The following is a 57,671-nucleotide window of genomic DNA, read 5'->3' as shown; positions in this document are numbered from 1 at the left end:
GTGGGCATCAAAATCGTGGTCGGCAACCACGCTACCGTTGATTTGACCCAGGAAAAACTATTCGGAGCGTTGGTACAGTACCCTGCTACCAACGGGCAGGTGTACGACTATACCGACTTCATCGCCTCGGCCCACGAACTGGATCTTACCGTAGCCGTAGCGGCCGATCTGCTGGCGCTGACGCTACTCAAATCTCCCGGTGAAATGGGAGCCGACGTAGTGGTTGGTTCGGCGCAGCGCTTCGGGGTACCCATGGGCTACGGCGGACCGCACGCGGCGTTTTTTGCCACGAAAGATGCCTACAAGCGTCAGCTTCCCGGCCGAATTATCGGCGTGTCGGTGGACGCCGAAGGCAATCGCGCCCTGCGCATGGCGTTGCAAACCCGCGAGCAGCACATCCGCCGCGAAAAAGCCACCTCCAACATCTGCACCGCCCAGGTACTGCTGGCCGTAATGGCCGCCGCCTACGCGGTGTACCACGGTCCCGAAGGACTGAAAACCATTGCCGCCCGGACGCACGGCCTGACGAAGCTTTTTGCCGAAACGGTGAAGAAATTCAACTTCCACGTCACAACCGATGAGTACTTCGACACCGTGACGATTAAGACGCCACTGGCGCGGAAATTAAAGGAGGAGTCGGTCAAGATGGGCATCAACCTACGTCACTATCCGCATCCCGATAGTCGCGTGAGCGTGTCGTTTGACGAGGGCAAGACTTTCGACGATGTTATCAAACTACTCAATCTCTTCGCTGAGGTATCGGGCTTTCTGGGTGAAATGGTGATCGAAGAGGAAATGGAAATCACGTTTCCTGACAACCTCAGCCGCAAAACTGCCTACCTCACGCATCCGGTGTTCAACACCCACCGCACCGAGCACGAAATGCTGCGGTACCTGAAGACGTTGGAAAACAAGGATTTGTCGCTGGTACATTCCATGATCTCGCTGGGTAGCTGCACCATGAAGCTCAACGCCACGGCGGAAATGATTCCCGTCACCTGGCCGGAGTTTGGGGCGATTCACCCCTTTGCGCCCGTCGAGCAGACGCGTGGCTACCAGATCATGTTCCAGGAACTGAATGCCTGGCTGTGCGAGATCACGGGCTTCGCGGCCATGTCGCTGCAACCCAACTCGGGCGCGCAGGGCGAGTACGCCGGTCTGATGGTGATTCGCGCCTACCACGAAAGCCGGGGCGAAAGCCACCGCAATGTGGCCCTGATTCCGTCGTCGGCCCATGGTACCAATCCGGCTTCGGCGGTGATGGCAGGCATGAAAGTCGTGGTGACCAAGTGCGACGAGCGCGGTAATATCGACGTCGCCGACCTGCGGGCCAAAGCCGAGCAGTATAGCGACCAACTCGCCTGTCTGATGGTCACCTACCCTTCTACCCACGGCGTTTTTGAAGAAAGCATCAAGGAAATATGCGCCCTGATCCATGAGCACGGCGGACAGGTGTACATGGACGGCGCCAACATGAATGCACAGGTAGGTCTGACGAGTCCGGGGATGATTGGCGCGGATGTGTGCCACCTCAACCTGCACAAGACCTTCTGTATTCCGCACGGCGGCGGCGGTCCCGGCATGGGTCCCATCGGCGTGGCCGAGCAACTGGTACCTTTCCTGCCCCAACACGTGAGTCAGGGTACCCATGTGGGTAAGGCCGGGGCGGTGTCGGCGGCACCTTACGGCAGCGCGAGCATCCTCACGATTTCCTACGCCTACATCGCCATGATGGGCGGCGAAGGACTGACCAACGCCACCAAAATGGCGATTCTGAACGCCAACTACATCAAGGAGCGTCTGCGCGACGAATTTAAGGTACTGTACACGGGTACCAATGGCCGCTGTGCCCACGAAATGATTCTGGACTGTCGTCCGTTCAAGGCGGCGGGCGTCGAGGCCGAGGATATCGCCAAGCGCCTGATGGACTATGGCTACCATGCCCCTACTCTGTCGTTTCCGGTGGCAGGTACCCTCATGATCGAACCCACCGAATCGGAATCCAAGGCCGAGCTTGACCGCTTCTGCGACACGATGCTGGCCATCCGTCAGGAAATCCGCGAAGTGGAAGAAGGTACCGCCGACCGTGCCGAGAACGTCCTGAAACACGCCCCGCACACTTCCCGCGTAGTACTGGCCGAAGACTGGGCCCGTCCCTATTCCCGCGAAAAAGCCGCCTTCCCGCTGCCCGCCCTGCGCTTCAACAAATTCTGGCCTAGCGTCAGCCGCGTGGATAGCGCCTACGGCGACCGGAATTTGATCTGTGCGTGTATTCCGGTGGAGGAGTATGCGGAGGTGGAAGGGTAGGTTCTGCAAGTCGCAGACTTGAATTATGCTTAGCCGCCAGTTACAAACTGGCGGTAGCATGAGAAGCAGCCTGGGGAGGATTCGCCGGGCTGCTCTTTTGTGCTTTACGGCTTTGTCGGTATATTTCTCCCACGATTCACTTTCTCCTGTCATATATTCAATAAGCCCATGAAAACGCTGACTGTAAACGACAAGGATTACGCCAAAGCCAAAAAGCTTTTGGTAGAAAACGGTATTGAAACGGAAGTAGAACCTGGTAACGCCATCCCATTGCTGCATAAGAGCAATGCCAAGCCCGGCGAAACTCCGGCGGCTTTTGGGGATATTTGGGCAAATGACAAACGTACTATGGAATTGATAAGGGCGAAAGCATGGCCAAAGTAATCATCTGCGACTCTCATGTATTGTTCGACTATTTCACGGAGGTGGTGTAGTGAGCAACGGGTTTTTACTTATGGTATATGAAGGTAGATAGTATTTTCCAAAAAATTATTAAAACAGAGTACCGTACCATCGCATAAATCTATATGAAAAACCGTACTGACAAGAATAAAATATTTAAACGTCAAAGTTATAATTTTCTAATTCCTAGTGTAAAATATTTTAAAAATAGAACTACAAAATGGGGGTTTTGTGATGAAAATAAGAATGTAATTATAGAGCATATTTATGATGCAGTATCGGTATTTTATGATGGATTATCAAAGGTCTATAAAGATCATAAAATTGGATTTGTAGATTTATTTGGTAATGAAGTGATACCATGCAAATATAATTATATTGAAGATTTTAAAGATAACATCACGAGTGCCAAATCAGGTAGAGATCAAATTACTATAGAAAAAACTGATAATGAAATACTTTTTTATCATTTAAATGGGGCATTAGACAAAACGAGCACTAAATTAAAATCAAACTTGAATTCTAGTATTGGAAATACTATCGCATTAGAATTTGATGAATTTCGAGAATTTTCGGATAATTTAGCGGCAGTAAAGAATGGAGAAAGATGGGGTTTTATTAATAGGGAAGGTAAAATAGAAATACCCTTTATATATGATAAAGTTTCTAATTTTAGTGAATCACTATGTAGTGTCATGAAGAAAATTAATGATAATTTAATATTTGAAAATACTGGGTACCCTAATGATTCAGAATCGATAAATAGCGATCATCTTGATGGCTACTTTGCATTTTTAGAGGAAAAAGATTTAAGGAGAAATTATTGGAGAGATGAAATGAATAGAAAACATACAGAAAAATGGGGAGTAATCGATAAAGACAATAATATTGTTATTCCATTTGAATTTGAAGAGATACGTGATTTTATAAATGAGAAAGCTATTGTTTCTAGCGGAGGTAGCTTTGGTGTAATCAATAAGTTGGGAGAACTTGTCATACCTTGCCATTATTCATACATCAACATTTGTAAGGAAAATGACTATTACTTTGTTGCTCGCGGAACAGTGGATACAGAAAAAAATAATTGGGGGTATATTGACAATACCGGAGTCGAAATACTTTCTTGTGACTATAATTATGAAATTTGCATATTTCATGAGCATTTAGCAAGAATATATATAGATGGTAAAGGATGGGGATTTATTAATAAGCATGGAGAAGTGATTATTGATTGTAGATACGATGACGCACAATCTTTTTCTCAGGGCTTAGCCGCTGTAAGTATTAAAGGCAAATGGGGCTTTATCAATCAATTAGATCAACCGATTATACCATTTATTTATGATAGAGCATTTTGGTTTACAAATGGAACATCGGTTGTGGAACGAAATAAAAAAATGGGAGCAATCAATCTAGATGGAGAAATTGTCATACCATTAGAATATGATGATGTTGGGAATTTTAGTGAAGGCCTTTGTTCAATTGCTAAAGATGGAAAAATGGGATTTCTAAATGAGAAAGGCGATATACAAATACCCATAAAATACGATCACAAATTTTCTCAAAAATTTGAAAATAACCTTCTTGAGGTTGAATGTGGGAATCGAAAGTTCTACATTGATAGAAGTGGGACTGAATATCTGTTTGAGGAATAATCTCGTTCTCAGTAGACTTTCGCCGCCGCGAGCGTCGTTATGCGTAGTCTGCAAGACTGCGTACCAAAGATAAATGGCCGTTTGTAATGACCGTCGAAGCCCAAGCGCCACAATCCAGTACCTTTGCTTGCGAAACTTCCAACCCGCAAGCCCATGTCCTTCGCCCGCTGCATCCATAATCCCAAAGGCCTATATTACGTGACATTCATCAACGTTTAATAAATGGGTACCTTTCCTGCTTTATAGTCTTGTAACCCGGATCGTGGTGCATACCGCAAAACAAAACTTCGTACATTTGGAAAACGACCTTACGTTATGACGACTTACATCAGCGACCGTATTGCCATCAATCCCGACATCTGCAACGGGCGGCCCATCGTCCGGGGCATGAGAATCACCGTACAAACCGTACTTGAATTCCTATACGCCGGATCATCGCGAGAAGAGGTACTCTACCAGTACCCGATGCTCGAACCCGAAGACCTTGATGCCTGCCAACGCTTTGCGATCGAGCTAATGGAGCGGCAATATGTAATTCAGGAATTTAGGAAGGTTGCCTGATGGCTAAGTGCTTGATTGATATTAATCTCCCCTACTATTCGCTCTAGAATATCTTAACAGATAGATAACCCACAGAGCCCCATCAGTTCAACAGACGAACAACCAAAATATCTTCATCGAGTTCGGGCCAATGAATACCCTCGCCGTTTCCGATAAACCGCCAGTTGTTCAATTGTTCGACCGTGGCATCCCTTAAAGCAGGAAACCATTCCAGGGGAACTGCCAATTCTCTGCCATCCTCCAAAAACACATTCATTTTGTCGGGTGTAAAGGACAGATCTGTAGCATTCGATGATTTACTTATTGTCAAAATGCTCATTCCATTTGGTTTTAAAAAGTTCGGAATTGCGCTCTATTATTGTCCTGATTGTTCGCAACTCTTTGGAGTTAAATCTACTGGATTTTATTGGCAGAATTGGTTCCAGGATAAATTTTGCCGTTTTGTCTCCCTTTTCGACGTGTATATGCTCAGGGAGATGGTCGTTGCTATAAAAGAAAAACCGATACCCATCCTTGATCAGAATTGTTGGCATGAAGAGAGTGGATTCATGATGTATGATTTAAAAGGGCTTATTAGGCCCTTTAATATCCATAATAGATTTGTTCTCAGTAGTGTTAACAAATATACCAAAAACCCTGCGAGGAATAACTCCATTCATGTAAGACTTCCAAAGGTACCTACCGCCGCAATACTTTCAAAGCCAGCTCCCCCGCGGGTATGTCAATAGGAATCGTCAGTACTCCCTCCACCGACTTCGCATCCCCCAAATCGGTATATTTTCCCGAAACCGTATCGAGCGTTTTTACGGAATAGGTACCCTTGTCCACGGCGATTTTCAACGTCGATTTCCGGGTACCTGTCGCTCTCAGAAACACGGCAAACGCCTGACTTTTGTCCGATAAAGTATAAGTGATCAGGCCCGGCGCGGCGAGGATACCGGCATAGTTGGGCCGCAGCTTTTCCAGGTCGTAGCTATGCAGAAAATCCGCGAGTATTTTCAGTTGTGCCCGCAGGGCCGTGCTGCCGCCGCCCGGTGCTTTGTAGGTACCCCTACCGTCTTCGTGACCCACGGAAAAGGAATAGTCGAGGCTATTGAACAGCCCGCCCCCGCTGAGCATGAACTGCCACGCTTGGCGGCGGTACACGGCATCGTCGGACCCCGCGAAGCCCGACTCGTCGAAGCCGATTACCTTCGGATAGTGATAATTCCATTGTACCGCCTCGGGCCAGGCGTAGTGGAAATTGATGATGGAAATAGTAGGGGCTACCTCGGGGATGGAGGCGCGGAAATTGGTGTAGTTCTGAGCGATGAGGTGCTTTTTGGCTAGCTTTTGCTCGGTTTGGGTGATTGTGTTGGCCACGGCAGCCTGCCATTGCAGAGAGGCTTCGTCGGCGAAATCGGCCTTGTTGGTCCAGTCATTTTTCAACAGTTCTTCTTTATTGACAATGTTATACACCGCTACGGTCCGGTCGGACCAGGGTTCGTTCTGCACTTCGAAAAAGAGGTTGTCGAAGCCGTTCAGTTCGGTCACGATCTTTTTCACAAAGGCTTGCTGATAGGGCCAAAGCCCCTTGTTGTCCAGCGTTTGGGCCTTCTGGCGCGGGATGCTGTCGGTAAGATTGACGTTGTTGACTGGGTTTTGCGGTGAAATGCCCCAGGTTTTATCCTGATAAATGGAAGAAAACAAAGTAATCTCGACGATGATACCGTGCTTGCGCGCTTCGTCCAGAAAGTCTTTAAGCCGGGTAAAGTAGGCTTCGTTCCACTTCGACAAATCGAACTTCATTTTGTCGCCACCTACCTTCTGCCACGGACCGAGGTACCGGTCGGGCTTGGGGGCGAGGGTATTATTTTCAATATTAAAATCTCCCTGGATTTCGTAGTAGGTACCCGTGAAAATCCGGGTGTAGTTCATGCCTTCGTCGGCCAAGGTTTTCAGATATTTTTTATAGTCAAAATCAAGATTCAATACGGCCCCGTAATGCTCGGCCGAAGTGATCAGGGCGGTCGTTTTACCCTTATAGATAAAATAATGCGGATTTTGGGGATGAAGCGCAATCGGGCTGCTTTGGCCACACACCCGACCTATAGCAAGCGATAGGCCACACATCAGCCACAGGAGTACTTGTTTTCTCATAGCGATTGATTATTTTTCTCTTCGGATTCCTGACATAAGGGCCTTATGATTTTCTTATACTGATCTGGTTTCGGTACTTACTGCCGGGGCCTGCACGTGTCCGCCCGAAATAGGTTTTATCCAGGTCAACGGAAATAAAAGATTTCTAGAAGGCCCTATTACCTGAATAATAGGCATAGGCCAGCGGTAGAAACAGGTACCCTGTCCGTTTTGTATTCAGATTTTAGACAAGCGATCAGACTTAATCCGTTCGATAAGGTTATGAAAACAATTGCCGCTTACATTTTGCTACTGGCCTCCCTCCCTCTTTTGTCCTGCTCTAAACCGACTTCCCCAGGCGAGACAGAACCAGCGACTGGGGTAGCCCTCCGGCGGGAGGTGAGCCAATACGGTATTACCTGGACTTTTGATAAACCCGCCCGCACGGGCCAGTTCATCACGGGCGATTGGTGGGTGGTGGGGCCGGTGCGAATCGTAAAAATCACGCCGGAGCCGGGTCCGGTACAGTCCGACAATTCAGTAATTAACCTCAACCGCTGGAACGATACCAGCCTGAAACCAGACAACAGCCTGCGCAATGGCTCCATGATTGTGCTGAAAGCGGGCTATACCCAGGGCTTTGATTCGCGCAGCAACACATTTCTTAAAAAGGATGCCATTTCTTTACCCTTGGATTTTGTCCCAAATCGATCGTTGGTTTCCTCCATCAGCAACACATCACTTCCCGTCGACCACTTCTGTAAGGAACTGATGTGGGACGGGGAAAGGAAATGTCAGGTGGTCATGAAAGCCGCCGCCGTGCTGACCTGCCTCACGTCCGAGCCCCCCACGGACGCGTTCCGGCCGCCTTATGCGGGTACGGAAAAGCCAATTTTTCGGGCCCAGGACATTCGCTGGGAGGTGCTGCCCGCTCTCACACCCGCCGGGCAGGTACCTTCCTGGGAGGACTTTGAAAGGTACTTTCAGCGTCCCTGGATCGACCACATCCTCAGCTGGTCGCAGCAGGAACTGGTTCCCAACGAAAACCAGCCCAACTACGGCCGTGAATACGCCAGGCTGGTATCGATGGCCAGCCTGATGGTAATGTTGGATGTACCCCGGCAGTGGAAAGAAAAACTCACGCTTGAGCTCATTCAGCGCGGCATCGACCTGTCTGGATTAGCGAAGGTAGGTGGGTACTGGAACGAAGGCGGGGGGCATTCCAGCGGCCGCAAGTGGCCTATTTTGTTTGCGAGTATTTTACTAAATGACCCTACCCTGGCGCAGTTGCCCGAAACTGCCGTTTTCCACGAGGATACGCAGACCTACTACGGAAAAGGCTGGTTTGGCCAGGACGCGCTGTGGCAGATGATCATTCATCACGGCAACCGGGACACCTACGAGGAAAAAACGCCGGATCAGTGGCAAGACTGGGACAAAACCTCCGAAGGCTACCGTACCTGCTGCAATGCCCAGGCCTGGGTAGGTACCGCCCTGGCCGCCCGCTATCTGAAAGCTGTCCAACTCTGGAACCACGACGCCCACTTTGATTACATCGAGCGCTGGATGCGGGAAGATGATCCCTACGCGGCAGCGCGGGGTACCTACCCTCGCCCAAAGGCCGAGACTACGACCTACGACCCTTTCGTGACGACCATGTGGCGCGCCTACCGCCCGCAGGCCCCCGCGCAGGAAATGGCCGGGAACAATCGCAAGTGGGTTTTACAGGGTAAAAAATGGGGGTGGGTAAGCAATCCAAAGCCATAAACGCCGGTTGCCACGCGACCGATAGCCTTCATTCGCTTGCTCCTCTTTTACGGCAGAATTGTACCTACTCTACTCCCGTTTCCAGTCCGATGGTAGCAGGTTCGCGAAGCGGTCGTTGCCCAGATCGCCCGCTATTTCAAAACCCATGGGCATTACCACCCAGCCTGCGGGCGAAATCACGATGTAGCCCTGCGGCATGGTGATCAGCGTATACGCGTATCCCATATCCGTGTAGGGTGAGCGACCGTGCTTGTTGATATTGAATACTTCCAGTTTGGTACGAGACACCACCAGCCGCTCGGTTTCCAGTTCACCGGGTCTGACCAGTTGCGCGCCCCTGATTTCTTCGATCCGGTTGTGCAAATGGTTTTTGAGGGGATTCAATCCATTCACCGACCGGACGGTATTGAACCGCCGGAGCGAATCGGGTATTTCCTGAAACACGCGGAATCCGTTCTCCCGCAGGCTATCCGTCACCATGCTGGTCAGGAGCTGCTTGAGCGAGCCCTGGTAGGCTTTTTGCTGGTTGGCGCGCCACAGGTTTTTTTCGGCTTCGTTTTTCGGCTCCAGCAATTCAAACCGCGTATTGCCGCCATAAAATACTTTGCCTTCGTAGAAATCGAAATCGTACAGATCCTGGTAAATCATGTAGCCCAGGGCGCGGTTTTCAATTTTGAGCGGGCTGGTCGATTGCGCCATCAAATGCCCGTCATCTTCCATAGAAATCCGTAGCACATCGGGATTCAGGATTTTACAGAGTTTGCCAAACGGCCCGGCTCCCAGCAGTTCGCGGGTGATGATCTTGAGGCGCTGCTCCCGCTTTTTGCTCTTTTTGGAATAAATGACCACTCCTTCCAGTTCCATTCCGGCCCTCATCTTGAACAGCACCGTTTTCCGGCCCGGCTGCTCGAAACGCAGCGTCTGTTTGATCGGCGTATAGCCCAGGTAGGATACGGCCACGTCCAGGCTACCGATGGGTAGGTTGGTTAGTACGTAGGCTCCCTTTTCGTTGGTGGTGGTGCCGATGGACGAATTGTTGATGTACACATTGGCAAAGGGGAGCGGTTCGCCCGTTTTTTCGTCGGTCACGGTACCCGTCAGGGTCACTGTTCCGGTTTGGGCCCAACTAGTCAGATGCAACAGGTATAAAATGGCGAGGAAGCCAAGTTGCTTTGTGCGATTATGAAGGGAGCAGGGGTACCTCAATGGCGTAAGGTTGGTTGTATTAATTTTTCCCCAAAGATAGGGTACCGGGATGGAATTTGCGTTTTAGCCTGGGCCTACCTTATACACCTATTCTGTCCAGCCGCTCGATCAGTAAACTCTGATAGGTCCCCTGTAATTCAGGAGGCAAAAAGCTTTGCTGGATGAGCCGCTCCCAAATGATCTTTTTTTTTCCAAACCGATCATATATCCGCTCCACTGATTTTGGTGATATTCCCAGATGACGCGCCAATGCATCGAAGTCGGTACGGCTTAGCCTGTTTTTTTTGCCATTGATGGTTAGGGCCGACTCCTCCTTATCTTCCGGTAAAGCCAGTTTGGTCGAGAGAAGATCATAAGCCGGGGATAAAGCTATATCACCGTTTTGCGGGCGGACGAGCGTAAAATTTTTCAGGTGCATGTCGGCGTTGCCCGTAATGAAGCAGAAAACGGTAAGCTCGAAAAGCTTTAAAGCTTCTAGTCCCTTGTTCGTGGTGAAAGCCCGTACCGCACGGCCTATTTTTTCCAGGGAACCGCGGTATTTATGCTCGGTAAGCGTTTCGGTAAGCTGGCACAAATCTTCCATATGAATTTTTTGTCCCTCCCGTCGGTCAAACCGCCTGGTCAGATAGGCTAGTTCTCCCGAATTCAGCCGAATCAGGGTATGTTCGGCCGTGGCAATACCGCCCTCGGCCGCCATTTTCATCGTTAAGTCTTCGTTTTCAGGGAGGAAAGCGAACTGCTCAGTGGGTGGTTTTAGGATAAAATTCCCCCATAGGCCAACCACCGTAAATCGGCTCGATTGAGTGCCGGTTTTCTCAATATCTAAGGACAGCTTGGGTTGTACGCCCGTTACCGCAATACTCCGGATGACAAGCTCTCGGGCCTTTTTTTGTAGTTCGGCCTTTTCTAGTGGCAAAATCGGCGGATTAGTGCTCCCAAAGAATTTCTGGCTGCACGGAAAATGATAATCCAACTCCGGGGCAGTCAGTGGTTCATAACAATAAAGGCATTTATTCATCATAGCTTGGGAACTTCAATTCTTCTGACGCTTACCGCTCCCAAACAATCCTGACATACTGTGAGGAGCAACCCCATGCGGTCTCTGGGATTGAGTTTCCAGCTTTGTACAGCGATATCCAATAGCCAACCTTCGGGGATCAAGCCATCAAAAAACGGAAACATCACGCGACTCTGGTAAGGTTCGTTACGAAGCGGCAACGTCAGACTCACCGGAGGATGTTGAGCGTCCATATATTCTTCGTTGTATATAAACGTAAAACCTTCTTCATCTTCACTGATCACACCAGCTGGCATATTTCCGTAGTATACTGTTCCTGCCCTATCCATAATAATTTTCCTCTTTTCGGATGGGGCCAGCCTCGCAGCCGAACATATCCAGTACCTGATTTACCTTGTCGAGCCGGAGGGTGGCTTTTCCTTGCTCCAGATCCCGGATAAAGCGCAGACCTACGCCTGATTTCTCCGCCAAATCGATCTGCGTCAACTTTAACGATTTCCGCTTATTCTTCACAAAATATGCAATTGGATTTTCCATTCTATACCCGACCGGGTCTAATATATTAACAATTCATATATATATACCTTATCGGGTACAAATATACAGAATAATATTTTTATCGTCCCGATCAGGTATAAATTTTGGTTATCTCTTGGCAATAAGGTACCCCTGCAAAATCATCCAAGTAAACTTTTCGTTATAATAACCCGCATTCAATAAGCCACTTAGCCGGATTCAAACCATGGTTCGGGTTTTAATCAATGAAAAAATAAAAGTAAATTGCACTCTTTTAAGAGAATGTAGGATATGAATATACGGAAACTCACGCTGTACCTTTCCCTGATCGCCCTGCTGGCAATGCTCATCGGCCCGGCTTCGGGGCAGCCTGCTCCTACCCTGTTCAAGTTATTGCCCGCCGCCCAAACCGGCATTGCCTTCGCCAACCAGCTCACCGAAAGCGACACGCTCAATATTCTCAATCAGGCCAACATCTACAACGGCGGCGGCGTGGGCATCGGCGATTTCAACCGCGACGGGCTGATGGACGTGTATTTTGCGGGCAACATGGTATCCAACAAGCTGTACCTCAACCAGGGAAAACTGAAATTTACGGACATTACCGACCAGGCCCGAGTAGGTGGACAAGGCCACTGGTGCACGGGCGTATCGGTGGTGGACATCAACGGGGACGGATGGCCGGATATCTACCTGTCGGCCTCCTTTCGCAGCGATCCCAAACTACGCACCAACCTGTTGTACATCAATAAAGGTTTGAATAAAGCGGGCGTACCGGAATTTGAGGAGCAAGCCGCGGCGTACGGACTGGCCGACGACGGATTCAGCACGCAGGCCTACTTTTTCGACTACGACAAAGACGGCGACCTCGACATGTATCAGGTTACCAACGAAATATACGACCCTCGGACGCCCATTCATTTCCGGGCCAAACTCACCGACGGCAGCGCCAAAAACACCGACCGCCTCTACCGCAACAACGGCAACGGGACTTTCAGTGACGTATCCAAAGCGGCGGGCATCACCATCGAAGGCTGGGGCCACGCCGCGGCCATCACGGACCTCAACCAGGATGGCTGGCCGGATATCTACGTAGCCAACGATTTCGTATCCAATGACCTGTGTTTCATCAATAACGGCGATGGTACCTTTACCAACCAACTGGACGCCTACTTCAAACATACCGGCTGGAACGCCATGGGTACCGATGCCGTGGACATCAATAACGATGGCTACGTGGACGTGATTTCGCTGGAAATGCTGCCCGAAAACAACCTGCGGAAGAAGCGGATGCTGAGCGGCAATGAGTACTACAACTACCTCAACAGTGCGCAGTACGGCTACAACCATCAGTACGTGCGCAATGTGCTGCAAATCAACAGCGGACCTACCCCACTGGGGCATCCGGTTTTCAACGATGCGGCCTTTATGGCGGGCGTCTATCAGACCGACTGGAGCTGGTGCCCGCTGGTGGCCGATTTCGACAACGACGGCTACCGTGATCTGATCATCACCAATGGCCTGCCCCGCGACGTGACCGACCTCGACTACATCGAATACAACAACGGCCAAAGTGGCGCGGGTAAGGGCTTCACCCTAGCCATGACCGACTCGCTGCCGGTGGTTAAGCTGGCCAACTACGCCTACCGCAATACCAACGGCCTGGTGTTCGAGAACACCACCCAAGCCTGGGGCATGGATCAGCTGTCGTTTGGCAACGGCGCCGCCTACGCCGACCTCGATAACGACGGCGACCTCGACGTAGTCGTCAACAATATCAACGACCTAGCTTTTGTGTATGAGAACACCCTGAACCCCGCGGCGCATCACCTGACCGTCAGTTTTGCGGGCGCGAAGGGCAATGAAGCCAGTCTCGGGGCCAATGTTCGGATATACTATGCGGGCAATCGTCAGCAATTCTACGAGCATCAGCCCGCGCGGGGGTACCTTTCCACCGACGACAGCCGCGCACATTTTGGTTTGGGCGAGTTAGCCCGGCTGGATTCGCTGGTGGTCACCTGGCCGGATGGCAAACAACAACTCCTGAAAAACGTCAGCGTGGATAAGCCACTTACCCTTTCGTATAAAGATGCCAACGCTCGCCGTAACAAGCCCGCTGCTTTCCCGGTCTCGACGCTTTTTACGGACGTTGGGAAGAAATATGGCCTGCAGTACAAATCCCAGGAAAAGGATTTTCCCGATTTCGACGTGCAACCTACCCTACCCCACAAGCTGAGTCAGTCCGGTCCGCCGATTGCGGTGGGCGATATCGACAACAATGGTTTCGATGATTTTTACGTCGGGGGTACCTCGGGGGTACCCGGTGTGTTTTTCATGCAGGATGCTCAGGGAAAATTTACGCAGGACGCCACGCGGTTTTTGGAAAAAGAGGACCGCTTCTACGAAGACATGGGCACCTTACTGTTCGATGCCGACAATGACGGCGATCTCGACCTGTACCTGGTGAGCGGCAGCTATGAGATTCCGCCCGGCAATGCGTTCAGCAACGACCAATTGTTTTTGAACAATGGAAAAGGCAAATTCACTAAATCCCCTGACGCCCTACCCGCCGGACTCACGAACGGCTCCTGCGTGAAAGCGGCGGATTTTGACGGCGACGGTGACCTCGACCTGTTCGTGGGGGGACGGGTCGTTTCGGGGGCGTATCCCGTACCGCCCCGGAGCTTTCTGCTACGCAACGACGGCGGAAAATTTGTGGACGTGACGGACGAGTTTTTCCCACCCCTCAAACACATCGGCCTGGTGACCGATGCCCTGTGGAGCGACTACGACAACGACGGCAAGCCCGACCTCATCCTGACCGGCGAATGGCTGCCCGTTATTTTTCTTAAAAACATAGGTACCTCGTTTGTAGCGTTCAAAACGGGTACCGAGCCGTACACGGGCTGGTGGAACAGCCTGGTGGCGGGCGATTTTGACAACGACGGCGATATGGACTACGTAGCCGGCAACCTGGGCCTCAACACCAACTACACGGCTACGCCGCAGGAGCCCATGATCTTGCTGGCCAAGGATATCGACAGCAATGGCTCCATCGATCCGATGGTGTTCTGCTACATGAAAGCCGACGACGGCAGCCGCCAACCGTTTCCCATTGCCTCACGCGACGACCTGGTGGCGCAGGTCATCACGATGCGTAAGAAATTCCCGACTTTCAAATCGTACGGGCTAGCTACCCTCACGGATGTGTGGAGCGAGAGCGACCGCGAGAATGCCCTCATCATGCAGGCCACCGAAATGCGCAGCAGCTACCTCGAAAATAAAGGCGACGGGTACTTTGAAATGAAACCCCTCCCGCTGGCCGCGCAGGCCGCTCCTATTTTCGGCATGAAAGCCGAGGATGTGGATGGCAATGGTACCCTCGATCTGGTGCTGGTGGGCAACGACTACGGCATGGACCCCAACAGCGGCCGCCACGATGCCTTCAACGGCTTAGTGCTGCAAGGCGACGGAAAGGGAAATTTCAGTCCGATGCCGGTAGCGAAAAGTGGCTTTTTCGTGCCGGGCGACGCCAAGTCCCTGGCCACGCTGCATACCGCCAAAAATGAGGACATTCTGCTGGCTACCCAGAATCAGGATAGTCTGGTGGTGTTTGGGAGAGGAAATGTCTACCAGAAAAATATCGGCCAATGGATTAAGCTGAAAGCGGATGATTTTTCGGCGGAGATTGAGTACAAAGACGGCAGCAAGCGGCGGGTAGAATTCTCTTACGGCGACACTTACCTATCGCAATCTTCCCGCCAATGGCCCGTTGGTAAAAATGTCCGGAAGATCGCCATAACGAACTTTCAGGGCAAAAAAAGAGTGGTAGATTAATTGAATGGAAAGTTGAAAATGCTGTGATGAAAAAAATGAGGACAATTTTTCTTTCCATTGTATTGGTCTGGGTATTCGCGCCTATTTTTGCGCAAGACTGGAAAACCCAAACCGAACAGGCGGACTACATCCACCGGGCCATCAAGCAGGTCACGGATGTGATGGTGTACGATATTTATTCGCCGCCCGTCACCAGCCGTACCTACGCCTACGTATCGGTGGCCGCTTACGAAACCCTGATTCAGGATCAGGGTACCTACCTTAGCCTGGCCGGTCAGCTCCACGGCCTGAAACCCATTCCGGCCCCTGACCAAACCCGCCCCTACAGCCCTACCCTCGCGGCGGTCCACGCCATCCTGACCACCGGGAAAACCTTCGTAATTTCCGAGGAAAAGATCGAGGCATTCGAAAAGAACATCTTGGCCGAAATTAAGGCGAAAGGTACCCCCACCGACGTTTTCGACCATTCCATCGCCTACGGAAAGCAGGTAGCCGACCACATCATTGCCTGGGCCAGGGAGGATCAGTACAAGCAGACCCGCTCGCTGCCCCTGTACCGGGTCCGCAACGATGCCGCCTCGTGGAAACCCACCCCACCCGCCTACATCAAGGCCATCGAACCCAACTGGAACAAGCTGCGGACGTTCGTAATGGATTCCGCCGCGCAGTTCAAGCCGGTACCCCCACCCGCCTTTTCGACGGACACCAACAGCGTTTTTTACAAAGACGCCTACACCGTGTACCGGCAGGTCAGGAACAACTCGCCGGAACAACTGGCCATCGCCCGGTTCTGGGACTGTAACCCGTTTACGATGAACGTGCGGGGGCACGTGATGTACGCCACCAAGAAAATATCGCCCAACGGCCACTGGATGAACATCACCCGCCTGGCCTGCAAACAAGCCAACGCCGATGCCGTGCAAGCGGCGGAAGCTTACGCCTGCCTGGCCGTCACACTGGCCGACTGCTTCATCAGTTGTTGGGACGAAAAGTACCGCAGTTCGGTCATCAGGCCCGAAACCTATATCAATCAGCACATCGACCCTTCCTGGCTGCCAGTGCTCCAAACCCCGCCCTTCCCCGAATACACGAGCGGGCATAGCGTGGTGTCGTCCGGGGCGGCCGTGATGCTCACCAAACTCTTCGGCGACAATTTCGCCTTTGCCGACTCCTCCGAGGTGGAGTTTGGCCTGCCCGTCCGGCATTTTGCCTCCTTCCGGGTCGCCGCCAATGAAGCCGCCATCAGCCGTTTATACGGCGGCATTCACTACATGCCTGCCATTACCAACGGACAGAAAGAAGGCTTTACCATCGGGGAGTTTTTTGTGGGAAAGCTGCAGACGCGGAAGGAGTGAGTGGTTCATAGCAGAAAGGCTTTGTACTACATCCTGGCCTACGAAAAGTAGGACGGTAGCCCTGTCTGACTTTTGCCTTAAAAAATCCTATCACGCTATGTCTTTCTCTTCGAATCGCCGCCAGTTCATCAAGCAGGGCAGCGCCGCCGCTCTTGGCCTCACGCTGTTGCCGGGCTTTACCCGCCGGGTAGCCCCCAGCGACCGCCTGCGCGTGGCGCATATCGGCATCAATGGTATGGGTACCAACCATTTGAAATGGTTCGCCGCCCTGCCCGAGGTAGAAACCGTGGCCCTCTGCGACCTGGACGAAACGCACTTGGCCAAGGCCAAAGGTACCCTGCTCGAATTGAAGCCCAATGCCAAGGTCGATACCTACGGCGATTTTCGTAAGATTCTGGAACGCAAAGACATCGACGCCATCACCTGCGCTACCCCTGACCACTGGCACGCGCAGGTAGCAATCCTGGCGTTTGAGGCGGGCAAGGATGTGTACGGTGAGAAACCGCTGTCGTATAGCGTGCGAGAGGGTCAGCAGATGCTCAAATCCCAGCAGAAGCACGACCGGATTTTTCAGCTGGGTACCCAGATTCACGCGGGCGACAACTACCACCGCGTGGTGGAGCTAATCCGCGCGGGTACCCTGGGCAAGGTACATACCGTGCGGCTCTGGAAGTCGGGCGCGCCGCCGATTATGGGGGCACCGCAGTACCAGGAACCGCCCGCCACCCTCAACTGGGATTATTGGCTGGGCCCCGCGCCGTATTCGCCCTACTCGCCCGAGCGTTGTCATTTTACCTACCGCTATTTTCTGGATTATTCCGGCGGGGTGTTTCAGGATTTCTGGTGCCATATTGCCGACGTGGTATGGTGGTCACTCAACCCGCAGAACCTGACAAGCATCAGCGCGCGCGGTGAGAAATCGGAAGGCGCGGGCAACACGCCCAAATGGATCGACGTAGACTACCAGTTTGACGGCCTGAAAATCCATTGGACTACCGATCCACCCAAGGTACCCGGCGCCGAAAAGCGGGGCATCGGCGCCTACTTCGAAGGCGACAAGGGTACCCTCCTCTGCGACTACGGCAGCCGCGAAATCACGATCAACGGCGTGGTGATGCCGGATATCGACACGGTACCCATTACGCTCACGCGCTCGCCGGGCCATCAGCAGAACTTCGTGGATGCCGTCAAGAACCGCACCCAGCCCGAATCCAACCTGGAATACGCCCGCCTGATGACGATGCCCATGCACCTGGGGCTGATCTCGTGGCGGCTGGGTCGTCCGCTCCGCTGGAACGCCCGGCGTGAGAAATTCCGGGGCGACGCCGAAGCCAACGATCTGCTGTCGCGGAAGTACCGCAAGGGCTGGGACTGGATTTAGAATAGGTTCCTGTATTTCCGGCAGTGTTGCTTGTATCAAAGGGGTACCCTGGCATTAGTTTGCTTTACCCGCTAATCCGGAGATGCGGCGTGATGTAGTTTTTTCCTTTTCAAAAGGGTGTTTTTCTGGGATAATAATGGGTATTTTTCCCCTAACCGGGACTATTCTATCATCGTAGTTTTATAGCGAAAAATGAACCCTCATCCCAAACCCGCTACCCTCATGTCCTTACAAAACACTTATCTTGAAAATGAAGGAAAAAATTTCTCCGCCGAAAAAAGAAGAGCAAGCTGGAACACGGAAGAAATCATCAAAGATCCGCCCGTGAACGATCACCCCCAAACGCTGGCCAGGCAATTGACCGAGCTGATGACTACCTTTATTCGGCCAGAATGTATTGAAAGCAACGGTGAACCCAAAAAAGAACTGGGGCTGATGTTCACGGTGCACAAGAAAGTCCTGCTTAAACTACTTGAGCAAAAGGATTGCGAGGGCCTTCGCATCTATTTCGCTTCCAAAACAATAGATGACAAGGTTCGGACCAATCTGGTGCTAAAACCCGTAGATGCCAGCCTGTATGAACTGGATGCCGTAAAGTCCGAAGAAGTGGTGATGTTTTGCGAAAGTCCCACCGAATGCCCGCCCGAAACCCGTTGCCCCAGTGAAAGTTTTGACAACGTACCTAACACCTAAACCACTCCCCTTCTTCTGTTGAATCTCTTAAAAGACATGCAGTTCTATGAATGGCTGATCGTGAGCAGCATGGCACCGGGGGCAGTGATCGGAATCGCTCGATTTCGGTCGCTGCCCCTCTTTATGAAGTACGTTGCGCTATTTTTTGTTTGCTCCCTTGGTATGGAATTGGCCGCCGATTACCGGATGATCGTGTTACGGCAGAACAATCTGATTTTCTACCACCTTATGACTTTGTTACAATACACCTTTTTAGCCTTTTCCTTCCGCGAAGTCATTTTTTTTCCCTGGGGCAAAAAACTCATCCTCCTGTCCGTACTTGTGGTTTTTGCGGTCGAAATCGTATTCGTTTCAACGGGTATTCAGGTATTCACCCAATCGCCCTCCTGGCTGCGGCTGATGTGTCGCACGCTCCTGCTGTGCTGGATTCTCCTCTACCTCAAAACCCTGCTGCAAAGCGATAAACCGCAACCCCTGCTTTCGATCCCAAGCTTCTGGGTATGTTTAGGCATTCTGGTGCATTTTGCCAGTTTTCTGCAGGTAGGAATCATGCGCTATCTCATTGAAACCGATCGTCCCCTCGCGCTTTTCTGGTACCATATCAGCATTTGGTTTGATGTGATATTCTATATAATTTGCGCATACGCACTATATTTAGCGGCTTCTCGCGCTCCGACCGACGATCATGTCCAATGGGATTCCTTTTGATGTCACAATCTTGCTCGTATTCGGTACGGTATCCTTTATTGTTATCATTGTTTTTCTGGTTTCGTTTGTCGGACTCTACCAAAAGAAGCAATTCCAGTACCAGGCCGAAAAAATAGCGCTCAAAAACAGCTACGAACGGGAGATTCTGGAATCACAGCTAGCCGTGCAAAACAGTACCCTGCAACACGTCAGTCAGGATCTACACGACAATGTCGGTCAACTGCTCATGGTGGCGGGGCTCAACCTGCGTACCCTGAAGGAAAAAGCCCAAAAGACGGATCTACTGGGTCAGATTCAACAAACCGACGAGATCGTCCGGCAGGCAATTGCAGAGATCCGGGCGCTCACCAAAAGTCTGGATGGCGAATTTGTCAATCGATTTGGCCTTTTGGAAAGCCTGAACTACGAGATGGAACGGCTTACCAAAACCCAGCAAATCAAGGCGGACCTGACGGTAGAAGGCGAATCCTACGCACTGAGCCACGAACACGAAATCGTCCTGTTTCGCATGGTGCAGGAATCGCTGAGCAACACGATGAAATACGCCGAAGCCCGGCACATTCGGGTTCAGCTGGCCTACCAACCCAATCGATTGATACTGGAAGTCGAGGACGACGGAAAGGGGTTCGACCTGGCAGAAGTCCTGAGTCGGGAACTTGCGGACTCGGGGGCCGGTCTGAAAAACATGCAACGACGGGCCAGGTTGATCGGGGGTACCTGCGATTTTCATCCCACCGTGGGGCAGGGTACTAAAATTACGATCACCGTTCCCCGAACGACCGGTACCCTCTGAATGTTCGACACGGGAAGTGCTGGGGCCATAATGTAGTCAGCCGGATAAGGCAGGGGAGCTGGATTCTAGGGATGTGAATTTGTTTAGTTATATTTGACTGAGCTTCTTGAACCTAGGTTTGCAATAAGAAAATTTGAACCATGATAGCGACAAAATATGGCGTACAAAGTACAAAACCCCGTACGAAGGTACCCGATTATTTGATTTACGAAATCATGGACGGGCAACCGATCCACTACAAAGGGTATCGGGACGTAATGTTGGGTAGTAAAAAGTTTTCTGAAATTATGGGATCAAGTGCCTTGCAATCGCTGATCGTTACTTATCTGGTTGTCCTGCTCGGTAATCTGTTGAAAGGGTCGAAGTACAGGATGCTAACCAGCGAAGTTGGTATTCACCTCGACAAGCGGAACAATTTAGCGGGCGACGTGCTCATTTTTGACAAAGAACGTATGCCTATTGAAAGTATCGGTGAACATTTTGCCAACGTACCACCCAAAATAGCCATTGAAGTGGATATACTGGCTGATCCCAGCGATATAGATCCTACGACCTACGTTTTCAACAAGACTCAAAAACTGCTTGACTTTGGCGTGGAAAAAGTGATCTGGATTACAACCAAAGCTAAAAAAGTGACCGTGGCTACTGCTCACACCGATTGGCAAACCATGGACTGGAACAGGGAAATCGAAGTGCTGGACGGAATCACTTTTAATGTAGGTGAGTACCTGACCAGCGAAGGTTCGCCTTTCGCCTAGCATTTTTTATTTTTTTACCTTTCAAATTTAAGGTAACCCAAACCGCTCCCACACCCCTTACCGCGCCATCAAAGCTTCCAGCACCCGCTCCACCTGTGGTACGGGCATTTTCTCTACCAAACGATAATGACCTTTTCCGGCCGGATTCCAGCCGTTGCTGCCGTCGTCTTTGGCCACAAAGCGGCCTTCCATCAGACTGTAATACGTTTCGGGCCTTTTGATGGCTACCAGCACGGCGGTTTGGTCCCAGCTCATGCGGCCTTTTTCGTCCTGCTTGCTCATGGGAATGCTTCTCGAGAAAACATCCTTGACGGGCGAGTGCTGAATCTTGCTGTTTTGGGTCAAAGGTAGCCCCGTATGCACGGCTTGCCCGATTTCGAAGCCGCTTAGCAGAATCGGGGTGGGCCAGCCGTCGAACACGATTTTGGACGACACCGGATCGCGGTCCACATTGAATTCCCGTCCCTCGGGAAAGCGTCCCGCCATGCTGACCAGTTTTTTTACCTTTTTCATGATCAGGTCGCGGCCATTGAGCGGCGAGTACTTATCAGGTTTCGAGATAAGCAAATCGGCCATGTTGGTCAGAAAACCTACGGTCACGATGGTCACGCTACCATCGGGCTCCGCGGCCAGGGTACGGCGGTAGAGCGTCAGCGCGTCCTCGGCCTCCTCGTTGTTTTTGATTTTGTGGGGGTACCTTACCACCAATAGCGAATCCCATTTTTGTCCGGCGGTCAGGTTTACGCCCCGGCCCCGCACCACGCCCACCGGAATGTTGGGCCGCCCGAAGTAGGTGTTGAGAACATTTAGGGTAGCTGCTATGTACTTCGATTGGTTAGAAGCCACCGTCGCCAGAATATTGACCTGCCCGCTGTCGGCCAGGGTATGCATGACGGCCATGGCACCCACGTCGTCATAGTCGGGCCCGATGTCGGTATCGAGGATCAGGTTGACAGGGGTACCTTGGCTCTGCACAGGTACCTCAGGTACCACCAGTAAGGTACCCAGCAAGGCCAGGGATGAAAGCAGAAGGGTACGTTGCATCGGATTTGAATTTTATAAAAGGTAGGTTGGATTTAATAGTTTGGGATCACAAGGCTGCCGGCTTCGGTCAGCTCGATTTTCAGATGGTTCTGAATTTCCTGTTGCAGGTCTTCCACGTGCGAGATAACGCCCACGATGCGGTTCTCGCGGCGGAGCGATTGCAGGGTCTCGAATACTTCGCCCAGCGAATCCTTGTCCAGCGAGCCGAAGCCTTCATCCAAAAAGAAAAAGTTGTGCATTGCATGCGACTGGGCGTGAATTTGATCGGCCAGCGCCAGCGCCAGGGCCAGCGCTACCTGGAATTTCTGCCCGCCCGACAGGGTTTTCACCGCGCGGGTACGGCCTTCGTTCAGCAGGTCGCGCACCTGAAAATCGTACTCGGCGGGCCGGGGTTCGTACAGTTCCAGTTGTAGCTGATGGCGGGTCATTTTGTGAAAACGGGCGTTGGCCTGGTTGCACAGATTCTGCAAATGCATGGCCGACACATAGCTCACAAACCCACTGGCTTTGAACAACTTGCTCAGCGTTTCGATGTCTTTCCCCCGGATATCCAGCTTTTCCTGTTCCTTGCGCAGGTCGACCTGCGCCGCTAAATCCTCCTCCTGCTTTTTGACCTGATTGGTCAGTCCTCCCTCTTCCTTGCGCAGTTCATTGATCCGGATGGTTTGGGTTTCCAGGTCGGCCCGTACCTTTTCGTGGATTCCGGTATCGTACCGTAGCCCCGCCGTTTTTTCCTCCAATGTTTTTAACGCCGCCCGGGCAGTGTTCAGCGTCAGCCGGTACGTTTCAATTTCCTGCTGTTCGGTGGCTACGTTCAGTTCCGATTGTAACATGGCGAGTACCTCGCTTTCATCGGCAAAGTCGGAGGCGGCGATGTCTTTGGCCAGATTTTCATTCAATTCCCGCAGCGCTTCAGCCTGCTGCCCGGTATTGGTTTTAAGCGATGTGATTTCGCCCGAAAGAATATTTTGCTGATCCGTGAGCGCCTGAATTTTTTGGGTCAGTTGCTCGTAAGCTTCGGTCAATTTGTTGTAGGCCGTGTTTTGGGCGTGGATGCGGTACCTGATCTGCTCCGCCGTTTGGTTGGCAAACTCCGCCACATCCAGCCGGATTATCTGTTTCTGATAGCCCTCGGTTTCGGCCATTTTGGCGGCCAATTTTTGCTCGATCGTTTCCAGCGCGGGCCTGATCTTGTTATCCAGCAGATCGCGCGCTTCGTTCAATTCGCGTTCTTTCTGGCGATAGGTGGCTTCCAGCTGCTTGATCTCCCCCTGCTGCTGCCGGTCTTTTTGAAAAGCCTCCTGTACTTTTTCCTCGTCGTCTTTAGAAAAATCCGGCCATGTGAACGCCGCATCCTGTCGCGCCAGCGCGGCTTTGTTTTCCTCCCACTTTTCCCGGATAACCTTCTTTTGCCTTTCATAAAGTGCAAACTCTTTTTCCAGAACGCTGAGCTGGTTTTTGAGCTGGTCGTAGGCAATTTCCGTTTCTCGCAGCTTTTTTTGCTTTTGCTCGAAGGCCATCAATTCGTTTTCCAGAACACTTGCACCGCCCATCACCTGCGGATGATGCAACGATCCACAGAGCGGACAAGGCTCACCGGGCTGTAGGTCGTGGGCGTACTTGCGGAGTTCGCGCTGGGTTTTCAGGTGCAGGATGTCCTTTTCCAATTCGGCATGCTGGCCCACTAGCCTCTGCTTCTCCTCATCGATCCGCTCACGCAGCCGGACGGGCGGCGTGGCCGCATCCTCGGGACCAAAAAGCGCGTCGAAAGGCGCTGCGAGCAGGAGGTCGGCCTTGCTCTTTTCGAGTTTTTCCTCGTCGTCGGCTACGGCTTTGGCATCTTTTTTCACTGATTCTTTGGTAGCCAGGATGGCATTTTTGGTCGAAAACCACTCCGCCACTTTCGTAACCACCTCCAAATCCACCCGTCCTGATTTCGCCTTATCCAGGGTTGTTTCCAACTCGCCTTTCTGCTGTGTCAGTTGGCCGATGATATCCTTTTTTTGCACAAAGGCTATTCTGCCACGCTTCTGGTCGTCTTCCAGCTTGGCCCGCTCCTCCTTCGACTGCGCCAAAGTCAGCACCAGGCCCAGTTCTTCCGTTTCCTTTTTCAGCGCGTCCCGCTGCTCATACTGCGGCAGGATTTCAGCGAGTTTTTTGCGCTCGTCCGCGATGCGCTGTTGGACCTCCGCCATCGATTTTTCTTTTTCCCGCAAGGTACCCTGGTCTCGCGCCAGAGCAGTTTCCTGAATTTTCTTCTGCTCCAGCACCAGCTTGAAGGTATTGCGACACGAGAGGTACCGGTCGAGTCGCGCGGCACGCGCCATGAAATCGGCCTCCTGGGTAGCGAGTGCCGTTATTTTCTGTTCGGCATTTTGCTTATCCACAAAAAGCTGGCGCAGGGTTTCGAGCTGCTTTTCGTCGGCGGTCAGGACTTTCAGCTCATTATCGGTGAGTTTAATTAACGCCTGTGTATTTTTCAGCCCCTGCCGCGACTGTTCGAGTAGTTCGGGGGTAGTTTGTCCGAGTTGGGTGAGCTTGCCCGCCAGATTCTCTAACAGCGTGTCGTTGCGGATTTTCAGGATTTTTACTTTTGCGGCCAGGTCGTAGCGTTCCAGCTGAAAAATCTCGTTCATCATCCGGGTACGTTGCGCCTGCGGCAGGTCGAGAAAATCCTGGAACTTGCCCTGCGGAATGATGATGGTACGCTTGAAGTTTTCGTAACTCAGGCCAATGATTTTTTCCGCGACCTGGTCGGTTTCGATGGGTGCCCAGTCGTCCAGTTCATCCATCCACCGGTAAGCCCGGCGCTCAAACGTCTTGACATCATCGAACCGCTTGCTGTTGCGCCGCCCTTTCACTGTAAAGCGGTACTTGTGGCCCTCTTGGCCCGCCAGGCATATGTAGTCGATCATCAATTCATCCGAGCGCAGGTTCATCATGTTGTAATTGCGGTCGTCGCCCGATTTGTTGAGGCGGTCGGTCTCGCCGTAGAGCGCAAAGGTGATAGCTTCCAGAATCGAGGACTTACCACTGCCTACCTTGCCAAAAATGCCGAAGAGGGCCGTTTCGGTCAGTCGGGAGAAATCAATCTCCTGGGTTTGCCGGTAGGAATATAAACCTTTGATGGTTAGGTATACAGGAATCATTATACGCGTGTGGATACAGGAGGGTACCCTTTACTTGTAGGTCAAAATTCAACGATATTACCCAATATTAATGTAAAAAACACGCTCTATCCATTACCGGGCCGCGATGATCAGACCCAACCCCACGATATAGCACAGGAGCATGCCGTTCAGAATCAGTGTGGTGGAGCGGGGTACCCCCTTGAATTCTTTCCAGATATAGATACCCCATAACGCCGCAATGACCGTCGCCCCCTGACCCAGACCGTACGAAATGGCCGGTCCGGCTTTGCCCGAAGCGATGATGCTGAACGCCATACCAACGCACCAGATCGCCCCGCCCAGAATGCCCATTAGGTGGTTTTTGCCGCTGCCCCCAAAATAGTCGGCATAATGCACCGGACTACCTTCGAAGGGCCGCATCATCAGTAGTGAGTTGAACACGATATTGCTCAGCAAAATACCCAGCGAGAACAGTACCACTGCCGTATACGGGCCCAGTTTGCCCGCTTCGGGTAGGGTGAAATCGGCATACATGGAGGCCGCCACGTATTTGTAAAAATAGCCCATAAGTACCCCGGCGATCACCGAAAGCAGCAAGCCCCGGGTCGATACCCCCTGCCGCTGCCGGGAAGTAGCCCGGTAGGCATAGGCATTGAGCAAGATGGCCGCCACAACCAAACTTACACCCAAAAACAGCAGGGTCGCATCCCCGACGGGATTGTCGAGGTAGTTGACGATTACGCCAATCACCAGCGCCAGCCCGATGCCCACCGGAAATGCCACCGACATGCCCGCGATGGCAATGGCCGCCACCAGCAGGATGTTGGCCGCGTTGAAAATAATTCCGCCCAGCACCGCCGACCCCAGGTTGGCCGCCGAGGCTTGTTCGAGATCAGCCAGGAAGCTGCGCCCGCCCGCGCCCTGACTGCCCAGGGTGAAAGCAAAGAGCAACGCTACCAGCACGATACCGATGACGTAATCCCAATAGAACAGCTCGAACCGCCACGAACTGGCCGCCAGCTTCTGCGTGTTGGCCCACGAACCCCAACATAGCATGGTGATAATACAAAAGAAGACAGCAACGGAGTAGTTTTCTATGATGAACATGAGGGTAAGGGTTGTTGAATTGTTGAAGACAAATTGGCCTTTTTGTGTATTTTAATCACTGATTATGAGTTACTCATGATTTTTTTTACTAATTAACTATCTCAGGTACTTCTGTACTATTTTCTTCTATACTAATCACCTTACCCCAGAGCGGCATTCACTTCCGCACGCGACGGGATGGACGACTGTGCCCCCAGCCGCGTTACTGATAGGGCAGCCGCCTGGCAGGCAAACGCGAGGGCGTCGGGCAGGGGCATTGCTTCGGATAGAGCCACCACCAGCGCACCATTGAACACATCACCCGCCGCCGTAGTATCCACCGCCGCGACCGCCGGTGCCGGAACCAGCAATTCGAGGGAAGTATTGTAGAAAAAGGCACCTTTCGCACCGAGTGTGATAATGACGTTCCCGACACCTTTTTCGTCGTGCAGGATACGGGCCGCCCGTCGGGCGGAGTCGAGGTCGGTGACCGTCACGCCCGTGAGGAGTTCGGCTTCGGTTTCGTTGGGCGTAATGAGATACAGGTGTTTCAGGATTTCATCGCTCAGGTTGCGGGCGGGAGCGGGGTTCAAGATTACTCTTATCCCTTTTTGGGCGCAGGCCACTACGCTCCTTTCCACCGTATCCAGCGGGATTTCCAGTTGTAGCAACACCAGTTCTGCTTCAGGACAGGCATCCAATGCCACGGCCACTTCCACCGCCGACAGGTTGGCATTGGCCCCGGGAGCCACCATGATGGCGTTTTCACCCTGCTCGTCCACGCTAATGAGGGCTATCCCCGATGGTGCGGTTCCGTCTTTCAGAACGAAGCGCGTATCCATGCCCGCCCGTTTGAAACCGTCAATCGCTTCCTGGCCAAACACATCGCTACCTATTTTTGCAATAAAAATCACTTTGCTCTCTCCCAGCCGTTGGGCCGCCATGGCTTGGTTGGCACCCTTGCCGCCCGGATTCATCAGGAAGGTACCCCCGAGGATTGTCTCGCCGGGGCCGGGCAGTTTGGCGGCCTTCACCACCATGTCTGTATTGGAACTGCCAATGACGATAATCTGCTTCATAGGGTTTCCTAGGTTGAAGTTGCGGATTTACGTGGTTAAAAGAGAGGAATGTAGTGCTTTTACCCCCACTGACCTCAAGCGGTAGTACCCCGCGGTTTACCGTTTTGGATTGCCAAAATTTAACTGCAACTTTGATTCCTCCTATTAACCCTGACTCTTTCGCCCATGAGCAACGCTGGTAAGATTTTCCTTTGGTCCATTTCCGCTGCTTTGGGCGGCTTTCTCTTCGGCTTCGACACGGCGGTGATTTCCGGCGCCGAGCAAACCCTGCAAATCCTCTGGAATTCCAGCGCTTTCGAACACGGCCTGACCGTGTCCATTGCCCTCATCGGCACGGTGATTGGTGCCTTGTACGGGGGGGTACCGGCCGATAAGTATGGCCGCAAAATCAGCCTGCTGATCGTAGCCGTTCTGTATTTGGTATCGGCATTGGGCTCCGGCCTGGCCACGGGCTGGTTCATGTTTTTGATCTTCCGGTTTATCGGCGGAGTAGGGGTAGGTATCTCGTCGGTAGTGGCACCCATGTACATTTCCGAGATCGCACCTCCCTCGCGGCGGGGACGGCTGGTAGCGTTGTTTCAGTTCAATATCGTGCTGGGCATCCTGGTGTCTTATCTTTCCAACTACGCCCTAGAAGGCATCGGCGAAAACGCCTGGCGGTGGATGCTGGGTGTAGAGGCGATTCCGGCGCTACTCTTCATGGTCACGCTCTTTTTCATACCCGAAAGCCCGCGCTGGCTGATCTTGAAACGGAATAAAATCCACGAAGCGCGGGAAATTCTCAACGTGAGCGATTCGGAAGAAGCCGAGCGGGTCGTGGTCGCCATTCTGAAAAGTCAACATCAGTCCACCACGGGTAGCTATAAAGATTTATTCAAGCCGCTGTATAAAACGCCCGTCCGGCTGGCTGTGCTGTTCGCGCTGTTCAACCAATTGTCGGGTATCAACGCTATCATCTACTACGCACCGCGCGTGTTCGAGATGGCCGGGTTGGGGAAAGAATCGGCGCTGCTCTCCTCGGCGGGTATCGGGCTCGTCAACCTGCTGGCTACCTTGCTGGGGCTGTCGCTGATCGACAAGTTTGGCCGGAAATTTCTGATGTACGTAGGTACCCTGGGCGTCATTGCGGCGCTGGTACTGGTGGCCAACGCTTTTTTCAGCGAAAACCTGGGCGGCGCGCAGGTACCCATTTACCTGTTCATCTACATTGCCTTTTTCGCCCTGTCGCAGGGAGCCGTGATCTGGGTCTTTATTTCCGAGATTTTCCCCAACGATATCCGGGCCTACGGGCAGTCGCTGGGTAGCTTTACGCACTGGATCGCCGCCGCCATTATTTCGTTCATTTTTCCCTACATCGCCCAGACCTTCGGCGGCGGACCTACCTTTTCCTTTTTTGCTGGGATGATGGTACTGCAATTGCTGTTCGTCTGGCGCATGATGCCCGAAACCAAAGGTACCTCCCTGGAAGGCATCGAGGAAAAGGTGGTGGCCGCTTAAAATGAATTGACTATGAGCCCGAAAAACATAATCTGCTTCGGAGAAGTGCTGTGGGACATGCTACCTACGGGAAAAATGCCCGGCGGTGCGCCCATGAACGTGGCGTTTCACCTCAAAAACTTCGGCCTGAACACGGCCCTGATCAGCCGGGTCGGCAGCGACGACCTGGGCGACGAATTGATCGAATTCATGCAAAAGGCCGGCCTGGATGTCTCTCTGGTTCAGCGTGGCACCAACCACCTCACCGGGGTCGTGAAGGTCAATATGGACGATGCAAATGAGGTAACCTACAAAATTGTGCAGCCCGTCGCCTGGGACTATATCCAACTGGAAGAGGAAGCCGTTCGGGCCGTGGAACGGAGCGATGGCTTCGTGTTTGGCTCATTGGCTGCCCGGAATCCGGGCACACGCGAGACGCTGCACCGACTTCTGGAAAAAGCGACTTTCAAGATATTCGATGTAAATTTCCGGGAGCCTTACTATACCCAGGAAACCGTGGAGTACCTGCTTCAGCAAGCCGATATGGTAAAGATGAATGCTCATGAGCTGGCCCTAATTACTGCCTGGCAGGGTACCCTTACCGACGAGCGTTCGGCCATTCAACGCCTGTCGGAGCGTTTCGATGTACCTACCATCTGCGTGACCCGGGGCGGGAGCGGGGCGATCCTCTGGAAAGACGGCGCATTCTACGAAAGCCGGGGATTTGCCGTACAGGTGAGCGATACCATTGGCAGCGGAGATTCGTTTCTGGCCGCCTTAATCAAAGGCTTGCTTCATAACGACCCTCCGGCCGAAAGTCTGGAATTTGCCTGCGCTACGGGCTCTTTGGTAGCTTCCCGCCAGGGTGCCACGCCACGCATTACCGGGGACGAAATCCGGTCGCTGATGGGGGGCTCCCGCCGGGTGAGCCAATAGAAGCTGGCTGGTCGGCATTACGGTTAGACCAGAACCCGGATTGTTGATGTTAGATTATAAAAAGAGAGAAATTCATGCTCCGTTTTTCCTATGTTCCTACATCCTGATAATTCCTTGCGCTTACCTGGTATGTACCAACTAATCGCTTTCCTGTTCTTGGGCGGGCTCCTGATCGCCTGCGGTTCTTCCGACGATGAATCCACAAGCACTGAACCCGCCGACTACCGTCCGGCGTATCACTATGCCCCGGCCAAAAATTGGGTCAATGACCCCAACGGCCTGGTATACCTCGACGGGGAGTACCATCTGTTCTACCAATACAATCCTTATGGCGACACCTGGGGCCACATGAGCTGGGGGCACGCCGTGAGTCAGGATCTGAAAACCTGGGAAGAACTACCCGTAGCGCTGAAAGAATACTCGAACGCCGATAGTACCGAAACCATGATTTTCTCGGGCTGCGTGGTAGTGGATAGCCTCAATACGTCGGGCTTCTTCGCGCCAGGCTTCCGGAAAGGTATGGTGGCGATTTATACTTCGCACGTGTACAAGGGTGAGGAGGGCCTGGCCCAACACCAGAGCCTGGCCTACAGCGCCGACAAGGGACGTACCTGGACCTACTACGGTAAGAACCCGGTGCTGGACATCGGCATGAAGGATTTTCGTGATCCGAACGTTTTCAGGTACGAGGACAAATGGAAAATGGTAGTAGCCAAGCCGCATGAGTACAGCGTGCAAATCTACGAATCGACCGACCTGAAAGAATGGAAGCTGCTCAGTGAATTCGGTAAAATGGGCGACATGGCTAAGATCTGGGAATGCCCCTCACTTTTCAAGGTACCCGTCGAAGACACCCTTCCGGAAAAGTGGGTGATGATGATTTCGAGTGCTGCCGAAGACACCGCCTTTACAGGAATGCAGTACTTCGTAGGTGATTTTGATGGAAAAAAATTTACGCCCCAGAAACAAAAGGAGGTTTTCCGGGTGGATCTGGGTAAAGATTTTTACGCCGCTATCCCCTTCCACAACCTACCCCCCACGCAGCCGCAACCCATCATGATGGGTTGGGTTAACAACTGGGCCTATGCCAATAAAATCCCTACCGAGGGCTTCCGCGGTATGTTTTCATTGCCCCGGGCGCTTTCCCTTTATCAGCAAGATGGCGTGTACCGGCTACGGCAAAGACCCATTTTCAAAGACAAGCTTCCCGTCCGCACCCTCACCATGAAGGCTAGCGACCTGGCCGCCGGGGTCATCATGAAGCTGGATGGAAATTCCTACCGGGTGGACCTAACCGTCGAATTGGCCGAAGCTAAGGATTTTGAAATAAAACTGCTGGATAACGAAACCGAAACCAGCCTGCTATCCTACGAGATAGCCACGGGCAAGATGACCTTCGACCGGACAAAATCGGGAAAGGTGGCTTTCCACGAAAAGTTTTCCAGTGTGGAATCTATGACCGTCATGCCCCAAAATGGCGAACTGAAACTGGCCATTTTTGTGGATAATTCCGTAATAGAAATCTACGCCAATGACGGTATGGCTGTACTGACCGACCTGGTGTACCCCACCAAAAGCAAAGGCGTGGTGGTGATTGGCGAGCAGCGTAAGGTAGAGTAAACCGACAGACTCCATATACCTGGGTACGTATAGCGGCGTTACTTCTTTATACAACATACAGATTATGAGCGATAAATTAGTTTGTGCCTACCAGCAGACCGATACCACTACCTACGAGGCCATCGTAATTGGTTCGGGCATCAGCGGCGGCTGGGCGGCCAAGGAACTCTGCGAGCAGGGAGTCAAGACCCTGGTGCTGGAACGCGGCCGCCCCATCGAGCATATCAAGGATTACCCCACGGCTACCATGAATCCCTGGGATTTTGAGTACCGGGGCCGAATGCCGAAAGAATATCTGGAAGAGAATCCGCTGATTAGCCGGGCGGCGGGTTTTGGGGCCGACACAGCCCATTTTTTTATCAAAGACGCCGACCACCCCTACGTCCAGGAAAAACCTTTCGACTGGATACGTGGCTATCAGGTGGGGGGTAAATCCATTATCTGGGGTCGGGCCTGCCAGCGCTGGAGCGACTTTGAATTCACCGCCCCCAGCCGTTTCGGCTACGGCCTCGACTGGCCCATCCGCTACGCCGACGTAGCGCCCTGGTACGCGCATGTCGAGAAGTTCATTGGCGTGTGCGGACAGAAAGATGGCCTGGAAGCCATGCCCGACGGGGAATTCATGAAACCTTTCGACCTGAATTGTGTGGAAGCGCACATTCAGCAAAAACTCAAAAGCCACTACCAGGACCGGCACGTGGTACACGCCCGCTGGGCGCAACTTACCGAACCCCAGCCCGTCCACCATCAGCAGGGCCGGGCCAGCTGTCAGGCGCGGAATCTGTGCATGCGGGGCTGTCCGTACGGGGGGTATTTCAGTTCGGTTTCCTCTACCCTACCCTGGGCGCAGGCTACGGGCAACCTTACCATCCGACCCTTTTCGGTGGTCCATTCCATTATCTACGACGAGCAAAAAGGCAAGGCGGTGGGGGTACGCGTGATCGACACCAACACGCAGGAAACCATCGACTACTTCGCCCGGATTATTTTCCTGAATGCCTCCGCCCTGAATAGCAACCTGATTCTGCTCAACTCGAAGTCGTCGCGGTTTCCCGAAGGACTCGGCAACGACAATGGCCTGCTGGGCAAATACATTGCCTTTCATAACTACCGGGCCTCTGTGAGCGCCGCCATGGACGGTTTCGAGGATAAATATTATTTCGGCCGTAATCCTACCGAGCCCATTCTGGTCAATTACCGCAACCTGCACCGGCAGGATACGGATTATCTGGGCGGCTTCACCACTTTTCTGGGAGCGTACCGCACACGGGGTGCGGCCGACGGCAAGGTACCCTCCTTCGGCGCGGCGTTCAAGGAATCCCAATCTCATCCCGGCCCGTGGCGGACCTACATGTACATGCAGGGTGAAACCATTCCTAAAGCCAGCAATGAGGTACGCCTGAGCAAAACGGAAACCGATCCGTGGGGAATTCCGTTGCTGGTCACTTCGGTAGGTTACGATGAGAATGATGAAAAAATGATCAAAGACTTCCTGACGCAAAGCACCGAAATGCTGGAAAAAGCGGGAGCGCGGGACATCCGGCAGCACGACAGCCATCAGGCGCCCGGTCTCGACATCCATGAAATGGGCGGCGTACGGATGGGTCGCAATCCGAAAACCTCACTGCTGAACGAATGGAATCAGCTGCATACCGTAAAGAACGTGTTCGTGACCGACGGGGCCTGCATGACCAGTACCGGAAACCAGAGCCCCTCGATCCTGTATATGGCCCTCACCGCCCGGGCAGCTACCCACGCAGTAGCCGAGATGAAAAAAGGAAATCTGTGACGTAGTAATAGTAAGGTAAAGACTTAACCCGCTTTTGAACGACTCGGTATTTTTCTATGAAAAACAGTCTACTCATCGGTTCTGGAATCCTGCTCACGTCACTATCGACCTGGCTGGGAATCAACTGGTTCGGGCACCAGCGGGTCGACTATAATGCTGATGTCAAGCCCATCCTGAACAAGCACTGCATGGGCTGCCATGGTGGGGTGAAGAAAGCGGGCAACGTCAGTTTTCTCTTTGAAGAAGAAATGCTGAAGCCCGGCAAATCAGGCAAGGTACCCGTCGTGCGGGGCGACGCCGACGCCAGCGAGATGATCCGACGCATTCAGAGTCACGATCCCGACGAGCGGATGCCCCGGAAGGGGGTACCTTTATCCAAAGATGAAATCGCTACGCTGAAAAACTGGATCAATCAGGGTGCCACGTGGGAGAAGCACTGGTCGTACCGCCGAATTGAAAAACCGGAGGTACCTTCGCTGCGCTCGTTCGGGAATCTGTATGGCTTGCTGAATACGGACGAGATGAGCTGGGTTCAAAATGAAATCGATCCGTTTGTTTTGCAAAAAATGCGGGAACACGGCCTCTCTCCTTCCCCAAAAGTAGACAAAGGTACCCTGATTCGCCGCGTGAGCCTGGACCTGACCGGCCTGCCGCCCACGGAGCAGGAAGTGCGGGCTTTCGAAAAAGACAATTCGCCCGGTGCCTACGAGAAAGTGGTGGATCGGCTACTCCAATCGCCCGGCTACGGTGAGCGCTGGACCGCCATGTGGATGGATTTGGCCCGCTACGCCGATACCAAAGGGTACGAAAGTGACGGCAGCCGATCGATCTGGCGCTACCGCGACTATGTCATCCGGTCTTTTAACGAGGACAAACCCTTCGACCAGTTCACGATCGAGCAACTGGCGGGCGACCTACTACCCCGGCAGAAAGACGGATTGCCCGCCGAAGAAAACCTGATCGCCACGGGCTTCCATCGCAACACCATGACCAACAACGAAGGTGGTACCGACGACGAGGAATTCCGCAACGCCGCCCTCATCGACCGCGTCAATACGACCTGGGAAGTATGGCAGGGTACCACTTTTGGCTGCATTCAGTGCCATAGCCACCCCTACGACCCCATTCCGCACAAGGACTACTATCGGTACCTGGCCTTCTTCAACAACACCCGCGACGAAGACGTATGGGACGAATGGCCCAAGCTGCAATTTTATTCGGGCGAAGATTCCGCCCGCCTGGAACGGGTGCGGGAATGGACGCAGCAATATAATCCGGCACAGGTCGATGAGCTCACGCGGTTCATGAAAATCATGGAGCCCAAAATCAATTCGCACCAGTTCGTACCCGGTGATGAATCGACCTTCATATTGATTTCCTACTACGCCGTAAAGGGCCACGGCAACGCCCGGATTCCACCAGTGGACCTGACGGGGGCTGAAAATCTGCTCATCAATTTCACCACCAAGGCCGAAAACGCGGTGCTGACTTTCCACCTCGACAGTTTAGCCGGTCCCGTACTTTCCCGAATCAAGGTACCCGTCAGTGATACCGTACTCATTGCGCCTATTACCAAAACCACGGGCAAGCACCCTATTTTTCTTTCGTTGGACAGCCCCAAATCGCCCAATGAATGGGTGCGTATTGCCTGGGTAGCTTTCCAGAAAGCCCTGCCGGGCCGCGATCAGCCGGGCTACGCCGAGCGGTTAGCCGACTACGCCACCGTAATCACCCGTCCTACCGACGGAATGCCGATCCTGTGGGAAGGTACCGGCGATTTTGCCCGGAAAACCCACGTCTTCGAGCGGGGCAACTGGCTGGTCAAGGGTGCGCAAGTGCAGCCAGGGGTACCCGAACTAATGCCATCGATGCCCGCCGGATTTCCCCGCAACCGCCTGGGACTGGCCCGTTGGATCGTCGACCGCGAAAATCCGCTGACGGCGCGCGTCATCGTCAACCGGTTTTGGGAACAACTGTTCGGGCGGGGCATTGTGGAGACCGTCGAAGACTTTGGCTCACAAGGTAGCGAACCTACCCACCGCGAACTGCTCGACTGGCTGGCGGTGCGTTTTATGGAAGAAGATCAGTGGAGCGTCAAAAAACTCCTGAAAAGGATCGTCCTATCGGCCACCTACCAGCAAAGCTCCCAGTCCGATCCGGCCAGGCAGGACCGGGATCCGCATAACGAATGGCTATCCCGGGGACCGCGGGTGCGGCTGAGCGCCGAGCAGGTACGGGATCAGGCGCTAGCCAGTGTAGGCCTGCTTTCCACCAAAATGTACGGTCCCAGTGTAATGCCGCCGCAGCCCGAAGGCATTTGGCAGTCGCCCTACAACGGGGACAAGTGGGTCACGAGCGAAGGCGAAAACCGCTATCGCCGTAGCCTTTACACGTACTGGAAACGAACGGCCCCCTACCCCTCCATGATTACGTTCGATGCCCCGAGCCGGGAGTTCTGCCAGTCGCGCCGATTGATTACCAATACGCCCCTGCAAGCGTTGGTCACGCTCAATGATCCGGTGTATCTGGAAGCGGCTGAACAGCTGGCCTTGACCATGCAGCAGCGGGGCCGCACGCCTAGCCAACAACTGGCCGCAGGGTACCTCCTTCTCACCCACAAAGCCATAGGTCCGCAAAATCTGCGGGTACTTTTGAAAACTTATCACCAAGCCTTGACTACCTACCGGCACGCCCCGGCTCAGGCCGATAGCCTGCTTCACTACGGCAACCGCCCCACCCCCCAACGCGCCGCCCTGGCAGTGGCTGCCAACGTGCTGCTGAATATGGATCAGGTGCTGGTGAAGGAGTGAGGGGTACCTTGTCTGATTTAAATGCGGGAGCTGTTTGTGAGGGCAGTGAAGAAAATCAAAAATAACAGAATCCCCGGTGGTTTGGCCAAGGCCAGACTACCGGGGATTCTGTTATTTTTGATTTTTTAGGCTCAGTCTTCAAATTCCAAGGTACCCTTACTTCACAATTTCCAACTCCGCCACCACGGGCAGGTGGTCCGAGGCGTATTGCTCATCAATAACCCGCATCGAAAGTACCTTGACACTCGCCTGAGGCTTGAACATGATAAAGTCGATCGTCCGGTTAGGATTCTTGACTGGAATCGTGGGGGCGCAGTCGTCGCGGCAGGTTCTGGTGAAGTGCTGGTCGAACAAATCGATGACCGGGCTACTAGCCAGGGCGTTGAAATCGCCACCCAGAATCATGGGTAGGTCGGAATCCTGAAAATGACCGATTAGTGCCTGCGCCTGCGACAGACGGTTTTCTTCTTTCAAATCCAGATGCGTGCTAGCAAAAATAACTTGCTTTTTACCTGGTAACTGGACGGTAATCGCGGCCACGGCCCGATCTTCCCCACCCAGCGTGGGGTTGCGTGGGAGCAGGTACCCCGCCGAATCCACAATGGGGTACTTGGAAAGTACCGCAATACCGTACGCACCGCCCTGGTAGTCGAGCGCTTTCATGAAAAAGGATTTCATACCGGTGAGCCGGGCCAACTCGCGGGCCTGATCCAGTCCTTTTCCGGAGCGTTCGGTATGGACATCGACTTCCTGTAACGCCACCAGATCCGGTTTTTGCTGATTGATGACCCGCGCAATCGCTTCTACGTCGATTTTTACCGTCTCGGAAGGTGGATTCGCATGATGAATGTTGTAGGTCATGACCCGCAGGGTACCCTTTCCGGACGGATTGACGCTCCTGGCGCAGCTTCCCAATAAGGCAATCAGGCTCAGTCCGTAGGTTAGCTGCCACAGGTACCTTTTAACTAGAATCATTTTCATCAGGCCTTCGAGCGGTTTTTGCGGGGGATAGTGAATTTACCGACCAGTTCGCCGTCGTCGCGGATCATTTTCAGGTTCAGTTCCTTCTGGTTGGCGTGCAGCTTCATCAGGGTACGCTTGCCCTCGAGCGGGCCACCGCCGATCACGATCGGGTAGTTATGATCCTTATCGGCTTCGTGGGTCATGTAGCGGTGAGTGTGGCCCGAGAGTTGCAGGTCGATACCCGCCTTATTCAGGATAGGCCCGAAAACCTCGCGACAGTGCAGGGTACCATGCCAATCGCCGGAGTGGTAGGGCGAAATATGAATTAAAAGCACCCTGAAAGGTGCCTTTTTGAATGCCTCACTTTCAATTTCTTTCGCCAGCCACTTAGCCTGTTTCTCACGGTAGCGATCGAAGGCCGCCAGTCCGCCGTATTCTACGCTGTCGTCGGTTTTGTCCTCGCCCGAGTCCAGCACGAGGAAGTGAATCGGGCCCCGAACGAAGGAAAAATAGAATTTATCGTCAGGATAAGCGTAGTAGGCCGGAATGTGCCGCGAAAAGCCCCCCCGGCACTCGTGATTACCCTGGGTAAGCAGGAAGGGTATCTCGCTGCCAAAAATATCCACGCAGGGTTTGAGCAGGTGATCGACCATCTGCTGCTCGCTGCTCACCCAGTCGAAGCAGTCACCGTTGAACACGACAAAATCGTAGTCCTTCTCATTGCCGGTGTAGCCGTGGCGATACAGCAACTGTGGGATGATCTGGGGGCGATCGTGGATATCGTTGAAAATAACCACTTTGATTTCTTCTTCGTTTTCGGCCGGCGTTGTGAATGTCAGCAGCGGGCCCGAGATGGTTTCGCCAAACTGTACCGTAGAATTCTTGAATCCTGTGATTTCGGTCGAAACGATCTTATACTTGTGGGTAGTACCGGGCTTGAGATTTTCCAGCGTGATCTTGTTGACGCGGTTGTTGGCCTCGATCAGTCCGTTGTTGTAGGCAAAAGCGCGCTTGCTGGTGTAATTTCCGTCGCCGTACTCCACCCAGCTGAAACAGTTGCGGCTGGTGATCCACATGATGGTCACCTCGCGGCTGCTCAAATTCTGCAAATAGGGCTGCACCACGAATTCGTGGTTTTCGGCGGCAGGTACCCCGGCCATCACCGTGGCCGGGAGCAGGCTCAGGGCTCCCAGCGCCGACATTTTTTCAAGAAAAGATCGTCTGTCTGTATTCATAGGAATGGGTTTACCAATTCGGATTCTGGGTAAGGTTAGGATTTAGTAGCATTTCCTGCTTTGGAATGGGGTACAGGTAGTCGCGGGCTTCGTTGAACTTCTTGTTGATATGGCCGTTGACTACGATATTGCCGCCTTGCGCGCCATTTTCCAGGATAATCTCGCTACCGAGTTTCAAAAGTTGGGCGCCCTTGATATTCGGCTTGGTACCTTCATAAATCACCAGATCCACCGTACCGTTGCGGTCCAGATCGTAGCTGCCCGTGCCGGGAAAGTACATTCCCTTGAACTGACGGGTTAGCAACTGCCCTTCCTTCCAGCGGATAATGTCATCCCAGCGGAGGAAGTTTTCCATCACCAGCTCGATCCTCCGCTCCCGGCGAATCTCCAGAATCACTCCAGTATTACTGCCCGAAATGTGCGTGTACTGATTAGCCAGGTACGGATCGGGATTGGCGTTGGCCTTGTCCATGTCCAGGGGCGGCATACCTACCCGCGCGCGGATGGGCGTAATCGACCGATCCAGATCGGCTTGCGTGAGGGTACCCCGCTCGGCCTTAGCCTCGGCGTAATTGAGCAGTACTTCGGCGTAGCGGAAAATGGGCATATCCGTAATGTCCTTGTTATAAGTATCCCACTTGGGCTCCGACACGAACTTGATCAGCTGGTAGCCCGTGACCGTAGCGCCGAATTCAGGAACCAGTGTATTCGTGTCGCCAATTCGGGTGTAGCCGGGCGTGCGGATGGTCTGCTTCAGGCGCGGATCACGGTTCTGGACTTCCGAGTAGAATTGCAGCGTGTCGTAGCCCGGCCGGTCGGTAAAGCGGGTACCATCGGCCATCAGGTAGCTGTTCACCAATGATTTGTTCAGGCCCGGTTTGCCGTACGAAGCCGTCATGGTGTAGTAGTTAAGGTTGTGGTACACCTGCAGCTCGTCACTGAAATCGCGCGCCAGGATCACCTCATCGGGTATGGCATTGTCCGAGGAAAAGAGTTTCTGGTAAGCCGTGGCGGGCGTAGCCGTATAAATCCGGTAGCCGCTGTTTTTCATCAACTCGTCGGAAGCGGCGATGGCGGCGTCCAGAAATTTGTCGGCATTGGGTAGGTTGAATTCGGTATGGTACTTACGGAAGGTACCTTCGTAGAGCGCCAGCCGCGACTTCAACGCTAGGGCGGTCCATTTAGTGACGGTATTGACCTGCCGGGTAGCGGGTAAGCTCGCAATGGCATTGTCGATGTCGGCCATCACCGAATCCATGATCATCGTGCGGGGGTCACGCGGAGCCGTGAGCAATTCCTGATCCGTGGATTCGAGCGGCTGAGAGTACCAGGGTACATCGCCGAAACGCCTTACTTTTTCAAAATAGAAATAGGCGCGGAAAAAGCGGGCGAGGCCATTGTACCTTTTTACGGCATTTTTATCAGGACACTTTCCCGAATTGGCCAGGAAGTAGTTGATGTTGCGGAGTTCGGACCAGCTCCAGCCGCCGCCCGAGGTAGGTACCACACGCGTACCCTGAATTTCCTCCCGCAGGCTGTTTTTCACCACATTGTCGGCGTCTTCGTTGTAGACATCTTCGGCCGACGGCAACATATTATAGAATGAGTTGGTATACAGCAGTAGGTCATTCTCCGTCTTGAAAAACGTTTCGGGCGAAATAGCATCCAGCGGATAGCGGTCCAGATCGCAGGATACCAGGCCGATGGCTAAAATAATGATGAATATCTTTTTCATGTCTTTTTCTTGAAAGTAGAAACTAGATTTTGGATTCTAGGGAGTATAAAAAGCTAACGGCTATTAGCTGATAGCCATTAGCGCTTTACGAAAATCAGAAATTGATGCTAAGTCCCGCTGAATAGGTCTTCGACAGAGGATAGGTACGTCCGTTGGTAAAATCACCATCGAGCTGTTCGGGATCGATGTACTTGGTGCGGAAGGGGGTGAAAGTCAGCATATTTTCACCGCTTACATAAATCCGGGCCCGAGGAATCCGTACTTTTTTGGTGACCGCTTCCGGGAGAGTATAACCCAGCACCACGTTCTTCAGGCGCAGATACCCCACGTTCTGTAGGTAGCGGTCGTTCTTGACGTTCAGACTATTACCCCCATTGAGCGCAATGTACCCCCGCAGCAGCGGAAAGTAAGCGTCCGGATTTTCCGGTGTCCAGACATCCTCTTCAAAATCCCGGGGGATGAACGAGTAATAAGGGCGGGAGTAAGGCCCCCAGAACTTGTCGGCATTATTACCCGGGTACCAGTTGCGGCGCAAAATTCCCTGTACCAGCGCCGAAAAGTCGAAGCCGTTCCAGTTGGCTCCCAGGTTGACGCCGTACCGGAAGCGGGGCGTCGTGTTGCCGATGATGCGTAGATCGCCGTGGTCGGCCAGGGTATTGGCTCCTTCCGAGATCTTACCGTCACCGTTCAGGTCGATGAATTTCATATCACCCGCCTGCAGGCGACTCCAGTCACCGGGAGCGCTCAGTCGGCCTTTGTCTACCAGACTTTGGTCCACGGTGTAGGCTTTGGCCTCTTCGTCGGACTGGAACAGGCCCGCTACGCTGTATCCCCAGATTTCGCCGATGCGCTGCCCTTCGTAACGGTTCGACAGGATTTTATTGGGATTGTCGTATTTGGTAATCTTGGAGGTATAATCCGACAGAATGAATGCGGCATTGTAGGAGAAAGGCTTGCCCGCCAAGGTATGCTGGTTTTTCCAGGAAAGGGAAAGCTCAAAGCCGTTGGTCTGTAGATCCCCGGCGTTTTCGGTAGGTACGGAAGCGCCATACACGCCCGGCAGTACCTTACCCGGAATAAGCATGTCAGTAGTTTTCCGAATATAGGCATCAAAGGAAAGATTCAGGCGATTTTTGAAGAAGCCCGCGTCCACACCAATATTGGAAGTCGTGGCTTTTTCCCAGGTCAGGCTGGGCGTAATTGGCTGGGGACTTCCCACGTATTGCAGTTTCTGGCCGCCGTCGATCCAGCTAGATTGGCTGGTGGGCATGGTGGAAATGTAGGGATAAAAGCTCGCCGAACTGGTATTAGGCGGAAGCTGATTGCCCAGGGTACCGTACGACGCCCTGATTTTCAAGTTATCCACCACATTCTTGATGGGTTCGAAGAAATTCTCTTCGCTGATGCGCCAACCGGCAGATACCGAAGGGAAAAAGCCAAAACGCCGACCCGCTCCGAAACGCGAGGTACCATCGTAGCGGCCGTTAACTTCGAACAGGTACTTGCCTTCGTAATCGTAATTTACCCGGAAAAAGGCCCCGAACAAGGCGTACTCGTAAGAATCGCCGTCGGTTAGTTGCTCACCCGTACCCAGGTTCAGGTCGTTCAGACTGGTGGACAACAGGTTCTTGCGGGCGCCAAAAAGCCGTTGATGCCGTTTGGTTTCGGAGTTGATGCCAGCGGTCAGACCCAGGTAGTGCTTGCCGAAAGTTTCGTTGAACGACGTGAACACGTTGGTCACGTGCATGGGGTCGAACCAGAAGGTCTTTCTCAGCTGGTCCACGTTGTAATTGGGTACCTGAGTCAGGATACCGGGCTGAATGGAATATTGTGCCACGGCCGAACGGTACTGGTCGTCGGCGATGTAGAACGAGAACGAGTGGTTGGCCACCAGATTCCAGTTTTTGGTAAAATCGATCGTTACCGAGTTGATGGTTGTAAGCTCATGTACTTTTTTGTAGCCTCCGGCGGTTCCGTCGAGCAGGTTGGCAAAAAGGCCGTCACCAATAGAGTAATTGTTTTTCAGGGTGTTATAGGTGGCCGTGCCGTCGGGGTTACGCGGCGCGTAGGCGGGTAGTGCATGTACCGTAATCGCCACGAAGTTGGCGTTAGCGCCGCCTTCCCGACCCTGGTAGGCGTACTGTGAATCGAAGTACTGGGTGTTGTTACTCACTTTCAGCCAGGGCAACAGCTGCGCGTTCACCTTAGTACGCAGGGTATAAGAGGTAAATTTGTCGCGGTTGATTTTCATGATCCCGTCTTTCTCAAAGACTGAGCCGGACAGAAAGTAATTGACCTTATCGGTACCGCCGGACAGGTTCAGGTTATGCTGGCGCGAAGGCTGGGTATCATAAAACAACGTATTCCACCAATCGTAGTTGCCGTAGTAATTGTAGATATCCTTCCCGTTTACATTCTTGACCACTACCCAGGGGCGGTCGGGGTTTTCGGTTTTATCGTAGCGCCGGGCTTCCAGTTCCTGGTAATCTTCCTCCGAGTAGCGCGTATAGGTGTTGCCCGTTGCGCGTTTGAAGGCCTCGTCGTTCAGCATCACGTGATCGTAGCCGGTAGTCAGAAAGTCGGTACTCACGGTAGGGGTACCCCAGCCGAAGTTGTTGCTGTAATTGATCGAAGTCTTGCCACTCTTGGCGGTTTTGGTCGTAACCAGAATTACCCCAAAGGCACCGCGTGCGCCATAAATAGCCGAAGCGGCAGCGTCTTTCAAAACAGAAACCGACTCTACGTCGTTGGGGTTAATGCGGTTGATGTCGCCCGGTACGCCGTCGATGAGTACGAGGGGGCTACCGCCATTGATGGAGGTTTCGCCCCGGACGTTCAGGCTACCGCCCGCGCCCGGCTGCCCGGTACCGAAGGTAATGTTCAGGTTGGGTACCATACCCTGCAGAATCTGGGTCATGTTGTTGAGGGGTCGGTTCTCCAGGTCACGCGCCTGTACCTGGCTCACCGCTCCGGTCAGGTTCACCCGTTTCTGGGTACCATAGCCCACTACGACGACCTCCTCGAAGGTCTTATTGTCCACCTGAAGCGACAGGTCGATCCGCGTGCGGTTGCCCACAGTCACTTCCTGCGAGGTGTAGCCCACAAAACTGAATACCAATACGGCCTCAGCATTAGGTACCCTGATTTCGTAGGCTCCATTCTGATCGGTGGTCGTGCCGCTGGAGGTACCCCGCAACACCACACTCACGCCCGGCAGGGCGCTCTGATCTTCCTGCGCCAGGACGGTACCTTTGATCAGAATATCCTCCGGTGCTGCCAAGGCCTGGGGATCTTTTTCTGAGGCAGGTGTTTCGGTTTCCTGCCTAACTGATTTAGCATTGGTCAGGATAATCTGTTGATTGACTACCGAATAATCGATTCCGTGCGGGCTTAACAAATCGTCGAGTACTTTGGACAATTTGGCATCCTCGGCATTCAGATTCACCCGGTCCTGTAGCGATACTTTGCTGCTATACACAAATTTGATCTGCGTTTCTTTCTGAATTTGCCCCAGCGCACTTTTGATCGTCACGTTATTCAAATGCACCGAAACTTCCCGGTTCAGGATCGACTGCGCCGAGCCGTCCGTAGCGTAGCTCACCGTAGCCATGAGGGCCGAAATAATCCATTGCAACACACCTACTCGCATGTACAGGCGCCAACGGCGCGGCTTGTTTGATACAGATTTTTGCATAATTTTGATTGTCTGATAGTTAAGCGCTGTTAGATTTTGTTTCCCAACGAAGCCGGTGGAACGGCGTCGCAGGGTGTTTTTGAAAGCCGGGAGTGGTGGAACACTTCCGGCTTTTTTTGATAAAAGATTTTTACTTCATACGCAGGGGTAGGTTAAAATTTTTAAAATGGTTTAGTTGCAGGGCTCGCCTGCTATGGTGATCGTGTTATTCTGAATGGTATAGGTTGATTCCAGTGAGCGGCACAGCATTTCGACAATGGCCGGAAACGGCTGGTTTTCAAAATCCGCATTGAGCCGACACCGGGCGATGGCGGGATCTGAGAGATTTATCTGAACCGAAAACCGACTTTCCAACTGTCGGATAACCTCGCTGACCGGCGTTTCCTGAAAATGGAAAGTCGAGGATTGGTAGATCTCATTTTTGAGTACTTCCTGACGCGCCTTCGCAAACAACCGTTTGGTTTCGGTTTCAAAAAGCGCCTGTTGGTTGGGGGTGAGAATCAACTGCTGGGTCTTGGCTTCGCGATCCGGGGCTGTGACTTCCACGCGACCTGTGACGACGGCTATCTCAAATAATTTCTGGTCAGCGGTCGCTTTTACATTGAAGCTGGTACCCAGTACCCGCACGGTCATTTCGCCGCTATGAATGAAAAACGGGCGGTTACGGTCCTTCTGAATATCAAAAAACCCTTCTCCCGTAAACAGAACCGTCCGGTTCTTTTCTTCGAATGCTTGGGGGTAGGTGATGCGGGCATGCGGACGCAACCATACGGTGCTGCCATCGGGCAGGATGTGCTGCACAATACGCGGCTCCTGGTTGATAAACTCAATCGGGGACACAATCTCAGCGGCCGAAATAGCTACTCCAACTGATTTTTCTGATCGGATTTCCAGGTCGATTTGTAGGTAAAGGAACCCACAAAGCAGGAGCAGCGAGGCAGCGATACCCGAAACCCATCGCCACGGAAAACGCCGCGCAGGCAAGAATTCCTCTTCCCGGTCCAGCTGATCGGAGATGTGCTGGAAAGTTTCCCGGAGCAGGTTCTCTTTCTCGCGGTCTGATACAAACTCCGGACGGTTCTGCTTTTTCTCCAATCCGGCGTACCACGTCTCGACCAATGCCTTTTCGGATTCGGTACAGGTACCCTGAAGGTACTTTTCCAGTAAGTTTGGGTCAATTGGGTCTGGCTTCATGCATTGGGAATGGCTTCTACTCCCTAAGTCGTAGCCGACAAAACATGACCCTTAGTACAGACCAAAAAAATTTAGAAAAAAGTTGTGAATGCCAACAGGTAGGCCAGGTGTTCTTTCAGATATACCTTTAAAAAGCGGATCGCTTTGGTAATATGCTGCTCGACCGTTTTTTCGGAGATATCCAGCCGGTCGGCTACCTCGCGATTGGAAAGGCCATCGCGGCTAAGCATGAACACCCGTTGGCACTTTTCGGGAAGCAGCCTCAACCCCTCTCCATATCGGGCGCGCAAATCCTGAACGAGGGTTTCCTGATAGGTATGTTCTTCCTGGTGGGAGCGTGCTGCGTCCCAGTTTTTTTGCCGAATCTCGCGGGCCATTTCCTTGCGGTAATGGCTGACAATGAGATTTTTGGCAGCTGAGAACAGGTAAGGTCGGAAGGCCTGTACCGAGAGGGTAGCTCGTTTCTGCCAAAGGCCCAAGAATAGCTCCTGTACAATTTCCTGAGCCGTATAGCGATCGTTTACACGGGCATGAATGTAATCGAAAATTCGGATGGAATAGCGCCCGTATAATGTCTCGAAAGCTTTTCGGTCATCGTTATCCCGTAATCCGTCGAGTAGTTCTTCGTCGGTTGAGTTGGTATACTTTGTTTCCATAATCCCACATTATTTCCACGAGTCTCATGACTGATCCTATGAAAGCGTTGCAAAATTCACTCAAAAATACCGGTTAGAGTACGCTTTGAAAGTTAAGAAATGGTGTTCAAATCGCTCCTGTTTTTAATAAAAACTTTATAGAAGCCTCATGATTAGTAAAAGGACACAAACTCTGGAACTTACCTTTCCCGGGTGGTCCGGGTATGTGGGCTATAGGTATATAAAGTGTTCAATCGGAAGGTACCTCCAAATAAAAAGCCCATTGAACGTACGTTCAATGGGCTTTCTGTGGTGATGGACGGAATCGAACCGCCGACACAAGGATTTTCAGTCCTTTGCTCTACCAACTGAGCTACATCACCAGGCTCATTGGTCCCGTTTGGGACTGCAAAAATAGAAGGCTGTTTGGGGTTTGCAAAATATTTAGCCGAATTCTTTTAAATTCTTCCCCAATATCGCCATTCCGGTATCAGAGACTATTTTTTTCAAGGCTAGTATTTGAAATATTCCGGCGGACTTTCTTGGCTGACTGGCTTTTTTTTCGATATTTGTCTTAGTATGCAAGCATACTAATTTGATTGTGGTTAAACCTCTACCTGCTCCCGAATGGAAATCGCTCAACAGATTCTGTTTGCTATTGTGCTGGGCCTTGCCGCATGGCTGATGGCCCGTCGCATCGGTATTCTTAGAAAGACCATCCGGTTGGGTCGTCCCGAAGATCGTACCGATCAGCCCGCGGAGCGCTTCGGTACCATGCTACGTGTGGCATTCGGACAAAAGAAAATGTTCGATCGACCGCTGGTGGGAATCATGCATTTCATTCTCTATGCGGGTTTTCTTCTTATCAATATTGAGGTATTGGAGATAATCCTCGACGGACTGTCCGGGCAGCATCGGATGTTTGCTCCGTTCTTTGGTTCAGCCTACCTATACCTGCTTGGTTTTTTTGAGTTTCTGGCAGTGGGTGTGCTCGTGGTCTGCGTTTTTTTTCTTTTACGGCGCGATGTTGTGAAGGTGGATCGTCTGCAGGCTTCCCGCCACCGCGAAATGAAAGGCTGGCCCAAACTGGATGGTAATCTGATCTTGATTTTTGAGATTGTCCTGATGATCGCTATCCTGACAATGAACGCCGCAGATTCAGTGTTACAGGATATGCACAGCGAGCATTATACCCAGACAGGTAGCTTCCTTTTCAGCCAATTCCTGAAACCTCTGTTTGCCGGCTGGAGTGAACCGTCGCTGATCGTGCTGGAACGCGGGGCCTGGTGGTTTCATATCATAGGTATTCTGGGCTTCGCTGTCTACATTACCTATTCCAAGCACCTGCACATTGCCTTAGCTTTTCCCAATACCTACTTTGCCCGCCTGATACCAAAGGGCAAAATGCACAATATGCCCGAGATCACGAAGGAGGTCAAGATTATGCTGGGCGTGGAGCAGCCCGACCCGAACGAAGTACCCGCCGAAATCGGCCGCTTCGGGGCTAAGGATGTAATGGATTTGAGCTGGAAAAACCTCATGGACGCTTATTCCTGCACCGAGTGCGGCCGCTGTACGACTGCCTGCCCGGCTAATATCACGGGTAAGCTTCTTTCGCCCCGTAAGATTATGATGGATACCCGCGACCGGCTCGAAGACGTGGGACGTAATATGCAGGCCAACGGTGGTACGTTCGTGGATGATGGCAAGAGCCTGTTGGGCGACTATATTGTGGAAGAGGAAATCCTGGCCTGCACCACCTGCAATGCGTGCGTGCAGGAATGCCCGATTCTGATCAATCCGCTCGACATTATTCTGCAGCTGCGCCGCTACCAGATTATGGATGAAGCCAAGGCACCGGGTTCTTGGAACGCTATGTTTGGCAATCTGGAAACCAGTCAGGCTCCATGGAAATTTTCACCCGCCGATCGGTTCAATTGGGCTGAGGGATTGAAGTGAACCAAGAGAAATTCGCGGCAGCAAACGCATTGCCGACCGTTCAAAAGTAGATTGCTAATGACCGAAATATCCTACAAGGTACCTACTATGGCCGAGATGGCCGCTCGCGGCGAAACCCCCGAAATCCTTTTTTGGGTAGGTTGTGCGGGATCGTTCGATGACCGTAGCAAGAAAATTACCATTGCCTTTGCAAAAATTCTAAACAAGGTAGGTATCCGATTTGCGGTGCTGGGTACGGAGGAGGGCTGTACGGGCGATCCTGCCCGGCGGGCGGGCAATGAGTTTCTGTTCCAAATGCAGGCAATGGCCAATATCCAGGTGCTGGACTTGTATGCCGTAAAAAAAATCGTAACTGCTTGCCCGCACTGTTTCAACACCCTCAAAAATGAATATCCCGAACTGGGCGGAAACTATGAAGTTATTCACCACTCATCGTTCCTGCAGCAGCTCATCGACGAAGGTCGCCTAAAGGTAGAGGGAGGAGCGTTTAAGGGGCGCAAAATCACTTTCCACGATTCATGCTACCTTGGTCGGGCCAATGGAATATACGAAGCCCCCGCAGCGTTATTGAAACTCTGGATGCCGATCTTGTGGAAATGAAGCGAAGCCGTGCCAAAGGGTTATGCTGTGGTGCCGGGGGCGCGCAGATGTTCAAAGATGCCGAGCCGGGTCGTAAGGAAGTGAACATCGAGCGAATTGAAGAAGCCCTAGGCACAGGTGCCGACACCATTGCTGTTTCCTGCCCTTTCTGCATGGTGATGATGACAGACGGGATTAAAAACAAGGAAAAAGAAGCATCGGTGCGGGTGTTGGATTTGGCCGAACTGATTGCTCAGGCCGAAAATTTATAAGGGCGTTATGAGAGGTAGTGGCAGGTACCTGCTCCCATACATTTCTATGAAACTTTTTGCATAATGTCATCGACCTGAGGGTCGGTACCAAGCAGGAATCTGCCAGTGCTCACTTTTTCAAAGCCTTCCTTTTGGTAAAAGCGCAGAGCGCGTACATTTTGCGGCCAAACGCCCAACCATAGCATCGAAAATCCCTGCTGACGTAACCACTGCTGACAGTAAGCCATGAAAGTTGTGGCTAGCCCGCGGCCCTGAAAGGGAACATCAAGGTAAAATCGGGCTAGCTCCACGCCGATCTGGGGTACCAGGGTACCCCATCCTTTGCCAAGTACTAGCTTGGCGTAAGCCGCAATCTGCCCTTGCTCAGTAGCCAGCAGGTACCGTACATCGTCCCGATTGAAATCTTCGGCAAAGTTTTTTACGGAGAAAGCTTCCTGGCAATACATCGCCATGTTTTCGGGCGTATTCTGTGCCCCGTAAGTTGTTCTGAAAAGCCGTTCACTGAATTCCCGTAAGGAATCCACATCCATTTCTCCGGCCAGTCGGAAAGAAAAAGCCATTTTGAATCGTTAGTTTTGTAAAATTACGCACAACCGGGGAAGATCTGAAAACATTCCCTTCAACTTAACCTTCAGGTACCATGTATATACGTTTTGATGAAATAGACTTTGACGCCCGGTTGTGGATTTATCAAGCCAACCGCATGCTGACGGACCAGGAAGTGAGTCTGGTCACCCAGACCCTTGAAGCCGCCCTGGACGGATGGGAAGCTCATAACCACTCTCTGCTGGCATCGGGGAAAGTATTCTACAATCGTTTTGTAGTGATTGCCGTGGACGAAGCACACGAAATGCCTAGCGGCTGTTCTATCGATAAATCGGTACATTGGCTTCAGGAACTGGGTCAGCGCTTGTCCGTGGATTTCTTTGACCGCTCGGTAGCTTACCTGGACGAGGCGGGGCAGGTAAGCACCCTTCCTGTAGCGGAGGTGAAGCAAGCTATTGCCAAAGAAGTGATTCTTTCGGGTACCTCGGTGTTTGATAATCTGGTAGCTACGAAGGCCCAGTGGATGAAACGATGGAAAGTGCCTGCCGACCAAACCTGGATGAAGCGTTTTTTTAAAGAAACAAATGTTTGACCTACCTCTTCGAAATAAAACCCTGTCGCTTGCATTCTGTACATTTCCGTTAATGAAAGTCATAAAATCAGCCGTCCTTTTATTCCTGTTGGTAATCAGCGCTGGTTGCGACGAAAACACGCTGTATAAAGCTTACGAGGATATTGAGGACGGGCTGTGGTATGTGAATAAAAAATATACGTTTCAGTTCGAGGTGACCGATGCATCGCAACCTTACAACTTGTACTATTTGGTTCGGAACGCCCAGCAGTACCCTTATTACAACCTGTACCTGACCCGCGAAATGAAAGGACCGGATGGCAAGACCGTTTTCTCCCGACTGGACGAAATGTACCTCTCTGACCAGACCACTGGCAAGCCCCGGGGTAGTGGCCTGGGCGATTTGTTCGATCACAAATTTGTTTTTCAGCGCAACTTCCTTTTTCCCGGTCCGGGCAAGTATACCATTACCTTGACCCAATCCATGCGACAAAACCCACTTCCCTATATCATGGGCGTGGGTCTGAGCGTCGAAAGAACGCCTGTTGCCGTTCCATAATCAATTCTGTTCATGTCCGTGTTTTTGCCTTTTTTTCCCTTAAACCTGGTCGCCTATCCCGGCGAAAAACTCAACCTGCATATTTTTGAAGAGCGATACCGGCAGTTGATCAACGAGTGTCTGGAAAGCGGGGGTACCTTTGGAATTCCGACCTACCTGGACAACCGATTGCCCGGCTGCGGCACCGAAATGAGGGTACGTACCCTGCACGAGCGCCATCCCGACGGCAGTATGGACATTTCCACCGAAGGCCTGCGGGTTTTCAGAATCGATAGCTTTGACAACCCGGTGGCCGATAAATTATATGCCGGGGGAGAGATCACCTACCTGCCCGAAGAAACGGATCTGATCCGTCCCTTGCCTCAACTCACTGAATTACTGGACAAACTCTACGGCCTGCTGGCGACCCCGGTCGCCTATGACCGGGAGAAAAAGCCGTTCTCCTTTCAGGTAGCCCATAAGGTAGGGTTATCGTTGCAGGATGAGTACGAATTGCTCACCCTAAGCCATGAGAGTGCGCGCCAGCAGTTTTTGATTCAACATCTGCAGAAGGTAATCCCGGTAGTATCCGAAATGGAGCAAACCAAAAGCCGCATTCGAATGAACGGGCATTTCAAGAATCTTGATCCGCTGAATTTTTAGGTGCTTCCGTTTCGTTAGGGGCATTAGGCTTTTTGCGGCGGCGGGACGGACGGCGGCGTTTGCGGGCTTCGGAGCCGTCCTCGTTCTTCAGGGTACCCTCTTCAAGGGTCGCCAGAACGTTGGGAGCAGGGCGGTCACTGACGGCATTAGGTTCAGATGCCTCCTGCGGGTTGCGGGGACGAGACTTTTTTCGCGTGTTCTGCGAGCTGTTGGGGCGGCGCCTTTTGCGTATTTCCTGTACTTGCTCCCTTTCTATTTCCTTTTCCTCCGCAACCTCCCTTCCGGGTTCGCCCAGCAGAAAGCCGTAGGGCTCGGTGCTCCGGTTAGCATCCAGAATCACTTTCAAAATTGCCGTCAGCGGCAAAGCCAATACCAATCCCGGCAGTCCCCACAATTGTCCCCCAGCAATAGCATCACGACGGCTGCAAAGGGATTGATGCTTACTTTGGAGCCGACAATATTGGGCGTGATGAAATTACCTTCCAGAAACTGCACAAAACTCATGACCCCGATGACGCCAACGGCATACCAGGCCGAGTCTTCGGTAATGATACTCATCAAGGCCGGGAAAAGCGACCCAATCAAAATTCCGATGTAAGGAATAAGGATCAGGAAAGCAGCCAGAAATCCGAAGAAAATAGCGTAATCAATGCCCAGAATAAGCAGCCCGATGGTATTGAGCACTCCGACAATGGCAATTACAAGTACCAGGCCCACCAGGTAGCTCTGGATCACCTCATAGATTTTGTTCAGAATGGTATTGAGCTTGTGCTTGGGTACTTTATAAAAAGCCTTGTGCACAAACCGGCGAAAAAAATCGCGGTACAACAGGAAGAAAAATACGTACAAGGGTACCAGGGCGGCAGTTGTGAGGGTACCTGTGGTAGCCACCAAAGTACCCAGCAACAGAGCCCGGCTGTCGCTGAGGAGGTTGATAAGATAACCTTTGGCCCGGCTGACCTGTTCGGAGCGGCTGACATCAAAATAGCGCTCGCCCATTGAAGTGAGTTGCTCAAGTAAGGCTTCTGCTTTTTGGGTGATGCGGGGAAGTTCGTCAGCAAAGCCCGCTACCTGAATGGTCACCAGGTAGATGAGCGCAGCGATAACCACGATGAATAGCAGAATACTCAGTGTGATAGCCAGCACCCTTGGGAATTTCCACCGTTCAAGGCGCGAGCATACCGGAAAAAGCAAAATGGAAACTAATACCGAAAAGAGTAAGGGGATTAACGTTTCGTGCAGGGCATGCAGAATATAAACCCCCGCAATCAGTGTAACCAACACGGCCGCCGATTTCACATAGCTCGGCAATTTCTTTTTATCTTTGCCTTCCTGTATAGAACCCGAAAATGAATGCATGGGGAAATTAATTTATTTGTGGTTTGCCTTGAAAGTCGCCTTGTGCAGTTGTCAGTCCGACAAGCGGCAAAACGGCTTCGATAAAGCCCGGTCTGCGTACAAAGTTAGCAAAATAGGCAGGCTTCCATCCATCGCAAATGAAAGTTCAGGGCTCGCGCGTGACGAGCATCATCATTCGCTATGGGTCCATAATGATAGTGGTGGCAAACCGGAACTCTACGAAATGGATTATTCCGGAAAATTGCTTTCTACACGCCAGGTACCCGATGCTATAAACGTAGATTGGGAAGACCTGGCCCAAAGTCCCGACGGCACCCTTTTTGTCGGCGATATTGGCAATAATGCCAATAAACGGCGGGATTTGAGGATCTATAGTTTTTCGCCTGCCACGAACACCACCGCATCAATTACCTTTCGGTATGCTGATCAGCATAGCTTCCCACCCTCTGCTGACTCACTCAGTTTCGACTGTGAGGCGTTTTTTTTCTATAATAATAAGCTGTATCTTTTTTCCAAGAACCGTAGTAAGACCGATCAATTTGTAAAGTTGTACGAACTACCTGCTCAACCCGGGGACTACCTTGCTTCGGTTCAGGATAGTATTTTTATCAACAGCCAGGTGACGGCTGCCGATGTGAATCCTTCGGGTACCTCCTTTGCCTTGCTTACCTATGGCAAGATCCTGCTCTTCGGTATTGAAAATGGGCAGATCGATTTTGCCCATCCGCAAGAGTGCATTAAGATTGGAAAAAAGCAGGAAGAAGCTTTGGTATTCGTCAATGATACCGATTTGGTGATGACCAACGAGCAGGGTACCCTGTACTCGATCAGGCGGCGCTGATATTAAATTTGTGTTATGATTGCCTTTTGGTTAATAATCACAACCACACATCCGCTAATTTCGACATTGAATAAACCGCAAAATTCCTCTGCATGAGTGCCGCAAAAGCAACCCAGGTGTTTCAGAAGATACTCGTGGTTGATGATGATCCGGATATCGTAGAACTACTAGAATACAACCTTCAGAAGGAAGGCTATGAGGTAGCAACGGCATCTGACGGGCGTCAGGGCCTGCAATTAGCTAAAGATTTTCGTCCTGACCTGATTCTGCTCGATATCATGATGCCCCAACAGGATGGTATCGAAACCGCTCGTATGATTCGGGGGGATAACGACCTGCGTGATACTTACATCATGTTTCTAACGGCACGCTCGGAAGAGTATTCCGAAATAGCCGCTTTTGAGATCGGGGCCGACGATTATATTACCAAGCCCATCAAACCCCGGGCTTTGATGAGCCGTATCAATGCGCTTTTTCGCCGCGAGGCTCAGAAATCAGATAGTGGGGATGAGGTAGAAATCGCCGGTTTATCTATTGATCGTAAAAATTACTCAGTCACCCAGGAAGGCAAATCAATCATTCTTCCCAAGAAGGAATTTGAACTGTTGTTCTTTCTAGCCCAAAGTCCTAATAAAGTGTTCAGTCGGGAAGAACTTCTACATAAAATATGGGGAGCCGATATTTATGTGCTTGAACGCACGGTAGACGTACACGTTCGGAAACTCCGTGAAAAACTGGGAGATAAATTTATCAAAACCTTGAAAGGGGTGGGATATATGTTCACTGATCAACCCGAGTAGAATACTTTTCTGACTTTAAAGTAATAATACTTTACTACCTGTATCAGGATATTTTTGGTACTCTGGGCTTTAATTTTCTTAATTATCCCCTTTACGTCCCGCTTTGTAGGCGTCATATTCCTCCAGCAGCTTGGCAATATCATCTTCCGTTTTAAAGTTCAATTGCTCCTCCTTGATGACATAGTTCATTAGGTTTTTCTCATCGCTTACCAGCTTCATAATACCTTTCCTATCTCCCGTTTTCACCGGATATAGGGTACCTTTCTTAAGAACATACAGTTGTTCATCTAAATCAAAACGCTTCGTAACGGTAGCGGAGTTATACGGTTTTTCTTCCCGCATTTTCATTTCATAGCGTTTCAACAATTTCGTGTTTCCGTCTGTCAATACCCGGTAAAAGCTGTTTTCAGTCTGGTCGCCAACGGCCGGAAAACCCCGTCGAAATTCGTAGAGCGCATCACCTGTAGCAAGACTAAACGATGAAATTTCTGGTCCCAGGCGATAAAGCTTTCCATCTTTTTCATATTCTACCTCGTCTTTATAGGCATCGTAGCGTAATTTCAGGCCGTCATATACCTTATCGTCTTTGGCCATTCGTACAATACCCGTATTGGCTTCCTCCATCAGGTAGGGTGACCCCTCAACGTTGGTATAAGTTACTTCACTGACCACCCGCCCGTTGATGTCCTGCATAAACTGCGCCTGCGCCGAGGCTATCAGACACACAACCCCAAGTAAACTACTTATGAATTTTCCCATGATTACAGATTACAATGAGTATGATGAAAAGAAAATCTAAGAAAATCGATGTCAGCATTAACGCCCGTCATGAACCAATTCTATAGGTTTGTTCGTGAACCTGCCATCTTTGCGTACTTTTGTCAAAAAAATTGTTCCACCTGTTTTGTACCTGAACGAGCAACTTATCCATATTGGTCAGAGTTTAGCTGGAATCGTCCCTGAACTGTTCCTGGCTCTGTTTCTTTTGATTTATCTGATAGCCGAATTACTTCTGCATCGCTATGTCAATAAGGACATTATGGGCAGAATCCTCTTCATCACTACCTTAGCTGGAGCTGTGCTTGCACTGGGATTTGTGCTGGGGCAATGGGGTGAAACACCCGGATTCCGGTTTCATTCAATGTTGTTTCTAGACAATATAGCCGTCTTTTTCAAGCTTCTTGTAATAGGCGCGTGGATTTTTACGCTCCTCCATATACGAATAGTGGATTATGATTTTCCTACTGAACTGAATGCCCTGCTCATAGCTGCTACTCTGGGCCTGTGTCTCCTGTGTATGGCTACGCATTGGCTCTCAGTCTACATAGCCCTTGAACTTGTCTCGGTGAGCTCATATTTGCTAGTAGCCCTGTCGCCCTCCAAAAAAGCGGCTGAAGGTAGTTTGAAATACCTGCTCTTCGGAGCCATTAGCTCAGCAATCATGCTCTACGGAATATCCTTGATCTACGGATTGACCGGAACTCTTGATTTTACTGACCCAGCTATGCGATTTGAGCTGGCCAGAAAGGTACCTTTTGTCATGTATACTGCTATATTCATGACGTTTGGGGGAATTCTTTTCAAACTATCACTCGTTCCCTTTCATGTCTGGGCACCGGATGTATACGAAGCTACCCCTACACCCTTGGTTTCATTCTTATCGGTAGCTCCCAAAGCCGCTGTTCTTTTGGTGTTGATGCGAGCAGTAAGCGCCTTACCCACTGAACTCCTTCCTCTACTGGGTGGCATAGCGCTAATCAGCATTATAATTGGAAATGTTGCCGCCCTCTGGCAGCAGAATGCCCGCCGCTTACTTGCCTATTCATCCATTGCGCAAGCCGGGTACCTCATTATTGGTATTGTGGCTTTTACTGCATTAGGATTCGAAAGCGCTACTTTTTACATGGCGGCTTATCTATTGCTTAACATGGGCGCCTTCTTGTTAATTGATCTGTTGCGGCCCCGTTCTCAAACAATTCTTTCGGAATATGCCGGATTAGGTAAGAAGCATATTTGGATAGCCAGTACTCTCACACTCATTATGGTAGCGTTAGCGGGGTTACCCCCCACAGTAGGATTTACTGCAAAGTGGTTAGTTTTTTCAGCCCTGTGGGATAGTTATCAAGCACAGGGACAGCCTTGGTTAATGTGGCTGCTGATTGTCGGAATCATTAATGCTGCCATTTCGCTCGCTTATTACTTACGACTTCCCTATTTGCTGTTTTTTAAACCTGCTCTTTCCCAGCCCATAAAGCCTAGATTTCCTGTTACCGTCAATATAATAGTTGGTACATTATTGGCGGCTATACTGCTATTGTTTTTCAAGCCTGAATTTCTGATGGTATGGATTCGGACGATGTCCCTTTAGGCAAATCCCAATCCTAAACTCTCAGGGCAGAATCCCTCCTACTTCCTAATACGTCAAGCACAACAACAGGAAGCCTGGTTATTAACCAGGCTTCCTGTTGTAAATGTCGGGATGACAGGATTTGAACCTGCGACCCCCACGTCCCGAACGTGGTGCGCTACCGGGCTGCGCTACATCCCGTAATTTTTTTCAAATATATAATGAAACTCCTTTGGAAGGTAATTTGCCATTCTTATTTCATTATTTCATTTATTTGAACCAATTCCCATCGTCTAGCAACCCTTTTCCCGGGGTGGTGTTGGCGTGCCGATCCAACGCGCTATAACGCAACAGCCCCGCCTGCCTGTGGCAGGGGGGGCTGTCGTTGGTGGTATTGTGGCGGCTACCTACTTTACCGGTTTCGAGGCCAGTATCATCGGCGGTGCGGGGCTTAACTTCTCTGTTCGGGATGGGAAGAGGTGACCACCCGCCCCATAGCCGCCAGCAAGGCTTTTATGGGAGGTAATGCTTGTATGTACTTATGTACTTGCGGTCAATGAGCATGTGGAAACGAGAGAAGAAAATCGGCTGTGTGCGGGAGTGTGCCGCAAGCCCTCGGGCGATTAGTACCGCTCGGCTGAGCGCTTCTCGGCGCGTGCACCTGCGGCCTATCGACGTCGTCGTCTACGACGGCCCTGCTATCGGGAGGACTCATCTCGGGGCCGGTTTCGCACTTAGATGCCTTCAGCGCTTATCCGCTCCCCACGTGGCTACCCGGCCGTGCCCCTGGCGGGACAGCCGGCTCACCAGCGGTGGGTCCACCCCGGTCCTCTCGTACTAAGGGCAGCCCCCCTCAGTCCTCCTGCGCCCACCACAGATAGGGACCGAACTGTCTCACGACGTTCTGAACCCAGCTCGCGTGCCACTTTAATCGGCGAACAGCCGAACCCTTGGGACCTTCTCCAGCCCCAGGATGTGACGAGCCGACATCGAGGTGCCAAACCTCCCCGTCGATGTGAGCTCTTGGGGGAGATCAGCCTGTTATCCCCGGCGTACCTTTTATCCTTTGAGCGATGGCCCTTCCATGCGGGACCACCGGATCACTATGCCCTGGTTTCCCACCTGCGCGGCCCGTCGGCCTGGCAGTCAAGCCGGCTTGTGCCATTGCACTCCCCGCACGGTTACCAAGCGTGCTGAGCCGACCTTTGGAAGCCTCCGTTACCCTTTCGGAGGCGACCACCCCAGTCAAACTGCCCGCCATGCGCGGTCCCCGGTTGAACCGGGTTAGGACCCGGGACAGCGGAGGGCGGTATTTCAAGGTTGGCTCCACGGCGCCTGGCGACGCCGCTTCGCTGCCTCCCGCCTATCCTACACACCGCTGACCCAAGACCAACGCAAAGCTGCAGTAAAGGTGCACGGGGTCTTTCCGTCCCGTGGCGGGTAGGCGGCATCTTCACCGCCACTACAATTTCACCGAGCTCACGGCTGAGACAGTGCCCAGATCGTTACACCATTCGTGCAGGTCGGAACTTACCCGACAAGGAATTTCGCTACCTTAGGACCGTTATAGTTACGGCCGCCGTTTACCGGGGCTTCGATTCAATGCTTCGCCTCGCGGCTGACATCCCCTCTTAACCTTCCGGCACCGGGCAGGTGTCAGGCCCTATACGTCGGCTCTCGCCTTGGCAGAGCCC

The 57,671-nt window shown here is 52.0% G+C and carries 45 protein-coding genes, 2 tRNA genes, 2 rRNA genes and 1 pseudogene (2 of these 50 cut by a window edge); 25 read left to right on the top strand and 25 right to left on the bottom strand.

Going from position 1 to position 57,671, the window contains the following annotated elements:
• From gcvP to GBK04_RS12875, 4 genes are all read left to right on the top strand, one after another.
• Nucleotides 1-2,307: the 3' portion of an aminomethyl-transferring glycine dehydrogenase gene (gene gcvP / locus GBK04_RS12890; RefSeq protein ID WP_152760257.1), read on the top strand. 576 nt of this gene lie to the left of the window's left edge; the window shows 2,307 of its 2,883 coding nt (coding positions 577-2,883); the start codon falls outside the window, past its left edge; its stop codon occupies nt 2,305-2,307.
• 168 nt (nt 2,308-2,475) lie between these two features.
• The gene (locus GBK04_RS12885; RefSeq protein WP_152760255.1) at nt 2,476-2,691 is read left to right on the top strand and encodes a hypothetical protein; all 216 of its coding nucleotides are present in this window, start codon (nt 2,476-2,478) and stop codon (nt 2,689-2,691) included.
• Nucleotides 2,692-2,834: 143 nt separating this feature from the next.
• Nucleotides 2,835-4,364: a WG repeat-containing protein gene (locus GBK04_RS12880; RefSeq protein ID WP_152760253.1), complete on the top strand. Its 1,530-nt coding sequence runs from the start codon at nt 2,835-2,837 to the stop codon at nt 4,362-4,364.
• Between the two features lie 315 nt (nt 4,365-4,679).
• Nucleotides 4,680-4,925 (top strand): DUF433 domain-containing protein, encoded by a 246-nt coding sequence (locus tag GBK04_RS12875; protein ID WP_152760252.1) that lies wholly within the window; start codon nt 4,680-4,682, stop codon nt 4,923-4,925.
• Between the two features lie 82 nt (nt 4,926-5,007).
• Here the strand turns inward: GBK04_RS12875 and GBK04_RS12870 are convergent, their stop codons facing one another.
• From GBK04_RS12870 to GBK04_RS12860, 3 genes are all read right to left on the bottom strand, one after another.
• A complete protein-coding gene (locus GBK04_RS12870) occupies nt 5,008-5,244 on the bottom strand; it encodes a DUF2442 domain-containing protein (RefSeq protein ID WP_152760250.1) in 237 nt (78 codons plus the stop codon).
• Nucleotides 5,222-5,458 (bottom strand): DUF4160 domain-containing protein, encoded by a 237-nt coding sequence (locus GBK04_RS12865; RefSeq protein WP_152760247.1) that lies wholly within the window; start codon nt 5,456-5,458, stop codon nt 5,222-5,224. The genes GBK04_RS12870 and GBK04_RS12865 overlap by 23 nt, the downstream gene beginning before the upstream one ends.
• Nucleotides 5,459-5,603: 145 nt before the next feature.
• Nucleotides 5,604-7,064 (bottom strand): hypothetical protein, encoded by a 1,461-nt coding sequence (locus GBK04_RS12860; RefSeq protein ID WP_152760245.1) that lies wholly within the window; start codon nt 7,062-7,064, stop codon nt 5,604-5,606.
• A gap of 261 nt (nt 7,065-7,325) precedes the next feature.
• Here GBK04_RS12860 and GBK04_RS12855 point away from each other — a divergent pair, with 261 nt between their 5' ends.
• Nucleotides 7,326-8,810 carry a hypothetical protein gene (locus GBK04_RS12855; RefSeq protein ID WP_152760243.1) on the top strand — a complete coding sequence of 495 codons (1,485 nt, stop codon included), beginning with the start codon at nt 7,326-7,328 and terminating at the stop codon, nt 8,808-8,810.
• Between the two features lie 69 nt (nt 8,811-8,879).
• On the opposite strand, the gene GBK04_RS12850 is transcribed toward GBK04_RS12855, so the two are convergent.
• The 4 genes from GBK04_RS12850 to GBK04_RS12835 form a co-directional block, all read right to left on the bottom strand.
• The gene (locus tag GBK04_RS12850) at nt 8,880-9,950 is read right to left on the bottom strand and encodes a carboxypeptidase-like regulatory domain-containing protein (RefSeq protein ID WP_373330941.1); all 1,071 of its coding nucleotides are present in this window, start codon (nt 9,948-9,950) and stop codon (nt 8,880-8,882) included.
• A 145-nt stretch (nt 9,951-10,095) separates the two neighbouring features.
• Nucleotides 10,096-10,932, bottom strand: a complete 837-nt coding sequence (locus GBK04_RS12845) for a HipA domain-containing protein (protein WP_373330940.1) — start codon at nt 10,930-10,932, stop codon at nt 10,096-10,098.
• A 101-nt stretch (nt 10,933-11,033) separates the two neighbouring features.
• Nucleotides 11,034-11,363: a HipA N-terminal domain-containing protein gene (locus GBK04_RS12840; protein ID WP_152760239.1), complete on the bottom strand. Its 330-nt coding sequence runs from the start codon at nt 11,361-11,363 to the stop codon at nt 11,034-11,036.
• Nucleotides 11,356-11,571, bottom strand: coding sequence for a helix-turn-helix transcriptional regulator (locus GBK04_RS12835; RefSeq protein ID WP_152760237.1), 216 nt, complete (start codon nt 11,569-11,571; stop codon nt 11,356-11,358). Before GBK04_RS12835 ends, GBK04_RS12840 begins: the two co-directional genes overlap by 8 nt.
• 270 nt (nt 11,572-11,841) lie before the next feature.
• Here GBK04_RS12835 and GBK04_RS12830 point away from each other — a divergent pair, with 270 nt between their 5' ends.
• The 7 genes from GBK04_RS12830 to GBK04_RS12800 all read left to right on the top strand — a co-directional run bounded on the left by GBK04_RS12830 (nt 11,842) and on the right by GBK04_RS12800 (nt 21,075).
• On the top strand, nt 11,842-15,387 hold the full coding sequence (locus tag GBK04_RS12830; RefSeq protein WP_152760235.1) for a VCBS repeat-containing protein: 3,546 nt from the start codon (nt 11,842-11,844) through the stop codon (nt 15,385-15,387).
• Nucleotides 15,388-15,422: 35 nt separating this feature from the next.
• Nucleotides 15,423-16,742, top strand: coding sequence for a vanadium-dependent haloperoxidase (locus GBK04_RS12825; protein ID WP_373330939.1), 1,320 nt, complete (start codon nt 15,423-15,425; stop codon nt 16,740-16,742).
• Nucleotides 16,743-16,839: 97 nt separating this feature from the next.
• The gene (locus GBK04_RS12820) at nt 16,840-18,123 is read left to right on the top strand and encodes a Gfo/Idh/MocA family protein (protein WP_152760231.1); all 1,284 of its coding nucleotides are present in this window, start codon (nt 16,840-16,842) and stop codon (nt 18,121-18,123) included.
• Between the two features lie 222 nt (nt 18,124-18,345).
• Nucleotides 18,346-18,816, top strand: coding sequence for a hypothetical protein (locus GBK04_RS12815; RefSeq protein ID WP_152760229.1), 471 nt, complete (start codon nt 18,346-18,348; stop codon nt 18,814-18,816).
• Between the two features lie 18 nt (nt 18,817-18,834).
• Nucleotides 18,835-19,524 carry a hypothetical protein gene (locus GBK04_RS12810; RefSeq protein ID WP_152760227.1) on the top strand — a complete coding sequence of 230 codons (690 nt, stop codon included), beginning with the start codon at nt 18,835-18,837 and terminating at the stop codon, nt 19,522-19,524.
• 10 nt (nt 19,525-19,534) lie between these two features.
• Nucleotides 19,535-20,317: a sensor histidine kinase gene (locus tag GBK04_RS12805; protein ID WP_373330938.1), complete on the top strand. Its 783-nt coding sequence runs from the start codon at nt 19,535-19,537 to the stop codon at nt 20,315-20,317.
• Nucleotides 20,318-20,457: 140 nt separating this feature from the next.
• Nucleotides 20,458-21,075, top strand: a complete 618-nt coding sequence (locus tag GBK04_RS12800; RefSeq protein ID WP_152760223.1) for a PDDEXK family nuclease — start codon at nt 20,458-20,460, stop codon at nt 21,073-21,075.
• A gap of 57 nt (nt 21,076-21,132) precedes the next feature.
• Here GBK04_RS12800 and GBK04_RS12795 read toward each other — a convergent pair whose 3' ends face one another.
• From GBK04_RS12795 to rbsK, 4 genes are all read right to left on the bottom strand, one after another.
• The gene (locus GBK04_RS12795; RefSeq protein WP_152760221.1) at nt 21,133-22,119 is read right to left on the bottom strand and encodes a nucleoside hydrolase; all 987 of its coding nucleotides are present in this window, start codon (nt 22,117-22,119) and stop codon (nt 21,133-21,135) included.
• Nucleotides 22,120-22,151: 32 nt separating this feature from the next.
• Nucleotides 22,152-25,268 carry an AAA family ATPase gene (locus GBK04_RS12790; protein WP_152760219.1) on the bottom strand — a complete coding sequence of 1,039 codons (3,117 nt, stop codon included), beginning with the start codon at nt 25,266-25,268 and terminating at the stop codon, nt 22,152-22,154.
• A 93-nt stretch (nt 25,269-25,361) separates the two neighbouring features.
• A complete protein-coding gene (locus tag GBK04_RS12785; RefSeq protein ID WP_152760217.1) occupies nt 25,362-26,357 on the bottom strand; it encodes a GRP family sugar transporter in 996 nt (331 codons plus the stop codon).
• A gap of 140 nt (nt 26,358-26,497) precedes the next feature.
• Entirely contained in the window at nt 26,498-27,415 is a 918-nt protein-coding gene (rbsK, locus tag GBK04_RS12780; RefSeq protein WP_152760215.1) for a ribokinase, read from the bottom strand.
• A 165-nt stretch (nt 27,416-27,580) separates the two neighbouring features.
• Here rbsK and GBK04_RS12775 point away from each other — a divergent pair, with 165 nt between their 5' ends.
• The 5 genes from GBK04_RS12775 to GBK04_RS12755 all read left to right on the top strand — a co-directional run bounded on the left by GBK04_RS12775 (nt 27,581) and on the right by GBK04_RS12755 (nt 36,046).
• Nucleotides 27,581-28,912: a sugar porter family MFS transporter gene (locus GBK04_RS12775; protein WP_152760213.1), complete on the top strand. Its 1,332-nt coding sequence runs from the start codon at nt 27,581-27,583 to the stop codon at nt 28,910-28,912.
• A 12-nt stretch (nt 28,913-28,924) separates the two neighbouring features.
• Nucleotides 28,925-29,827 (top strand): carbohydrate kinase family protein, encoded by a 903-nt coding sequence (locus GBK04_RS12770; protein ID WP_152760211.1) that lies wholly within the window; start codon nt 28,925-28,927, stop codon nt 29,825-29,827.
• Nucleotides 29,828-29,956: 129 nt separating this feature from the next.
• On the top strand, nt 29,957-31,447 hold the full coding sequence (locus GBK04_RS12765) for a glycoside hydrolase family 32 protein (protein WP_373330937.1): 1,491 nt from the start codon (nt 29,957-29,959) through the stop codon (nt 31,445-31,447).
• Nucleotides 31,448-31,511: 64 nt separating this feature from the next.
• Nucleotides 31,512-33,236 carry a GMC oxidoreductase gene (locus tag GBK04_RS12760; protein WP_152760207.1) on the top strand — a complete coding sequence of 575 codons (1,725 nt, stop codon included), beginning with the start codon at nt 31,512-31,514 and terminating at the stop codon, nt 33,234-33,236.
• 56 nt (nt 33,237-33,292) lie between these two features.
• Nucleotides 33,293-36,046, top strand: coding sequence for a DUF1553 domain-containing protein (locus GBK04_RS12755; protein ID WP_152760205.1), 2,754 nt, complete (start codon nt 33,293-33,295; stop codon nt 36,044-36,046).
• A 156-nt stretch (nt 36,047-36,202) separates the two neighbouring features.
• On the opposite strand, the gene GBK04_RS12750 is transcribed toward GBK04_RS12755, so the two are convergent.
• The 7 genes from GBK04_RS12750 to GBK04_RS12720 form a co-directional block, all read right to left on the bottom strand.
• Nucleotides 36,203-37,027, bottom strand: a complete 825-nt coding sequence (locus tag GBK04_RS12750) for an endonuclease/exonuclease/phosphatase family protein (protein WP_373330936.1) — start codon at nt 37,025-37,027, stop codon at nt 36,203-36,205.
• Nucleotides 37,027-38,244 carry a purple acid phosphatase family protein gene (locus tag GBK04_RS12745; RefSeq protein WP_152760203.1) on the bottom strand — a complete coding sequence of 406 codons (1,218 nt, stop codon included), beginning with the start codon at nt 38,242-38,244 and terminating at the stop codon, nt 37,027-37,029. The genes GBK04_RS12750 and GBK04_RS12745 overlap by 1 nt, the downstream gene beginning before the upstream one ends.
• Nucleotides 38,245-38,254: 10 nt before the next feature.
• Nucleotides 38,255-39,979, bottom strand: a complete 1,725-nt coding sequence (locus tag GBK04_RS12740; protein WP_152760201.1) for a RagB/SusD family nutrient uptake outer membrane protein — start codon at nt 39,977-39,979, stop codon at nt 38,255-38,257.
• A gap of 94 nt (nt 39,980-40,073) precedes the next feature.
• A complete protein-coding gene (locus GBK04_RS12735) occupies nt 40,074-43,673 on the bottom strand; it encodes a TonB-dependent receptor (protein WP_152760199.1) in 3,600 nt (1,199 codons plus the stop codon).
• A gap of 171 nt (nt 43,674-43,844) precedes the next feature.
• A complete protein-coding gene (locus GBK04_RS12730) occupies nt 43,845-44,867 on the bottom strand; it encodes a FecR family protein (RefSeq protein ID WP_152760197.1) in 1,023 nt (340 codons plus the stop codon).
• A gap of 71 nt (nt 44,868-44,938) precedes the next feature.
• Complete coding sequence (locus GBK04_RS12725) at nt 44,939-45,523, bottom strand: RNA polymerase sigma-70 factor (RefSeq protein WP_152760196.1); 585 nt, start codon at nt 45,521-45,523, stop codon at nt 44,939-44,941.
• Nucleotides 45,524-45,812: 289 nt separating this feature from the next.
• Nucleotides 45,813-45,885: transfer RNA gene (locus tag GBK04_RS12720), tRNA-Phe, on the bottom strand.
• 244 nt (nt 45,886-46,129) lie between these two features.
• On the opposite strand from GBK04_RS12720, the gene GBK04_RS12715 reads away from it, so the two are divergent.
• Entirely contained in the window at nt 46,130-47,461 is a 1,332-nt protein-coding gene (locus GBK04_RS12715) for a 4Fe-4S dicluster domain-containing protein (RefSeq protein WP_152760194.1), read from the top strand.
• Nucleotides 47,462-47,518: 57 nt separating this feature from the next.
• Nucleotides 47,519-48,312 (top strand): annotated as a pseudogene (locus tag GBK04_RS12710) ((Fe-S)-binding protein).
• Nucleotides 48,313-48,356: 44 nt separating this feature from the next.
• Here GBK04_RS12710 and GBK04_RS12705 read toward each other — a convergent pair.
• Complete coding sequence (locus tag GBK04_RS12705) at nt 48,357-48,872, bottom strand: GNAT family N-acetyltransferase (RefSeq protein ID WP_152760192.1); 516 nt, start codon at nt 48,870-48,872, stop codon at nt 48,357-48,359.
• A gap of 80 nt (nt 48,873-48,952) precedes the next feature.
• On the opposite strand from GBK04_RS12705, the gene GBK04_RS12700 reads away from it, so the two are divergent.
• The 3 genes from GBK04_RS12700 to GBK04_RS12690 are packed head-to-tail and all read left to right on the top strand — an operon-like array spanning nt 48,953 to nt 50,630.
• Nucleotides 48,953-49,450 (top strand): hypothetical protein, encoded by a 498-nt coding sequence (locus GBK04_RS12700; protein ID WP_152760190.1) that lies wholly within the window; start codon nt 48,953-48,955, stop codon nt 49,448-49,450.
• A 52-nt stretch (nt 49,451-49,502) separates the two neighbouring features.
• Nucleotides 49,503-49,988 carry a gliding motility lipoprotein GldH gene (locus GBK04_RS12695; RefSeq protein ID WP_152760188.1) on the top strand — a complete coding sequence of 162 codons (486 nt, stop codon included), beginning with the start codon at nt 49,503-49,505 and terminating at the stop codon, nt 49,986-49,988.
• A 12-nt stretch (nt 49,989-50,000) separates the two neighbouring features.
• Nucleotides 50,001-50,630, top strand: a complete 630-nt coding sequence (locus tag GBK04_RS12690; RefSeq protein ID WP_152760186.1) for an LON peptidase substrate-binding domain-containing protein — start codon at nt 50,001-50,003, stop codon at nt 50,628-50,630.
• On the opposite strand, the gene GBK04_RS30610 is transcribed toward GBK04_RS12690, so the two are convergent.
• Both GBK04_RS30610 and GBK04_RS12685 read right to left on the bottom strand, forming a co-directional pair.
• Complete coding sequence (locus GBK04_RS30610) at nt 50,602-50,976, bottom strand: hypothetical protein (protein WP_373330935.1); 375 nt, start codon at nt 50,974-50,976, stop codon at nt 50,602-50,604. The genes GBK04_RS12690 and GBK04_RS30610 overlap by 29 nt on opposite strands.
• 8 nt (nt 50,977-50,984) lie before the next feature.
• Complete coding sequence (locus GBK04_RS12685; RefSeq protein ID WP_373330934.1) at nt 50,985-51,989, bottom strand: AI-2E family transporter; 1,005 nt, start codon at nt 51,987-51,989, stop codon at nt 50,985-50,987.
• Between GBK04_RS12685 and GBK04_RS12680 the strand changes: the two genes are divergently transcribed.
• Both GBK04_RS12680 and GBK04_RS12675 read left to right on the top strand, forming a co-directional pair.
• Entirely contained in the window at nt 51,988-52,830 is an 843-nt protein-coding gene (locus GBK04_RS12680; protein WP_152760184.1) for a hypothetical protein, read from the top strand. The two genes, GBK04_RS12685 and GBK04_RS12680, sit on opposite strands and share 2 nt — an antisense overlap.
• A gap of 92 nt (nt 52,831-52,922) precedes the next feature.
• A complete protein-coding gene (locus GBK04_RS12675) occupies nt 52,923-53,630 on the top strand; it encodes a response regulator transcription factor (RefSeq protein WP_152760182.1) in 708 nt (235 codons plus the stop codon).
• Nucleotides 53,631-53,708: 78 nt separating this feature from the next.
• Here GBK04_RS12675 and GBK04_RS12670 read toward each other — a convergent pair whose 3' ends face one another.
• Complete coding sequence (locus GBK04_RS12670) at nt 53,709-54,389, bottom strand: hypothetical protein (RefSeq protein WP_152760180.1); 681 nt, start codon at nt 54,387-54,389, stop codon at nt 53,709-53,711.
• Between the two features lie 109 nt (nt 54,390-54,498).
• Between GBK04_RS12670 and GBK04_RS12665 the strand changes: the two genes are divergently transcribed.
• Nucleotides 54,499-55,998 carry an NADH-quinone oxidoreductase subunit N gene (locus GBK04_RS12665; protein WP_373330933.1) on the top strand — a complete coding sequence of 500 codons (1,500 nt, stop codon included), beginning with the start codon at nt 54,499-54,501 and terminating at the stop codon, nt 55,996-55,998.
• A gap of 106 nt (nt 55,999-56,104) precedes the next feature.
• Here GBK04_RS12665 and GBK04_RS12660 read toward each other — a convergent pair.
• The 3 genes from GBK04_RS12660 to GBK04_RS12650 all read right to left on the bottom strand — a co-directional run.
• Nucleotides 56,105-56,178 (bottom strand) — tRNA-Pro (locus tag GBK04_RS12660).
• 193 nt (nt 56,179-56,371) lie between these two features.
• Nucleotides 56,372-56,483 (bottom strand): 5S ribosomal RNA (gene rrf, locus GBK04_RS12655).
• A 97-nt stretch (nt 56,484-56,580) separates the two neighbouring features.
• Nucleotides 56,581-57,671 (bottom strand): 23S ribosomal RNA (locus GBK04_RS12650) (it continues 1,753 nt past the right edge of the window).

The sequence above is a fragment of the Salmonirosea aquatica genome, assembly GCF_009296315.1.
Taxonomy (GTDB): Bacteria; Bacteroidota; Bacteroidia; order Cytophagales; family Spirosomataceae; genus Salmonirosea; species Salmonirosea aquatica.
This window is presented reverse-complemented; position numbering and strand designations above follow the sequence as displayed.

Coding starts and splice junctions, on each gene's coding strand:
- GBK04_RS12885 (WP_152760255.1), top strand. CDS start 2,476: ATGAAAACGCTGACTGTAAACGACAAGGATTACGCCAAAGCCAAAAAG.
- GBK04_RS12880 (WP_152760253.1), top strand. CDS start 2,835: ATGAAAAACCGTACTGACAAGAATAAAATATTTAAACGTCAAAGTTAT.
- GBK04_RS12875 (WP_152760252.1), top strand. CDS start 4,680: ATGACGACTTACATCAGCGACCGTATTGCCATCAATCCCGACATCTGC.
- GBK04_RS12870 (WP_152760250.1), bottom strand. CDS start 5,244: ATGAGCATTTTGACAATAAGTAAATCATCGAATGCTACAGATCTGTCC.
- GBK04_RS12865 (WP_152760247.1), bottom strand. CDS start 5,458: ATGCCAACAATTCTGATCAAGGATGGGTATCGGTTTTTCTTTTATAGC.
- GBK04_RS12860 (WP_152760245.1), bottom strand. CDS start 7,064: ATGAGAAAACAAGTACTCCTGTGGCTGATGTGTGGCCTATCGCTTGCT.
- GBK04_RS12855 (WP_152760243.1), top strand. CDS start 7,326: ATGAAAACAATTGCCGCTTACATTTTGCTACTGGCCTCCCTCCCTCTT.
- GBK04_RS12840 (WP_152760239.1), bottom strand. CDS start 11,363: ATGGATAGGGCAGGAACAGTATACTACGGAAATATGCCAGCTGGTGTG.
- GBK04_RS12835 (WP_152760237.1), bottom strand. CDS start 11,571: ATGGAAAATCCAATTGCATATTTTGTGAAGAATAAGCGGAAATCGTTA.
- GBK04_RS12830 (WP_152760235.1), top strand. CDS start 11,842: ATGAATATACGGAAACTCACGCTGTACCTTTCCCTGATCGCCCTGCTG.
- GBK04_RS12825 (WP_373330939.1), top strand. CDS start 15,423: ATGAGGACAATTTTTCTTTCCATTGTATTGGTCTGGGTATTCGCGCCT.
- GBK04_RS12820 (WP_152760231.1), top strand. CDS start 16,840: ATGTCTTTCTCTTCGAATCGCCGCCAGTTCATCAAGCAGGGCAGCGCC.
- GBK04_RS12815 (WP_152760229.1), top strand. CDS start 18,346: ATGTCCTTACAAAACACTTATCTTGAAAATGAAGGAAAAAATTTCTCC.
- GBK04_RS12800 (WP_152760223.1), top strand. CDS start 20,458: ATGATAGCGACAAAATATGGCGTACAAAGTACAAAACCCCGTACGAAG.
- GBK04_RS12795 (WP_152760221.1), bottom strand. CDS start 22,119: ATGCAACGTACCCTTCTGCTTTCATCCCTGGCCTTGCTGGGTACCTTA.
- GBK04_RS12790 (WP_152760219.1), bottom strand. CDS start 25,268: ATGATTCCTGTATACCTAACCATCAAAGGTTTATATTCCTACCGGCAA.
- GBK04_RS12785 (WP_152760217.1), bottom strand. CDS start 26,357: ATGTTCATCATAGAAAACTACTCCGTTGCTGTCTTCTTTTGTATTATC.
- rbsK (WP_152760215.1), bottom strand. CDS start 27,415: ATGAAGCAGATTATCGTCATTGGCAGTTCCAATACAGACATGGTGGTG.
- GBK04_RS12775 (WP_152760213.1), top strand. CDS start 27,581: ATGAGCAACGCTGGTAAGATTTTCCTTTGGTCCATTTCCGCTGCTTTG.
- GBK04_RS12770 (WP_152760211.1), top strand. CDS start 28,925: ATGAGCCCGAAAAACATAATCTGCTTCGGAGAAGTGCTGTGGGACATG.
- GBK04_RS12765 (WP_373330937.1), top strand. CDS start 29,957: ATGTACCAACTAATCGCTTTCCTGTTCTTGGGCGGGCTCCTGATCGCC.
- GBK04_RS12760 (WP_152760207.1), top strand. CDS start 31,512: ATGAGCGATAAATTAGTTTGTGCCTACCAGCAGACCGATACCACTACC.
- GBK04_RS12755 (WP_152760205.1), top strand. CDS start 33,293: ATGAAAAACAGTCTACTCATCGGTTCTGGAATCCTGCTCACGTCACTA.
- GBK04_RS12750 (WP_373330936.1), bottom strand. CDS start 37,027: ATGAAAATGATTCTAGTTAAAAGGTACCTGTGGCAGCTAACCTACGGA.
- GBK04_RS12745 (WP_152760203.1), bottom strand. CDS start 38,244: ATGAATACAGACAGACGATCTTTTCTTGAAAAAATGTCGGCGCTGGGA.
- GBK04_RS12740 (WP_152760201.1), bottom strand. CDS start 39,979: ATGAAAAAGATATTCATCATTATTTTAGCCATCGGCCTGGTATCCTGC.
- GBK04_RS12735 (WP_152760199.1), bottom strand. CDS start 43,673: ATGCAAAAATCTGTATCAAACAAGCCGCGCCGTTGGCGCCTGTACATG.
- GBK04_RS12730 (WP_152760197.1), bottom strand. CDS start 44,867: ATGAAGCCAGACCCAATTGACCCAAACTTACTGGAAAAGTACCTTCAG.
- GBK04_RS12725 (WP_152760196.1), bottom strand. CDS start 45,523: ATGGAAACAAAGTATACCAACTCAACCGACGAAGAACTACTCGACGGA.
- GBK04_RS12715 (WP_152760194.1), top strand. CDS start 46,130: ATGGAAATCGCTCAACAGATTCTGTTTGCTATTGTGCTGGGCCTTGCC.
- GBK04_RS12705 (WP_152760192.1), bottom strand. CDS start 48,872: ATGGCTTTTTCTTTCCGACTGGCCGGAGAAATGGATGTGGATTCCTTA.
- GBK04_RS12700 (WP_152760190.1), top strand. CDS start 48,953: ATGTATATACGTTTTGATGAAATAGACTTTGACGCCCGGTTGTGGATT.
- GBK04_RS12695 (WP_152760188.1), top strand. CDS start 49,503: ATGAAAGTCATAAAATCAGCCGTCCTTTTATTCCTGTTGGTAATCAGC.
- GBK04_RS12690 (WP_152760186.1), top strand. CDS start 50,001: ATGTCCGTGTTTTTGCCTTTTTTTCCCTTAAACCTGGTCGCCTATCCC.
- GBK04_RS12680 (WP_152760184.1), top strand. CDS start 51,988: ATGGGGAAATTAATTTATTTGTGGTTTGCCTTGAAAGTCGCCTTGTGC.
- GBK04_RS12685 (WP_373330934.1), bottom strand. CDS start 51,989: ATGCATTCATTTTCGGGTTCTATACAGGAAGGCAAAGATAAAAAGAAA.
- GBK04_RS12675 (WP_152760182.1), top strand. CDS start 52,923: ATGAGTGCCGCAAAAGCAACCCAGGTGTTTCAGAAGATACTCGTGGTT.
- GBK04_RS12670 (WP_152760180.1), bottom strand. CDS start 54,389: ATGGGAAAATTCATAAGTAGTTTACTTGGGGTTGTGTGTCTGATAGCC.